The organism is Caballeronia zhejiangensis (genome assembly GCF_000698575.1).
Classification (GTDB): Bacteria; Pseudomonadota; Gammaproteobacteria; order Burkholderiales; family Burkholderiaceae; genus Caballeronia; species Caballeronia zhejiangensis.
In genome coordinates this window covers 1-56,854 of sequence record NZ_JFHD01000030.1, presented here as the reverse complement: position 1 = coordinate 56,854, position 56,854 = coordinate 1, and the positions used below count along the sequence as shown (strand labels likewise).

The following is a 56,854-nucleotide window of genomic DNA, read 5'->3' as shown; positions in this document are numbered from 1 at the left end:
TCGCGACATAAGTCTTGGTCGGCGTGCAACCGACGTTCACGCAGGTGCCGCCAAAAAGATGCCGCTCGATGATGGCCGTGCGCTTGCCGCTTTCCGCGAGCCGCACGGCAAGCGGCGAACCGCCCTGCCCCGTACCGATCACGACTGCGTCGAAGTGCTGTGACATGCTCGTTCTCCCCTGGTTTTTTGCATTCGTAACGCAAAAGACCGTGCGAATGAAGCGGATGAAGAATGCCCATGCGGGAACCGAATGCATCTTACGCGCAAGTCGGCGAACAGGCAGGCGCGCTGCCCGAAGCGCGTGATTCGGATACGGGCACGGCGCGTGCTGCGTCCGAACAGAACGTCCCGCGCATCGCGGCGCGGTCCGCTCAACCATCAGCATATGAAGTCCGAAGGCATTCATGATCGAGACGATGTGGTTTCTCGTCGTCGGCGGCGTGCTCATTTTCATGGGCCTCGCCAGTTCGACGTTCAAGCACCTGCCGGTCAGCACCGCGATGTGCTACCTGGCGATCGGCTTCGCGATGGGTCCCGCGCTCGCCAATCTGCTGACACTCGACCTCGCGACCGAAGCAACGGTCCTCCGGCGCATCACCGAAGTGGCGATGCTCGTGTCGCTATTCGCGATCGGCCTGCGGCTGCGCGTGCCGCCCACCGATCGCATCTGGCTTCTCCCGGTACGCCTGGGCTTCGTCGCCATGATCCTCACCGTCGCCGCGCTCACGCTCTTCGGCGTCTATGTGCTCGGTCTCAGCTGGGGACCGTCGCTGCTGCTCGCCGCGATGCTCGCGCCGACCGATCCCGTGCTCGCGCATGACGTTCAGGTCGAGACGCCCGGCGACGTCGACCTGCTGCGCTTTTCGCTGACGGGCGAAGGCGGACTCAACGATGGCATCGCGCTGCCCTTCGCGCTGCTCGGCATCGCGGTGTGCCGCTTCGAGGCGTCGCCAAGCGAAGCGTTGCACTGGAACTTCGCATTGCAGGCGATATGGGGCATCGCGGGCGCGCTCGTGAGCGGCTGGCTGCTCGGCGCGCTGTCGGTGCGGCTTGTCGCGTATCTGCGCACGCGCCACGGGCAGGCGCTCGGACCGGAAGGTTTCTTTGCGCTCGGCCTCATCGCGCTGTCGTACGGCGTCGCCGAATTGCTGCACACGTACGCGTTTCTCGCGGTCTTCGCAGCCGGTCTCTCCATGCGCCGCGTCGAGCAAAAAGAAAGCGGCGACAAGTCCCCGCGCCAGGCGGTCGGCAAGATCGATGCGGACGACGTCGGCGCCGCCGCAGCCGATCCCGAACGCGCGCACGCCTTCATGGCCGAGCGCGTGCACGGCTTCACGATCGAACTGGAGCGCATCGCCGAAGTGGCGATCATGCTGATGGTCGGTGCCGTGCTCGCGACGATGTGGCGCGAACTGCTCTCGTGGCGGACCTGCGCGCTCATCGTCGCGCTCTTTCTTGTGCTGCGGCCGGCGGCGGTCGAGGCGTCGCTCATCGGCTCGCAGGCGACGGGCGCGCAAAGACGTCTCATGAGCTGGTTCGGCATACGCGGCGTCGGCTCGTTCTATTATTTGCTCTTTGCACTCGAGCAAGCGCCGCATGACGTGGCCGCGCCGCTCGTGCCGCTCGTCATCGCGACGATCGCTGCGTCTGTCATCGTGCACGGCATCACCGCGACGCCGCTCATGAAGCGATATCAGCGCGCGCGAACCGATATTTAGCGATGCAACTATCATCCAGGACCGACCCGGCGTGAAGCATCTGATTTTCTTCTGCGGTCATGCCGGCACCGGCAAGACGACGCTCGCGAAGCAACTCTTCGCGCCGCTCATGCATGCGACTGGCGAGCCCTTCTGCCTGCTCGACAAGGACACGCTCTACGGTGCATACAGCGCCGCGGCGATCGGCGCGCTCACCGGCGATCCGCACGATCGCGACAGCCCGCTTTTCATAGAACATTTTCGCGATCCGGAGTATCGCTGTCTCATCGATACCGCCGCCGAAAATCTCGCGCTCGGCGTGAGCGTCGTGATCGTCGCGCCGCTGACGCGCGAGGTGCGCAATGGACGCCTTTTCGATCGCGCGTGGCTCGGCATCGATGACGATGTCGCCATAAGCGTCGTCTGGGTGCATGTCGATGAAGATGTGGCGCGCGAACGGATCGTTGCGCGCGGCGATCCGAACGATGCGTACAAGCTCGCGCATTGGGAGGAATATCGCAAGCGCCTCTTCGTCCCCGATGAAGCGCTCGCGCGGACGCTCGTGATGTTCGACAACACGACGCCATCCGGTGAAGCGGGCGGCGAACTGGTCGCGCGCCTCGTCGCTTAAGCCGCCGCGAGCTGGCGTGCCGTCGCGACCGCGTTGGCGCCTTCGTACAGCTTGCCGAAGCGGTTGTTGAGGAACGCGTCGAGCGGCACCTGCTCCTGACGCACGAAGCCGCTCTGCGGCAGCACGCCTTCGCGGAAGAGATCGAGTTCCGCGCAGATCGCGCCGGCGGTCGTGATCTGGATCGCGCTCATCGGCACGCCGCACACATCCTTCGCGAAGATCTTGCGCGTGAACACGTCCTGCACGAGTTGCCCGCGCCGCATGCCCGTCACCGTGACGAAGATCAATACGACGTCCTGTGCCGTCGAAGGCACCGCGCGCTTGAGCATCGTCTTGAGACCGTCGCGATCGGTGGACATACGCAGATCGTCGAGCAGGAACTTCATCAGATCGCGATGCCCCGGATAGCGCACCGATTTGTAGTCGAGCGTCTCGACCTTGCCGGCAAGCGTTTCGCAGAGCGTGCCGAGCCCGCCCGATGTATTGAACGCCTCGTACTCGATGCCATCGAGCGAAAAATGCTCGACGCCTTCGAGCGGCTGCACCCATTGCGTGCGGCCTTCGCGGATCGCCTCGCACGGCTGGCAATACTCGTTGATGAGCCCGTCGATGCTCCATGTAAGGTTGTACTTCAGCGCATTGGTCGGAAACTCGGGCAGCGCGCCGACGCGCATCTTTACTTCGCGCACGTCGTCGAGACGCTTCGCCAGATCGTGCGCGACGATGCCGATGAAGCCCGGCGCAAGACCGCATTGCGGCATGAACGCGAGCTCGGAGTCGTCGGCGATCGCGCGGATCGCGTGCGTCGCGCGCACGTCTTCGGTGAGGTCGAAGTAATGCACGCCCGCCGCTTTCGCCGCCGATGCGACGTTGACCGCGAGGTAATACGGCAGCGCATTGATCAGCGCGTCGAAACCGATCAGCGCCTGACGAAGCGCGGGCGTATCGGCGGAATCGACGCGGCGCGTCGGGATGCCTTGCGCATCGATGAGCGCGAGCGCGTGTTCGTCGCGATCGAAGGCGACGACGTCGAAATCCCCCGTTTCACGCAGCAAATGCGCAATGCTTTGACCGATCAGTCCGGCGCCGACGAGGGCCACTTTCATATTCGTCTCCTGTATGTGCGAGTTAGCCGATACACCTGTTCACACAGTTTAGGAGCGCGCGAATATTGATCCTAGACGCAAAATGATGCGCTTCGACGACGGTTTTCGTCGTTTCGACGATCGATCGATCCCGTTTGTATCGTCGAGTCTCAACCGGCGCGATCGATCTTGCGCGCGAGGATAATCGACGTCGTCGTCCGTTCGACGCCTTCCAGCACGCCGATCTCGTCCAGCAGGTCGTTCAGGCGGTCCGGCGAATCGGCGCGCAGCCATGCGACGTAATCGAATTCGCCGCTCACCGCACAGAGCAACTGAATCTCCGGCATGCGTGCGAAGCGCTTCTGCAGATCGCGGCCGTATTTCGGCGTGAGCTTGATGCCGACGTACGCCTGAATGCTCGCGTCGAGCACATCCTGGCCGAGCCGCACGCCGTAGCCCGCGATCACGTTGTTCTTTTCGAGCCGCGCCATGCGGGCGATCACCGTCGTGCGCGCAACGCCCAGTTGCCGCGCGAGATTCGCGACGCTCTCGCGCGCGTTCATCTGCAGAAGCGCGACGAGATTGCGATCGATGTCGTCGAGCTGATCGAGGCGCGGCGGTCTCATGTGGGCGTCGTCCTTGGCGTTTTGTGTTTTGGTTTATGCGTTTTGAATGCCATCTGGCATCCGGCATTTTGTGTTTGCATTATCGCCGAGACGCTGCGATACGAACGCCGGTCAGACACCGAGCTTCGTCACCATGAAATCGACGAAACTCGCGAGCTTGGGCGTCGCGCGCGTATCGCGCGGATAGACGAGATGAACGGGCGAAGGCTTCGGCAGAAAGTCCTGGAGCACCGCGACGAGCGCGCCGCTCTTCAGTTCGTCTTCGACGAGCGCATGCGGTTGAAGCACGAGGCCGAAGCCGGCGAGCGCGGCCTTCCTGAGCGCCTGCCCGTTATTCGTGCGAAAGCGCGCGGACTGCGTGCGGCGCGCATGCATCGCCTCGTCCTCGCCTTCGAGCCGCCAGCTCGCCTCGCGGCCGAGATGCAAGAAGCCGAGGCACTCGTGGCTCGCGAGATCGGCGGGGGTCGCGGGCGTGCCCGCGCGCGCAAGATAGGAAGGCGACGCGCATACCGTCATCGCATACGGCTTGAGCGGCCGCGCGACGAAGCTCGAATCGGCGAGCGTGCCGATACGCACGGCGGCGTCGAATCCTTCCTCGACGATATCGACCATGCGGTTGGTCAGATCGAGCTCGACGCTGATCTGCGCGAACGCCGCGAGAAACTCGGTCACGGCGGGCGTGACGAACTGCACGCCGTAAGTCAGCGGCACGGTGACGCGCAATACGCCGCGCGGCGTCGCGCTCATCGATTCGGCGAGGGTGTCGGCAGAATCGACTTCCGCGAGAATGCGGCGGCAGCGTTCGTAATATTCACGGCCGATCTCGGTCAGGCTCTGACGACGCGTCGTGCGGACAATGAGACGCGCATCGAGCCGCGCCTCCAGCGCCTGCAAGTGCTTGCCCGCCATCGGCGCCGAGATCGAAAAGCGCTCGGCCGCGGCGCTCAGACTGCCCGCCTCGACGATCGCGACAAAGACCCGCATGCTCAACAAGGTATCCACTGCGTTTTTTCCAGAGACGTTTCGAATGTAAGCAGTTGTGGCAATGCGGGCGAATCCGCATGCAATCGTGATACTAATATCCGCCGATGGCGTGATCTTCGCTGCTTTGCATGCAGCTTACGAAGCACGCCGCTTCCTATATCGATCGAAGGTACTTTGAATGAAAAGAACACTCGTTGCATTGGCCGCTTTCTGCGCACTGAGCCCGGTTTTCGCGCAGAGTTCGGCGCCCACGGCCGCATCGGCGCCCGCCGCGCAGGACGCTGCGTCCGCACCGGCCGCCAGCAAGCGCGAGGCGCGCGTCGAGGAGCGTATCGCGGAACTGCATTCGAGCCTCAAGATCACGCCGCAGCAGGAAGCGCAGTGGTCGAAGTTCGCCGATGTAATGCGCGACAACGGCCGCACCATGGCCGATCTGTACCGCCAGCGCATCGCCCAGCGCGACACGATGTCCGCGCTCGACGACATGAAGCAATACGAGCAGATCACGCAAGCCAACGCGGACGGCACGAAGCGGCTCGTCGAAGCTTTCGAGCCGCTTTACGCGAGCCTTTCGCCCGAGCAGAAGAAACTCGCCGATACGAGCTTCCGCTCGGAGCACGGCAAGGCGCGCCGCGGCGGCGCGCACCATCGTTCGCGCGCGGCGGGCGCGGATGCGGCATCGACGACGAAGCCCTGAACGAGCGCCGGATCGGAAAGCCCGCATCGCATGATGCGGGCTTTTTTGCGTCCGCCGAGTGCAAAATGACGCGAATGCCGTTACGATCCGCTCCCTCACCATCTTCGCCGATCGCACCATGCTCCATCTTTCGCAACTCGATCTCGCCACCGATCCCGCCGCACGCCGCGTCGTGAAGGACGAAGCCGTCACCGTGGAATTCGCGGCTGCCGCGGGCGAACTCATGAGCCTCGAAGGGCCGAACCGCTATGCAAGCGGCGATGCGATCGTCACCGCTTCCAGCGGCGAGCGCTGGGTCGTGTCGCGCGAACGCTTCGATCCGAAGTACGTGCCGGAAGGCGGCATCGCGCACGGCGAGGCGGGCATCTATCGCAACCGTCCGAACGTCGTGCTCGCGAAGCAGATGCACGAACCCTTCTCGATCGCGCGATCCGCGGCAGGCGACACCCTCACCGGCGCTGCCGGCGACTGGGTCATGCAATACGCGCCGGGCGATTTCGGCGTCGTGAAGGCAGCGCGCTTCGCGAAGGTCTATCGCGAAGCCTGAGCGCGCTCACGCGAAGTCCTCGCCCATCTCGATGTCCACTTCGCGCGGCACGGTCTGGCCGTCCGCGTACATCTCTTCGAGCGATCCGAGCGTCGCTTCCACATAGGCACGCAGCACCGCGTAACTGCGCGCGTGCATGCGTGGCGGCAATGCGCGATAACGCGCGAGCGCGGCCGGATCGAAACGCACGTCGATCGTGATGCGCCGCGCGCTCGAACCGAAGCGCATCGCCACGTAATGAATCACGAGCGATGTGCGGCCTTCATCGTCCTTGCGTTCGGCGAACTGCGTCTGCTCGGGAAAGAGATCGCAGATCACATGCGCGAGCATGTCGATATCCGCGCTCGGGCAGTCGTATTGATAGTCGTCCATTCGATGTCGATATTTGATTCAGGCAGGCGCGGATGCGCTCAACCGCCGCGGGCGGCGGCTCGCCGGTAGTAGCGCACGAGCGCCACCGCGACGATCGCGCCGAGCACGAGATACACCGCATCGGCGGCGATGAGCGGCACGAGCCGCGCCTGAAAAAGCGCGGCTGGCAAGCCGACGAGCGCATGCGCGGCAACGAGGACTGCGAGCGCGTGGCGCGAACGCTCGCGCAGCATTTGCCACATCAGCGCGGAAAAGCCGAGTTGCAGCACGAACGCACTCGCACGCTCGACGAGGAAGATGCCCGCCGACACCGGCGACAGACTCATCAGCACGAGATGAATGCGCGCGATCGCTTCGAGCGGCGCGGTCGCGAAATGCGCGTCGAGCGTGCCGCGATTCGCGAGCACCGCATAGACGATCCATTGCACCTGCACGAGCACGCCGACGATCCACGCCTCCGCCCCGCCGTGCCCGATGCCGTAGCCGAGCGCCGGACCGTGCCGGTCGAGCGCGTCAGGCTCGCGCGAGATGAGCCATTTCATCGCGAGAAAGCGTCCGACTTCCTCGCACAGCCCCGCCGCGAGCGCGCCATAAACGACGAACACGGCCGGATTGACGAGCCACGCCGACGTGACGGGATTGCTCAGCATGAAGCCGTGCAGCGCGCGTTCGATGACCATCGCGAAGAGCGCGAACACGGCGATGCCGAGAATCGCGTAGCGCGGCACGATCGCGAAGCGCGGCCGCAGCTTCCTGTACAGCACGATGGGCATGGCCGCGATGATGAGCGTCGCGAGCGCGAGGCTCAGCAACGTCGTAACACTGATCATTCAGATTCCTTGCGAAGCTTGTTGCTCGTCGTTGTGATTCGCGCGTGTCGTCGATGCGCGCACGACGAGTTCGCCCGGCAGCAGACATTCGCGCGCGGGCATCGCGGCGCCGCCGAGACGCTCATGCAGAAATTCGACCGCGCGCCGGCCGATATCGTACGTCGGCTGGCGGACCGCCGTCATGCCGGCGAGCTGCGCCCATTCGGAATCGTCGATCGACATCAGCGCGACGCTCGCCTGCCAGTCCGCGCCGTGGCGTTCCTTCAGATGCACCGCGACGCGCAGCGCGACCGGCCCGTTCGCCGCGAAGAGCGCGACGCGCTTGCCCGCGGCTTTCGCCGCCGTGACGCGCGTGTCGAGTTCCGCGAGCGCGGGCGCCGCATCGGCGAGATCGATCACGAGCGTCGAGCCGCTTGCATGGAGCGCCGCGACGGTTTCGCGAAACGCGGCTTCGCGCAGACGCCGCGAGCTGACATGCGTGACCGGCTGCACGACGAACAGCAGCTCGTCGAAACCTTCGTCGACGAGATGACGCGTCGCGATCTGCACGGCGGCGGGATTGTCGAGCCCGACCATGTCGGTGATGAAACCTTCGACCGAGCGATCGACGAGCACGACCGGAATGCCGCCGCGCGCAAAGCCTTGCAGCAGTTCTTCCTTCACGCCGAGCGCGTTGACGATGACGCCTTCGACGCGATACGTCGTCAGCAATTGCAGATAGCGCCGCTCCATGTCGATCTCGTTGGCTGCGTGACAGATGAGCGGCATATAGCCGAGCGCGTGGCACGCTGCTTCGACGCCTTGCAGCACTTCGACGGAATACGGGTTCGTGAGGTCGGCGAGCAGCATGCCGATCAGACGATTGCGGCCGCGCTTCAGGCCGCGCGCCATCTGATTCGGCCGATAGTCGAGCTTGGCGATGGCCGCCTCGATGCGCTCGCGCAGATCGGGCGACAGCACGCCGAGCTCGCCGTTCAGATAGCGCGAGATGCTGGTCTTGCCGGTGCCTGCTTCGCGGGCGACATCGGTGATGGTCGCGCGGCGCGCGCCGAATGCAGGCGGGCGGTTCGTCAATGTGGGGTCGTCGGACATAGTGGTCGTGGGCGCGCGCTTCGCCGTGAAGCGAGTCGCGATGCCGTCATTATCGTTCTCCTCGCATCGCGCATGTTAGCGCATGACCGGGCGACCCACGGTTTCAGCGCGCGAGCACGTCGGGATTGACGATGTTCTGCGTGAGCGTGCCGTTCAGTGCGCCGATGAGATTTTCCGCGGCGTTTCGCGCCATCGCGTGACGCGTTTCGTGCGTAGCCGAGCCGATATGCGGCAGTGCGACGACGTTTTTCATCGCGAGCAGCGGCGAGTCGGCGGGAAGCGGTTCCTGCTCGAACACGTCGAGGCCTGCACCGCGGATCGTGCCGTTTTTTAGCGCATCGACGAGCGCGTTTTCATCGACGGTCGGTCCGCGCGAGGCGTTGATCAGAATCGCGCTCCGTTTCATTTTCTGCAATTCGTTCGCCCCGATGAGACCGCGCGTTTCCGGCGTGAGCGGCACTTGCAGGCAGACGAAATCGGATTGCGCGAGCAGTTCGTCGAGCTCGACACGCTTTGCGCCGTATTCCTTTTCGGCCTGCTCGTTCGCGCTGCGATTCGTGTAGAGCACGTTCATGCGAAAGCCGAGCGCCGCGCGCCGTGCGACGGCCCCGCCGATGCGTCCCAGGCCGACGATGCCCAGTGTCTTGCCTTGCACGTCGACGCCGAAACACGCTTCACCGATGCTTGCCTTCCAGTTGCCTTGCTTGACCCATTCGGCGAGTTCGACGACGCGGCGCGCGCTTGCGAGGATCAGCGCGAAGACCGTGTCGGCGGTGGATTCGGTGAGCACGTCCGGCGTGTGCGTAAGCACGATGCCGCGGCGGGTGAGGTCTTGCACGTCGAACTGGTCGAAGCCTACGGAGATCGTCGACAGTGCTTTCAGGCGGTGGGCGCCTTCGATCATGTCGGGGGAGATCTTTATGCTCGCACCGATGGCGCCGTCGGCGGTTGTTAGCGCTTCCACGAATGCGGCGTGGTTTTTCGGATCGATGTTCACCACTTCCGCGTGGGCGCGGAGATAGGCTTCTACGTCGCTTGGCAACGCCTTGTAGGCTACGATTTTTTTGGTCATGGTTTGCTTTGTCTGGGTTGGTTGGCTCGGGCTTCTGTGGAATCCCGTTTTCGTGTCGGTCTATTGGCACTGCCCCTGTGCGGGGCGGCAGTCACTTTCTTTGCCGTCGACCAGAGTTAGCGCTTTAGCGCTTACTCTGGTCCTGTGTAAAGAAAGCAACCAAAGAAAGCAGCTTCCGATACGCCCGCGGTCACACGCAATTTGGGTAGTCCTCTCGTCCATCGTGGGCTGCCTAACGAGTGCCCTCAGACACCTAATCGGGCTTGGCTCGCGCACGGTCTGTCACATCGCACCACACACCAAACTGGTTCAGCACCATATAGCTCCGGCCCGCTTCGCGGCCGACCGGTCAATCGGGGATGCATGTGCTTCTCTACTAATGCCTCCGTCTCACTGCACTGGCAGCCCGTCGGTTTCCCTTGCAGACCCGGCGGCAGCGCGTAGCGCTGTGCCGAAGCAGTTTCGTGCTGAACCAGTGTCCTTGGAAAACTAGCTCGTCAGACCGCGCGCGAGCCAAGCCCGATTAGGTGTTTGAGGGCACTCTTTAGGCGAGTGCCACCTAGGACGAGAGTACTACCCAACGTGCGTGTGACCGCGGGCCGTGACGAGCTGCTTTCTTTGGTTGCTTTCTTTGCACAGGACCAGAGTAAGCGCTAAAGCGCTAACTCTGGTCGACGGCAAAGAAAGTGACTGCCGCCCCGCACAGGGGCAGTGCCAATAGACCGACACGACAACGGGATCCGGCGAAACCGAAAGCAAAAGCGAAAAGCGAAAGCAAAAACCTCAAGGCCTCACAACAACCCCAGCCCGAACCGCCGCCTGCGGCTTAACCGCCAGCGTAAGCCAAACAGCCATCAACAACGCGGCGCTCATGAAAACGTAAGAGGCAGAGGGCGATCCAGTAGCCCCATTCAAATACCCCACAAAATACGACCCGACGAACGACCCCAACGCCCCCATGCTATTGATGAGCGCCATCGCCCCCCCGGCGACATTCTTCGGCAGCAACTCCGGCACGATCGCAAAGAACGGCCCATAGGGCGCATACATCGCAGCCCCTGCGATCACGAGCAACGCATAAGAAGCCCAGAAGTTCGTCGACCCGAGAAGGTAGGAACCTGCAAACGCCACCGCGCCGATCAGCAGAAACGGCCACACAAAAGCCTTGCGTGCCTGAAGCTTGTCTGAGGCCCACGAAGCCAGCAGCATCGCGATGGTCGCCGCAAGATACGGCACCGCCGACAGCCAGCCCGTCTCGACCATCCCGAGCGTCGATCCGCTCTTGAGAATCGAAGGCAGCCACAGCACGAACCCATACACGCCGATGCTCCAGCAGAAATACTGCGCACACAGCTTGATCACCGCCGGCGACTTGAACGCCTCGCGATAGTTCTTCACCGGCTTGATCGCGGCCTGCTCGGCGCGCAAGGTCGCATCGAGATCGTTCTTTTCCTGATCCGTGAGCCAGCTCACCTGTGCGGGCTTGTCCTTCACGATGAACCACCAGATCACCGCCCACACCACCGCCGGCAAACCTTCCGCGATGAACATGTGGCGCCAGCCGAACGAGTTCACGAGATAACCGGATACGACCGACATCCACAGCACCGTCACCGGATTGCCGAGAATCAGAAACGTATTCGCACGCGAGCGCTCCGACTTCGTGAACCAGTTCGCGATGAAGACGAGCATCGCCGGCATCACCGCAGCCTCGACGACGCCGAGCACGAAGCGGATCGCCATCAACGAAGGGATATTGCTCACCATGCCCGTGAGCGTCGCGCAGCCGCCCCACAGCACGAGACTCCAGAACACGAGCTTCTTCACGCTGCGCCGTTCGGCATAGATCGCGCCCGGAATCTGAAAGAAGAAATAGCCGAGAAAAAACAGCGCGCCGATCAGCGAGGACAGTCCCTTGCTGATGCCCAAATCCTGATTGATGCCCGCCGCCGCCGCGAAACCGTAGTTGGCGCGGTCGAGATACGCGAGGCTGTACGTGATGAAGACGATCGGCATGATCGCCCACCAGCGGCGCACGGCCAGCGTGGGATTGGAAGAACTTTGCATGGTTGTCTCCGAACGCAATTCGGTTGAGTCTCGGTTGGTGGCTTTCAAGCCAGATCGAACGCGGCTTTGGCCGTCTTGTCGTTGGAATCCTGTGCTTCGAGCAGATCGAGCGCGGCGCGCGTCGGCAGTCCTTCGCTGTCGCCGATCACCTGAATCGCCAGCGCGCCGATGCGATTGCCGCGCGCGATCGCGTGACGCACATCGCGTCCCTCGAGCAGCGCGCTCACGACGCCGACCGCGAAGCCATCGCCCGCGCCGACCGTATCGACGACCTTCTCGACCGGCACGCCCGGCACGATGCCCTGCTCGCCGTCCGCCGTGCGGAAATACGCGCCGTGCGCGCCCAGCTTCACGACGACGCCCTTCGCTCCCCGATCGAGATAAAACGCGGCGATGTCCTCGGGCTTCGCATAGCCCGTCAGCGTCAATCCTTCGGACACCCCCGGCAGCACCCAGTCGGCGAGCGCGGCGAGCGCATTGAGCGATTCGGCCATCGCCTCGCGCGACGGCCACAGCGTCGGACGCAGATTCGGATCGAACGAGATCGTCTTGCCCGCTGCCCGCATTTCGCGGGCCATGTGGAACGCAAGCTCACGCGAGGTCGCCGAGATCGCGGGCGCCACGCCCGTCAGATGCAGATGACGCGCGCCGAGCACGTAATCGGCGGCGTAGTCGTCGAGCGACAAATGGCTCGCGGCCGAACCCTTGCGGAAATACTCGACGGCCGGATCGCTGCCGTCGTCGCACTTGCCTTTGAGCTGAAAGCCCGTCGGATAACGCTCGTCGATCGTCACACGGCGCGCGTCGATGCCTTCGGATGCGAGTACGTCGAGCACATAGCGCCCGAACGAATCGTTGCCGACGCGGCTCATCCAGCCCACCTTGAAGCCAAGGCGCGACAAACCGATCGCGACGTTCAGATCCGCGCCCGCGACGCGCTTCGTGAATTGACCGGCCTTCGCGAGATCGCCGGTAACGGCGGCGACGAACATCGTCATCGCTTCGCCGTAAGTGACGACGTCGAGGGCTTCAGGCTTGGCTTGCATGTCGGGTTCCTTTGCAGATGAATGCTGAATGCAAAATGCGTAATTCAAAGTGGCATTCAAAATGCCGCGATTCGTGCGACCTGGCGCGCCGCGTCGGCGTCGAGCGAACCGTCCGCGCCCGGAATGAACGGATATTCGATGCCGCGCGGCACATCGCCCGGCAACTGCGCGAGCAGCGTCGCGAAACGCGCGTCGCCGTTCGCGGGCGCGGCGGCAAAACGGCGCGCGCCCTCGCCCATCACCGCCTTGCAGTGCACATACGCGACGTGCGGCGCGAGGCGCTGCGCCGCGTCGAGCGGATCCTGCTCCGCCCAGTGCCAGTTTCCGGTGTCGAAAGTCATCGCGAGGCCGCTTCGCGCGGGCAGCGCGGCGAAGAGCGCATCGAACGCGCCGATCGTGCCGCCTGCCTTCAGTTGTCCGTTTTCGACGACCACGCGCGCTTTCGACGCGGCGATCGCCGACATCAGGCGATCGAGCGTGGCCGGATCGGTCGCGACACCACGCTCCGTGCCGCCCAGTTGCAGCTTGACGATGCGCGCGTCCATCGCCGCTGCTTCGTCGATGGCGAGCCGCAGCGAATCGAGATCGAGCGCGCCGTCGTCGCGGAACAGCGTCGCGGGCGTCGAATGGACCGCCCACAAGCCGTGCGCGCGAATCCGTGCGCCGAGCTGCGCGAGTGCATCGGGCTGCGAATCGGCGTCATCGGCGAACAACTCGCGACGCACTTCGAAGCCATCCGCACCCGCGCGCGCCGCGACCGCCGCCCACGCGGCGTGGCCATCGCGACGGATCGCATCGGCGCCGAACGCGCTCGCTACGATCACGACTTCTGCGCGCTTTTCATCGATGCGGGATTTTTGATTCACTCGCTTCTCACTATGGGTTTTGGCCTCGAAATTCCTCGGTGGAACCGGTTCCATAAACGATTTTCGAAAAGGACGCCGCAGCGCCCCTGTTGAGAACGAATGGTGCGTCAGACCGCCATCGACGCGCCATAGTGGAATTCCCTAGCCGATGAGACCCGGTTCCTCGCATAACTCCAGGAAACGCGCCGCGACGCGTGACGGCGTTGCCGCGTGCGGCAGCAAAATGGAAAAACGCCGCGTGAGCGGTCGCGGCGCGATACGCACGCGACGCAACGCGCTGTCCTCGTGGCGGATCGACATCGCCGATACGAAGCCGATGCCCATGCCCGCGCGCACCGCCTCCTTCACGCCCTCGACGCCCGCGATTTCCAGCGCGACCCGCATGGGCGCATCGCAATCGGCGAACGCGCGCTCGATGATCTGCCGCACGCCCGAGCCGGGCTCGCGCAGCACGAGCGGATGCTCGCTCAACTGATCGAGCGTGGCGGCATCGCGCCCGTCGGCAAGCGGATGACCATTCGGCAGGATCGCGACGATTTCGTCCTCGCGCCACGGTGTGACGGTGGTGCCGAGCGGCAGATCGTGTCCCGGCGCGCCTTCGACCAGCGCAATATCGAGCGAGCCGAGCGCAGCGACGATATCGGCGGTATTGCCGTCGATGGTCGTCACGACGACTTCCGGAAAGCGCTTGTGAAACGCAGCGATCAGATACGGCAGCAAATAACTCGCTGGCGTCGTGCTCGCGCCGATGCGCAGCGTGCCGCGCTCCAGCCCGCGCAATGCGTCGCGCAGCGCGTGCGCCGCGCGAAATGTCTCGCGCAGGCGTTCCGCATGGCCGAGCAACTGCTCGCCGGCTGCGGTCAGGCGCACGCCGCGGCCATCACGCTGATAAAGCGGCTCGCCGAATTCCTCCTGCAGCAGGCGCAACTGCCCCGACACGGCGGGCTGCGACAAATGCAAGGCCACCGCCGCCCGGCTGATGTTGCCGTGCTCTGCGACCGTTGCGAACGTTATCAGTTGTTCCGGGGTCATCTGTTTCAAATATAAGGTGGTACGATACTTCCCATTCTAAATCACGATTTTTCATATTCATATATCGAGAATAGGATTAGCCCATCGAGTCATCATCATCAAACGGGTTCATCCATGTCCACGGTTCAGTCCGCCCAAACGTTCGCGCCGGCCGCATCATCCAGACGCGGGCAACTCAACGGCATTCTCTTCGTCGCCTTGTTCGCCGCCGCCGTCACGCGCCTCGCTTCGCTGCCCGCTATCGCCGGGCTCGGCATCAGCCCGCTGATCGTCGGCATCGTCGCGGGCGCGATCTACGGCAATGCGCTGCGTCACGGCATGCCGGAAAGCTGGGCGGCCGGCGTCAACTTTTCCGCGCGCAAGCTGCTGCGCATCGCGGTCGCGTTCTTCGGGCTGCGCATCAGCCTTCAGGAAATCGCGCAAGTCGGCGTGTCGGGTTTCACGGTGTCGGTGCTGGTCGTGGTCAGCACGCTCGTCATCGGTACGTGGGCCGGCATGAAGCTGATGAAGCTCGATCGCGATACCGCACTCCTCACGGCAGCCGGCAGCGCGATTTGCGGCGCGGCCGCGGTGCTCGCGTTCGAATCGACGTTGCAATCGAAGCCGCACAAGAGCGCGATGGCGGTGGGCAGCGTCGTGCTGTTCGGCACGCTCTCGATGTTCCTCTACCCGCTCGCGTTCAACGCCGGCTGGCTGCATCTCGATACGCTCGGCGCGGGCCTCTTTTTCGGCGGCACGATTCACGAAGTGGCGCAGGTCGTCGGTGCGGCGAGCAACGTCAGCCCGGAAGCGACGCATATCGCGACCATCGTCAAGATGACGCGCGTGATGCTGCTCGTGCCCGTGCTGCTCGTGATCGGTTTCTGGATCAGCCGCTCGCGCAACACGGCGGACGGCGCGGCGCAAGGCAACGGCAAGATCGCGGTGCCCTGGTTCGCGCTCGGCTTTCTCGCGCTCGTCGTCGTGAATTCGCTGCACGTTCTGCCCGATGCCGCCACGAGCACGATCAACACGCTCGACACCTTCGCGCTCACGATGGCCATGACCGCGCTCGGCATGGAGACGCGCATCGCGCAGATCCGTCAGGCCGGCCCGCGTGCGCTTGCAACCGGCGCGATCCTGTATGCGTGGCTGGTCGGCGGCGGCCTCGCGATCACGCTCGGCGTCGAACGCCTCTTCGGCTGATCGATCGCCGATGCAGTGAAGTACCGAATCGCGCGAACGTCCCCGTCGCGCGATAACGCTTTAGAAGGAGCACTCATGGAACACGGCGCTCGTACCCAGAACGAGAAGCTCGATGTCAAGACCACGACGTGCTACATGTGCGCGTGCCGTTGCGGCATCCGCGTGCATCTGCGCGACGGCGAAGTCAGATACATCGACGGCAATCCGAACCATCCGCTCAATCAAGGCGTGATCTGCGCGAAAGGCGCGTCGGGCGTCATGAAGCAGTATTCGCCCGCACGCCTCACGCAGCCGCTGATGCGAAAACCCGGCGCACTGCGCGGCGAAGCGCAGTTCGAGCCGGTCTCGTGGGAGGTCGCGCTCGATACGCTCGAAAAGCGTCTCGCACACCTGCGCGCCACCGATCCGAAAAAATTCGCGCTCTTCACCGGACGCGACCAGATGCAGGCGCTGACCGGCCTCTTCGCGAAGAACTTCGGCACGCCCAACTACGCGGCCCACGGCGGCTTCTGCTCGGCGAACATGGCCGCGGGCATGATCTATACGATCGGCGGCTCGTTCTGGGAATTCGGCGGCCCGGATCTCGACCGCGCGAAGCTCTTCTTCATGATTGGCACGGCGGAGGATCATCACTCGAATCCGCTCAAGATCGCGATATCGAAATTCAAGCGCGCGGGCGGACGCTTCATCGCGATCAATCCGGTCCGCACGGGCTACGCGGCCATCGCCGACGAATGGGTGCCGATCCGCCCCGGCACAGACGGCGCGCTTTTCATGGCGCTGATCCACGAACTGATCGCCGCCGACGCCTACGATCACGAATTCGTCACGCGCTATACGAACGCGGCCGAACTGCTCGATATGAACGAAGCGAGCGACACGTTCGGCCTTTTCGTGAAGGACGAAAGCGCGGCCGAATCGAATCCGCTCTTTCCGCAGAATCATCTTTGGTGGGACACGAAGACGAATCGCGCGGTCGCGCATCATGCCGACGATGCCGCGCCCGCGCTCGATGGCCGCTACACGCTCGACGACGGCACGAGCGTCGCGCCCTCCTTCGCCTTGCTGCGCGAGCAGGTCGCGACGTGCACGCCGGAATGGGCCGCGGACATCACCGGTATTCCCGCCGCGACGATCGAACGCCTCGCCGCCGAAATGATCCAGACGAGCCGCGATCACAAGATCACGCTGCCGATTCAATGGACCGATTGTTGGGGCAGGAAGCACGACACCGTGACGGGCAACCCGATCGCCTTTCACGCGATGCGCGGTCTCGCCGCGCACTCGAACGGCTTCCAGTCGATCCGCGCGCTCGCCGTGCTGATGTCGCTGCTCGGCACGATCGACCGTCCGGGCGGTTTCCGGCACAAGTCGCCGTTTCCGCGCGCGGTGCCGCCATCGGCGAAACCGCCGAATCACCCCGATCAGGTGAAGCCGAACACGCCGCTCGCGAGCGGGCCGCTCGGCTGGCCCGCCGCGCCGGAGGACCTCTTCATCCACGACGACGGCACGCCGGTTCGCATCGACAAGGCGTTCTCGTGGGAATATCCGCTCGCGGTGCACGGCGTGATGCACAGCGTCATCACGAACGCATGGCGCGGCGATCCGTACCCCATCGACACGCTGATGATCTTCATGGCCAACATGGCATGGAACTCGTCGATGAACACGATGGAAGTGCGCAACATGCTCGCCGACAAGCACGGCAACGGCGAATACAAAATTCCGTTCATCGTCGTGTGCGATGCGTTCCAGTCGGAGATGACCGCATTCGCCGATCTCATCCTGCCCGATACGACCTACCTCGAACGACACGACGCGATGTCGATGCTGGACCGCCCGATCTCCGAGTTCGACGGTCCCGTCGATTCCGTGCGCGTGCCGGTCGTGCCGCGCACCGGCGAATGCCGTCCGTTCCAGGAAGTGCTCGTCGAGCTCGGCAGCCGCCTGAAGCTGCCCGCGTTCACGACGCCCGAAGGCACGCGCAAGTATCGCGACTATCCGGATTTCATCGTCAATCATCAGACGGCGCCGGGGTCGGGCGTGGGCTTTCTGATCGGCTGGCGCGGCAAGGACGGCAAGGACGCGCTCGTCGGCGAGCCGAATCCGAATCAATGGGAAGAGTACGCAAAGCACGATTGCGTCTACCACTACACGCTGGCCCAAGAGCTGCAATACATGCGCGGCCAGAACGGGCCGTACCTGCAATTCGCCGTCGATAAAGGTTTTCGCAAGTTCAACGAGCCGATCCTGATCCAGCTCTATTCCGACGTGATGCAGAAGTTCCGCCTCGCCGCGCAGGGTCGCACGAAAGGCCGGCAGCCGCCGGAACACTTGCGCGCACGCATCGAGGAATATTTCGATCCGCTGCCCTTTTGGTACGCGCCGCTGGAACTCGATACGACCGATCTCGCGCAGTATCCGCTCGCGGCCGTCACGCAGCGCCCGATGGCGATGTATCACTCGTGGGACTCGCAGAACGCGTGGCTGCGGCAGATTCACGGCGAGAACCTGTTGTACATGAATCCGCGCATGGCGAAGGCGAACGGCATCGAGGACGGCGGCTGGATTTACGTCGAATCGCAATGGGGCAAGGTGCGCTGCATGGCGCGCTATAGCGAAGCCGTCGAGCCCGGAACGGTGTGGACGTGGAACGCGATCGGCAAGGCATCGGGCGCGTGGAGCCTCGGTCCCGACGCGAACGAATCGCAGCGGGGCTTTTTGCTCAATCACCTCATCACGGATGAGCTTCCTGCGTCCGCGCGCGAAGGCCTGCGCTTTTCGAACTCCGATCCGATCACCGGACAAGCCGCGTGGTACGACGTGCGCGTGCGCGTCTATCCCGCCGAAAGCGATGCCGACCACACGCTGCCGCAATTCGCGCCGATGCGTCCATCGCCCGGCATGACGGGATCGGTTCAACGCGTCGTGCAGACGTACTTCGCCGGACGCGGCGAGTTCGCGGCGCGCTTGCGCAACGCCATCAAGCGCGACGTAAAAAACTGAAGGAGACCGGCATGACTCAAATGGCCCTGGTGATCGATCTGAACGTCTGCGTCGGCTGCCACGCCTGCGTGACGAGCTGCAAGGAATGGAACACGTCCGGCGAAGCTGGCAGTCTCGCGGATCAGCGCCCGTACGACGCCGATCCGTCCGGCACCTTCTTCAACCGCGTGCAGACGTATGAAGCCGGCGAATTTCCGCTCGCCGATACGATCCACTTTCCGAAGTCGTGCCTGCACTGCGAGGATCCGCCGTGCGTGCCCGTCTGTCCGACCGGCGCGAGCTACAAGCGCAAGGAAGACGGACTCGTGCTCGTGGACTTCGACAAGTGCATCGGCTGCAAGTACTGCGCGTGGGCGTGTCCGTACGGCGCGCGCGAGCTCGACGAAGCGCGCAAGGAGATGACGAAGTGCACGCTGTGCGCCGATCGCATCTACAACGAGGCGCTGCCCGAACGCGATCGCAAGCCGGCGTGCGTGCTCGCGTGTCCGACGTCGGCGCGGCTCTTCGGCGATATCCACGATCCCGAGTCGGTCGTGTCGAAGGCGATCGAGGAGCGCGGCGGCTATCAGTTGATGCCCGAATGGGACACGAAGCCCGCGAATCATTATTTGCCGCGTCGTCCCGTGAATGCGTGCAGCAGCGGCGGCGGCTCGTGCGGCTGTCAGTCTCAAGGCGCCGAAGCGCCGGACGCACCCGGAGCGCACGGCGAACTCAATCTCGCGTCGATGGCCGTGCGCGTCTGACTTTCATCGGAGCTCGAACATGAAACCCGCGTTTTCCGTCGTGTTTCTCACGACATTGAGCGGCGCCGCGCAAGGCTTGCTGATTGCGCTCGTCGGTGTCGAAGCGGGCGCGAAGCTCGGTCTGATCGACGCGCCTTCGCAACTGTTCTTCATCCTCGGCGCGGCGTTGTCGGTCGTGCTCGGCGGGCTGGGCCTCGTCGCATCGTTTTTCCATCTCGGGCATCCCGAGCGGGCGTGGCGCGCCATCGCGATGTGGCGTACGTCGTGGCTGTCGCGCGAATGCCTGTGCCTGCCCGCGTTCCTCGGATGCGCCGCGTTGCACGGCTTCGCGCACTGGCTCGGCGCGCCGTGGTCGCTTGCCGTCGGCGTGATCGGCGTGATCGCGTCGGCGGCGCTTTTCGTCTGCACCGCGATGATCTACGCATGCCTGCGCTTCCTGCAGGAATGGGCGACGCCGCTCACGATGGTCAACTTCGTGCTGCTCGGCTGCGCATCGGGATTCACGCTGGCGACCGCGTGCGCCGCGTGGCTCGCGCCGTCACTGGCGGCGGGTCTCGCCGCTTGTGCGTGCACGTTGACGCTCGCGGGCTGCGCGACCCGCGTCGCCGCGCTCAAGCGCAATGCGAAGCTGCGGCCGAAATCGACCGTGCAGAGCGCGACCGGCATCAAGGGGCCGAACGTCGTGCAGAAGTCGCGGGGCTTCACGGCGGGCGCGTTCAATCTGCGCGAGTTCTTTCACGGACGCTCGGCGCAGGCGATCGCGCGCATCAAGTGGACGTTTCTCGTCGGCGCGTTCGCCGTCCCCTTCGTGCTGATGCTGCTCGGGATCGGTGCGCAATCGGTCGCGCTCTTCTGCCTCGCGTGCGTCACGCAGTATCTCGGGCTCGTCGCCGAGCGATGGTTCTTCTTCGCCGAAGCGCGCCATCCGCAGAACATTTACTACGCGCGCGCCTCGTAGTGCGCGAGGCGCGCATCAAGGTCATGCCGCGAGCTCGAGCGCTTGCTCGAAATCGGCGATCAGATCGTCGATATCTTCGATGCCCGCCGAAAGCCGCAGCATGCCGTCGGAAATGCCCATCGACTTGCGCACTTCGGGGCCGGCTTCGAAGAAGATCGTCGGCGCAACGGGAATGATGAGCGTGCGCGTGTCGCCGAGGCCCGTCGCCTTGACCGGCAACTGCAGCGCGTTGACGACATCGATCATGCGGTCTGCGCGGCGCAACTCGAACGACAGCAGCCACGACGCACCCTTGAACAGCGCCTGAGCGATCTCGTATTGCGGATGACTCTTCAATCCCGGATAAAACACGCGCCCGATGGCCTCGTGCTTCTCCAGATACTGGGCGAGCGCGAGCGCGTTCTCGCTGCACTTCGCGACGCGCAGGGCGAGCGTTTCCGCGCCCATCGCGATGGAATGCGCCTGCTCCGACGACAGCGACGCGCCCATGTCGCGCAGCCCTTTCTTGCGGACTTGCAGCAAGCCCTGCTCTTTGGACGGCGACTTGCGGTAATCATCGGCGATGTTCGGATAGGCGCTCCAGTCGAAGAGACCCGTGTCCGTCACCGCACCGCCGAGCGCCGCGCCATGACCCGCGATGGTCTTCGTCAGCGAATTGACGACGAGGCTCGCGCCGACCGCCTTGGGCCGGAACAGCGCCGGCGACGTGATCGTGTTGTCGACGACATACGCGAGGCCGCGCTCGCGGCACAACGCGCCGATGCCTTCGAGATCGGGAATCTGCGTGCCGGGGTTCGCGATGGTCTCGACGAACACCATGCGCGTATTCGGCTTGATCGCGTTCGCGACGTTCTCGGCGGAAGTTGCATCGACCATCGTCACTTCGATGCCGAGCGTGCGCAGCGTGCCGAACAGGCTGTTGGTGTTGCCGAAGACGTAGCGGCTCGATACGAGATGATCGCCCGCGCGCAGCAAGGTCAGGAAAATGGCGGTGATTCCCGCCATGCCGGTGCTGAAGCAGATCGAGCCGATGCCGTCTTCGAGGCTCGTGATCTTGCGTTCGAGCGCGGCGGTGGTCGGCGTGCCCTGACGCGCGTAGTTGAAACCGCCTTTCTTCGTGCCCTGGAAGACGCCGATCAGATCTTCCACGCGCTCGAATCCGTACTGAACCGATGTGTGGATCGGCTGGCGCACGCCGCCGTGCTCGCCGCCCGCGTTTCTGTCGCCGTGAACGATGCCTGTGGTGAAGCCTTGCTTGTTCATCTCTTCTCCGCTACTCGAAAACGCAAAACATCGATTTTGCACGATTCACGACGAGTCATGGCATCGCCGCGCGACGGGAACGCGTGTTGCTCGTCCGCCTCTTCGTTCGCGCGTTTCCCGCCGAACGTCAAAAACGCGCACACTCACGCTTCGCCGCCGATGCGGCATGCCCCGACGAGGAGCCCTTTCTCATGGCTTACGAACTCTACTATTGGGACGGATTGCAGGGCCGAGGCGAATTCGTCCGGCTCGCGCTCGAAGATGCGGGCGCCGAATATATCGACGTCGCGCGCGAATCGAAGAACAGCGGCTACGGCATGGACGCGATGATGAAAGTCCTGAACAGCAAGACTGAGCCGCATATTCCGTTTGCGCCGCCGTTTCTCAGGGACGGCGAGCTGATGGTCCCGCACGTCGCGAACATTCTTCTTTATCTCGGGCCGAAGCTGAACCTCGCGCCGAAGGACGAGGGCCTGCGCTACGTCGCGCACGGCCTGCAACTGACGATCGCGGATTTCGTCGCCGAAGTGCACGACACGCATCATCCGCTCGCGACCGATCTCTATTACGAAGATCAAAAGGACGCGGCGAAAATCCGCACGCAGAATTTTCTGGACAAGCGCGTGCCGAAGTTCATGAAGTACTTCGAGCGCGTGCTTGCGCAGAACCCGCACGGCGATACGCAGATGATCGGCGATACGGCGACTTACGTGGATCTGTCCATCTTCCAGATCGTCGATGGCCTGCATTACGCCTTTCCGCGCGCGATGAAGGAGTTCGGCGCGCAGTATCCGCGCGTGGCCGCGATTCATGATGCGGTGCTGCAACGGCCGAACATCGCGGCTTACGTCGATTCGGAACGGCGCATCCCGTTCAACGAATCGGGCATTTTCAGGCACTATCCCGAACTCGATCAGGACGCTTGAAACCTCGACACTCACCAGGAGCCAGCATGGTAGAAACGATTCCTTCATTCGGTCTCGGCACGTTTCGCGTCGATGCCGCGAAGACCACGAACGCGGTGAAGAGCGCATTGCAGCTTGGTTATCGCCATATCGACACCGCGCAGTACTACAACAACGAAGCGGCCGTCGGTCAGGGCGTGCGCGAATCGGGCGTGGCGCGCGACGCTATCTGGGTAACGACGAAAGTCTGGTGGGAACGGCTCTCGCACGACGCGCTCGTCGCGAGCCTCACGGACAGTCACGCGAAGCTCGACATCGGCACGATCGATCTCGCGCTCGTGCACTGGCCGTCGCCCGACGGCGCGGTGCCGATCGCCGAAACGCTCGCGGCGATGCAGGAAGCGCAGAAGCTCGGGCTGATTCGCCATTACGGCGTGTCGAATTTCACCGCGCCGTTGCTCGAAGAAGCGCTGAAGGCGCCGGGCGGCGACGCGATCGTCACCAACCAGATTGAAGTGAGCCCGTTTCTCGCGAACCGCGCGCTCGTCGATGCGACGCAAAAGCTCGGCGTGAAAGTGACCGCGTACATGCCGCTCGGCGAAGGGCGCGCGCATACGGACGCGACGCTCAAGGCGATCGCCGGGAAGCATGGCGCGACGCCCGCGCAGGTGACGTTCGCGTGGCTGCTTTCGCGCGATATCGTGGTGCTGTCGGCATCGACGAATCCGGAGCATCAGAAAGCCAACTGGGACGCGCAGAAACTGAAGCTCGACGCCGACGACATCGCGAAAATCGATGCGCTCGACGAAGGCAAGCGCAATGCGAATCCGCCGTTCGCGCCGAAGTGGTGACGCGCGATTGCTCCGACGAAGCCCGGCCAGGCGTGTGCCGGGCTTTTTTTCGACCCTGACGAACGCGTTTCGACGTCCGCAGCGCCGCCCTGCAATGCTATCCTTGCGAGTCCCTTATTCCATTTGCTTCTAAGCATTCCACGATTTCGCAAAAGTGCTCTCCTTTCTGCTCAAGCTCCGTACACGCGCCCAACGGCTTTTCCGTCTGTCGGACTCGCATACGATGCTCGTCTGGGCGGTGGTCGTCGGCGTGGCCGGTGCTTTCGCCACCTCCGTCTTTCGCGAAGGCATTGAGATCCTTCAGCGGCTCCTCGGCAATCATTCGGAAGGTCTCGTCGCGCTCGCGCAAAGCCTGCCCTGGCCCGTGCGCGTGCTGTTGCCCGCCGTGGGCGGTCTCATCGCGGGCGTCTGCCTGCTGATCGCCCGCAAGCGCGCGAGCAAGAATGCGAGCACGGACTACATGGAAGCCGTCACCATCGGCGATGGCGTCGTGCCCGTCTGGCAAAGCGTATGGCGCAGTTTGTCGTCGCTCATCACGATTTCGAGCGGCGGCTCGATCGGTCGCGAAGGGTCGATGGTGCAACTCGCCGCCCTGGTGTCGTCGCTGATCGGGCGCTGGGTGCACTTCGATCCGCCGCGCCTGCGTCTGCTCGTCGCGTGCGGCGCGGCGGCCGGAATCACGTCGGCGTACAACGCGCCTATCGCCGGCGCGTTCTTCGTCACCGAACTCGTGCTCGGCTCGATGGCGATGGAAAGCTTCGGCCCGATCGTCGTCTCGTCGGTCGTCGCCAACATCACGATGCGCGAGTTCGCCGGCTACAGGCCGCCGTACGAGATGCCGGTGTTCCCGACCGTCACCGGCATCGAAGTGCTGCTCTTCGTCGTGCTCGGACTGCTCTGCGGCACGCTCGCGCCGCACTTCCTGCGGCTGCTCGCCGAATCGAAAAAACGCTTCTCGACCTTGCCCCTGCCCTTGCCCGTGCGCCTCGCGCTGGGCGGGCTGATCGTCGGCGTGATATCGATCTGGTGGCCCGAAGTCTGGGGCAACGGTTACGAAGTCGTGAACTCGCTGCTGCACGAACCGTGGACCTGGACCGCGCTGCTCACCGTGCTCGTCTTCAAGATCATCGCGACGGCGGCCACCGCCGGTTCGGGCGCGGTCGGCGGCATCTTCACGCCGACGCTCTTCGTCGGCGCGGTGCTCGGCTGTCTTTACGGCATCGGCGTGCATTCGATCTGGCCGAACTCCACGTCCGCGCCCTTCGCCTACGCGATGGTCGGCATGGGCGCGTTTCTCGCCGCGGCCACGCACGCGCCGCTCATGGCCATCCTGATGATCTTCGAGATGACGCTGTCGTATCAGGTCATGCTGCCGCTAATGGTTTCGTGCGTGATCGCGTACTTCATCGCGCGCACGTCCGAGCAGACGTCGATGTACGAAGTCACGCTGCGGCGCACGCGTGAAGAGAAAGAGCGCCTGCGTCTCGCCGCGACGCAGATGCGCGAGCTCGTCAAGCCCGCCGATACCGTCGTGCCGCTGTCCGCGAACATCAAGGACATGACGCGCGTGTTCCTCGAATATCCGGTGAAGTATCTGTACGTCGTCGATGACGCCGGGCGCTTTCAGGGCGTGGTGGCGCTGAAGAACATCACGTCGGATCTGCTCGACGACAAGACCTGCGCATCCAAAACCGCCGCGGATTATCTTCAGCCGGAATTCGACGTGCTCACGCCCGACATGTCGCTCGGCGAAGCACTGCAGCACTTCCTCGCGTTCCAGGGCGAACGCCTGCCGGTCATCGAAAAAAAGACGCAGCCGTTGCTGCTCGGCGTCGTGTACAAAACCTCACTTCTGGACGCATACTTCCGTCTGAACCCGACGTCGCGCTGAAACTGCGCAGCCGTGCAATTTCGCGGCGCGTCACGCTTCGCGTGCGCGCGTTTCGCGCGGGTCGGATCGACTTCACAATTCACTCGAAGTATGTCTGCGCGACGCCCACTCGTCGCGCCCGTGTGCGCGGCGCTGTCATGGTCCGAGCGCACGGCGGGTGGCGGAAATATCCATCGGCATAGGCTTTGCTTGGTCTTTTCTGCTGCCTACGTGAGGAGGGGTTGCCCGATGAAGACCTCAACGTTGTTGTCGATGGCTCTGGTTTCCGTCTCGTGCTATGCCGCGCCGCTGCACACGAGTTCGACCGACGAATCCACCGCCGCCATTGCCGCGACGCGCGCCGCGCTGCGCGTGAACGCCGCGCCCGTATCGCCGCCCGCGCCCGAAGTCGCGGCGCAGGATCTCAATCACGCGCGCTGGCGTCATGTGCCGCTGCCGAAATCGCGCACGCCGAGTCACGGCATGGCGAGCCAGACGATTCAGGTCCAGACCTGACGCGCCTCCTCATTCACTGACTCGACACCGGACCTCGGAATGACCGACACGCACGCAAAACACGCCTTGAACGACGAGCCGATCGACAACGAGATCGCCCAGGTATTACGTCTCGTGAAGTACCCCGCCAACAAGGACGCGATCGTCGATGCGGCGCGCGAGGCTGGCGTATCCAACGACGTCATCACCGTGTTCGACGGCCTGCCCGAGCAGGACTACACGGACGCGAATTCGGTCGAACAACTGCTGGGCAGCAACGGCGGTCCCGGAATCTCGATCTGAACCTGCGCGCGGCACGATCGCGATGCACGCGCTCGCCCGTCTTCGATCAGGTCGTACAAATCTTTATTCATCAAAGACTTAACGCGTCTACGCGAGGCTTTTCAACACTACTGTCCACAGAAATTGTGGATAAGTCGGGCATCGCATCGATGTCGCGCGCGCGAGCGAAAAAGTGGCGCGATGCGCGTCGCGCGGGGATTTCAGCGCGAAATCAAGAAACTAGATGAGTCGCCAAGCGGTTTTCCACAGCCCTTTCCCCGTGCGCTGGGGATAAGTTATGCAAAGCCCGATACGCATTGATGCAACCTGAAGCGCGCATGACTTTTCCTTGGGCATCAGTCATTTAGCAGACTTTTAGGCGCGTTTTCAACAGGGTGCTCCCCAATTGATGGGGACAACATGTCCGCGCGCTGATGGCGAAAATTTATGTCCGCTTTGCTTTGTAATACAAAGTAAGCGGGTGGCATAATCCCGCCACTCGGGATTTGCAAATCTTCGTCCTCATGCGCAGTCGCTTCCATCAACGAACGGGTTCACTGCTGGCATTGCTCGCAATGCTGCTGATCACGTTCGCGCCGATGGTCTCGCAACTGATCGCCGCCAGCGCGCATGCCGACGAACTCACCGCCGAGCTCTGTTCAGCGCATGCGTCGACAGTCGAGCGTTCGGGCGGTCATCATTCGACGCATTCGACAGACACGCTCGCGCATCTCGACGACCAGGCTTGCGGGTACTGTCACTTCTTCGCGCACGCGCCCGCCATCTCCGCTGCACGCGCCCCCGCAGCGCTCGACGTTCCTGCACGCCGCAGCGTCGCGGTCGCGCGGATTCGCATCGAGCGTCCCGCGCCTCCTTTCACCACTGCGCAGCCTCGCGCCCCTCCGGTTCTCGTCTGATTTCGTTCTAACGAATCGATGCCTTTCGCGGCATCGAACGGCGCCGCGCGTCCATCGCGTCGCGCCCCGCTCATTCATCACGAATTCGAAGAAGAACCATGCTCACTTTCAGCAAGGGGCGGCGTCGTGCCGTCCGCACACGCAGAAGCGAGGACGCTGCCATGAAGCGACTCGCCCGACAACGCGCCCTCATGACGGGCCTCACCGCGCTCGCCGCGACCCGCGCATTCGCGCAGGCCGAACCCGCGACGCTTCCCGCCGTCATCGTTCAAGGACAGGCGCAACATTCGCTGACATCGCAAAACGTCGCCGATCAGAAGCGCACGCTCGACGCGACGGTCGGCTCGGTCGGCTTCGTCGATAGCGCCGATTACCAGAACACCTACGCCTTCACGTTGCGCGACGTCCTCAAGAACGTGCCCGGCGTTTTCGTGCAGAACCGCTACGGCCAGGAGTTGCGCCTCTCGATTCGCGGCTCGGGCCTCGCGCGCGGCTATCACACGCGCGGGCTGGAGATACTGCAGGACGGCATCCCGACCAATCTCGCCGATGGCAGCGGCGACTACTATCAGATCGACCCGCTCGCGCTGCAATCCGTCGATGTCTACAAGGGCGGCAACGGCCTCGCGTACGGCTCGTCGATGATGGGCGGCGCGATCGATTTCGTCACGCCTTCCGCCTACACCGCCGATGCGCCGAACATCGTGCGGCTCGAAGGCGGCAGCTTCGGCACGATCCGGGGCAGCGCGCAGTTTTCGCGCGTGATGGGTCCGCTGGATTTCATCGGCACTTTCTCGGTGAATCATGCGGACGGTTATCGCGATCACGAGCGCGGCCAGTACGAGCAGTTCAACGCGAATATCGGCTATCGATTCTCGCCGGATGTGGAGACGCGCTTCTATCTCGGCGCGTATGTCGTCGATCAGCAGCTTCCCGGCACGCTCTCGCTTTCCGACGCGCTCGACAATCCGACGAAGGCATCCGCGAGCGCGCTGGCGGGCGATCAGGCGCGCGATACGCGCACCGAGCGCATCGCCAACAAGACGACCGTCAAGCTCGATGTCGGGCAGCTCGATATCGTCACATGGGCAATCCACAAGAGTCTGTATCACCCGATCTTCCAGGTCATCGATCAGGACGGCTGGACCTACGGCATCGCGCCGCGCTATACCGCGACGTTCAACGTGAGCGGGATGCGCAACGATGTCATCGCGGGCGCGCGTTTCTTCGGCGGCAACACGCAGGCGCGGCAGTACGTGAACGTGTCGGGCAACGAAGGCGCGCAAACGCTCGATTCGACGCAAAGCGCCTACAACTACGAGGCGTACTTCGAAGACCGTCTGTTCTTCCTGCCGACCGTCGCGCTGATGGCCGGCTTCAAGGCGTTGCGCGACGTGCGCAAGTATGTCGATCACGGCGGGCTCGCGGCCGATCCGAACTACAAGTCGGCTAGCGAGACATTCAGCGGCGTGAATCCGAAGCTCGGGTTGATGTGGCAGCCGAATCGCGACATCCAGGCGTATGTGGACATTACGCGCAGCCAGGACGTGCCGGATTTCGGCGATCTCACGCAGACCTTTTCGAGCACGACGCAATTCACGCCGCTCACGTCGCAGCATGCGTGGACGCTCGAGCTCGGCACGCGCGGCACGCGCGATCGCGTGAGCTGGGACGTCACCGCGTATCGCTCGCTCGTGCGCGACCAGTTGCTTCAGTACACGACGAATCCCGACATACCGGCATCGACGTTCAATGCGAACAAGACGGTGCTGCAGGGCATCGAAGCCGGCGTATCGGTCGATGTGTGGCGCGACGTCACGCACGCGGGCGCGGGCGACAGGATCACGCTGTCGGGCTCGTGGAACCTGAGCGATTTCCGCTTCAAGGACGATCCGCAGTACGGCAACAACCGCATCGCGGGCGTGCCGGTGAACGTGTTGCGCGCCGTGCTCGGCTATGCGCGGCCGAACGGCTTTCACATTTCCGCATCCGTCGACTGGGTGCCGGCGGGCGCGTGGGCCGACGACGCCAACACGTTGCGCGTGCCGGGCTATACGCTCATCGGCGTGCAGGCGGGGATGGATTTTCGCAACGGCCTCTCGGTGTTTCTCGACGCGCGCAATCTGACCAACAAGCGCTACGTGAGCGACATCAGCACGATCGCGGATGCGCGCACCGCGTCGTCGACCGCGATCTTCTATCCGGGCGAAGGCCGCAGCATCTTCGCGGGCGTGCGCTACGCGTTCTGAGCGCGCGGCGGCGACTTAGCTGCCGCGATACTGCGCGGCGCTGGCGGGCGCCGGCGCCGCCGGCTTCTTCGCGTCCTTGTCCTTGGACTTGGCCACGCCGGTCGCCGCCGCATCCGACGACATGTACGCCGGCGCCGCCTTCGCCTTCTGCTTCTGCCCTGCGGGCGGCGCGGTCGGCGCTTTGCCGATATCGGCGAGCATCTGCTGGCAAGGCAGCGGCTTGTTGTTGCTCGGCGCGATGAGCGGAATCAGCGCCGCGAACGGATTGATGAGACCGAGACCCACGGCGGCCGCGCCGCGCAGCGCGAGCACCGGACTCACGCCGACGTGCGGATCCTTGAACGTGCCCTTCACGTACAGCGGCGAGCGCAGGGAGAAAATGCGCAGGCCCTTCGTGTGCGGATGGATGCCGAGATCCATGTCCTCGGTCTTCAGATTGATCGTGCCGTCGACATTGATGACGGCATCGTCGGTATCGAGCGCGAACACGCGCGAATCGAGCACGCCGTCGGTCACGACGAAATCCGCCGCCGCGCAGTTGATGTTCACGTCGCGCTTGCCGAAGAGCTTCTCGTAGACCACGTTCGCCACGTTCAGCCCCGCCGCCTCCATATACAGACGGCTCACGGTGCCTTCCGTGATGAGCGCCTTCACCTCGCCGTTCGATGTCGCCGCGAGCGCCGCGGGCGAATTGCCGGTCGCGGAAAGCGCGGCGTCGCCGTTGACCTCGCCGAGCGCGGATTGCATCGTCTTCACGGTCGGGAACAACTGCTTGAGCTTCAGATGCCGCGCCTGCGCGGACACGCGGCCCTTGAGCGGCGCGGCGCTGCCGTCGAGATGAATGTTCGATGCGAGCGAGCCGCCCGCCACGCCGAACTTGAGCGGCTCGAACGACAGCACGCCGTCGTTCATGATGACGTGCGTGTACAGATCGGTGATCGGCAGATCAGGATCCTTGATGATGCGCTGGCCGGTGAACTTGACGTCGGCATCAATGGCCTTCCAGCGATCGGTCTTGAACTCTTCGGTCGGCAGCGCCTTCGACGACGGCTGCTTCTCCGTCTCGCCGCGCTTCGCCTTGCTCGCGTTCGAATCGGCACCGATGATCGGCGCGAGATCCTTGAACTGCAGCAGATGCGACACGAGCTCGCCCTTCAGGAGCGGACGCGGCTTCTTGCCCGCATAGACGAGCGAACCGTTGATATCGCTGCCGCCGACGCGCCCGGTGAAGTTCTCGTAATGGAACACGTTGCCGTCCTCGCGGAACTGGCCGGTCAGACGCCCTTCGGTCGCGAACGGCGGCGTTTCGGGCAAGGTCACGCCCGTGAACGGATACAGATGCGCCATGCTCACCGCCTGAACCCACAGGCGCAGATCGAGCGCGGCCAGATGCGCCGGATCGGTCACGGTGCCGACGAACGCGATATGCGTGTCGCCGAGGCGCACGTCGGCCTGAACCGGGAACGGGCGCTTCGCGTCCTGCACGGCGAGCACGCCGCCGAGCTTGCCTTCGCCCGAAACCTTGCCGTTGTTGTACGTGCCCTTCACGGTCCAGCCGAATGCGTACGGCGGAATCGGCGGTTTCGGGCCTTCCTTGGTCGTGATGCTGGTATTGGCCGACGTGCTCGCCGGATTCGGCGCCGATGCGTTCGCCGCAGCCGCCGCCGATGCAGCCGACGCCGCCGACGCTTCCGAGGCCGCGGCCGCATCCGCTTGTTTGTTGAGCTTCGCCGCGCCGCTCTTGCCGACCATTTCCGCCGACGACTTCGCCGACGCCGCTTCCTGCTGCTTCATCACCTCGCCGATCGGCACGGCCTGGCCGAGCGTATCGATGACGACCTGCATCTCGGCCTTCGTGACTTCATCGTGGATATCGACGGTGCCCTTCGCGAGTGAAATATCGCCGAGCTTGAGATTCCAGGTCGACGGCTCGGTCGATTGCTTGAACTTGAACGTCCAGTTATTGCGATTGTCCTTGAGCCGCTCGACATCGATCGACGGATTCACGAGATTGATCGTCGGAATCACGATGTCGTGCGCGAGCAGCGGCAGCACTTCGACCTGGAAGTCGATTTCATCGAGCGTGGCGAAGTGCTGCTGGCGCGCCCAGTCCGGATTCGCGATCGTGATTTTTTCAGCGGAGAAGCGCGGCCACGGCACCCAGCGTTTCCAGCCCGTCTCGTTTGGCGGACGCTGCCAGCCGACTTTCAGATCGCCGGTGATTTCGAAGCGGCGGCCGATTGCTTCCGATACCTTGTCGTCCACCCAGGGCCGCAGCCGGTTCCAGTCGAACGTCAGAAAAATGACCACCAGTATTGCGATCAGAACCGCCAGAACGGCAAAAATCCATGCGACGATCCTTCCGATTTTTTTTCCGGTCGTTCGGGCCTGCGCCATGACGGCTCCATCCTTTTTTGCTGATTATGATTGCGGCAGCACATCGTGTGCCCGCGGCTTATGCGTCCGCTGAATGCCGAATGTCCGTAAGATGCTCATCCAGAGAACGACACACACACCCACGATGCAGGACGCGACATCGACCGAACTCGTCGCCACGCATGGCGTGATGCGCCGGGACGTCGCGCGCGGCACGGTGCTGCTGCATGCCACGGATTTCGCACTCGACAAAAGCCAGCGCGCCGCGATCACCGGACCGTCGGGCTCGGGCAAGAGCGTGTTTCTGCGCACGCTCGCGCTGCTCGATGCGTGCGATGCCGGTTTCGTTACGTGGCGCGGCGAGCGCATCGCGCGTGCGCAGATTCCGGCTTACAGGCGGCGCGTCGCGTATATCGCGCAACGGCCCGCGATGCTCGACGGCACCGTCGAAGACAATCTGCGCTATCCGTTTTCGCTGAAGGCTTATCGCGACGCGCATTTCGATCGCGATATCGCGATGCGGCTCGCGCAGGCGGCCGGACGCAGCGCGGACTTCCTCGACAAGTTCGCAAGCGATCTGTCCGGCGGCGAGGCGCAGATCGCCGCGCTCGTGCGCGTGCTGCAACTCGCGCCCGACGTGCTGCTGCTCGACGAACCGACCGCATCGCTCGATCCGGCGTCGGCACGCTCGATCGAAGCGCTCGTGGCCGCGTGGTTCGACGCCGATGAAGCGCGCGCGTGCATCTGGGTATCGCACGATCCGGATCAGGCGCGGCGCGTCGCCACGCGTCATCTGACGATGAACGCAGGCGTACTCGGCGAGGACAAGCGATGAGCGGCTATCAGAACCTCAGTCTCTTCGATATCGGCCTGGCGGCGGCGCTGATTGTCGTCAATGGCGCGCTGTCGGTTGCGCTCGACCTCGGTCTCGAACGCAAGCTCTTCGTCGCCGCGATCCGCACCGTCGTGCAATTGCTGCTGATCGGGTACGTGCTCGGCTGGGTGTTCGCGTTCAATCGCTGGTATGTCGTGCTGCCGCTGATGGCGCTGATGACGGTCATCGCCGGATTCGCCGCCTCCGATCGCGGACGGCGCACTTATCGCGGACAGCGCGCGGACAGCATCCTGTCGATTTGGGGCAGTTCGTGGCTGATCGGCGCGTTCGGGCTGTTCGTCGTGATCCGAATTCATCCGTGGTATGAGCCGCAATACGCGATTCCGATCCTCGGGATGATCCTCGGCAATTGCCTGACGGGCGTGTCGCTCGGCATCGAGCGCATGACGGAAGAACTGACTTCGGGACGCGCGGCGGTCGAGATGTCGCTCGCACTCGGCGCCTCGCGCTGGGAAGCGGCGCAGAGACCCGCGCGCCAGGCCGTGCGCGCGGGCATGATTCCGACGTTGAATCAGATGGCCGTGGTCGGTCTCGTCAGCCTTCCCGGCATGATGACCGGCCAGGTGCTCGCCGGGCAGTCGCCATTGCAGGCGGTGCGGTATCAGATCGTCATCATGTTTCTGATTGCGGCGGGCTCGGCGCTCGGCGTGGTCGGGGCCGTCGTGCTGACGTATCGGAGGCTGTTTTCGCGGGACCATCGGTTCATGGCGTCGAAGCTCGTCGAACGAAAAGCCCGCAAACGCGCCGCGTAGCTCACTCGCCGTTGTACGCCCGCTCGAGCGCCGGGAGATCGAGCTTGATCATCCCTTGCATCGCTTTCATGGTGCGGTCGGCTTTCACCGGGTCCGGGTCCTGCAACATGCCGAGCAGACGCGTCGGCGCAACTTGCCACGTCACGCCGAAGCGGTCCGTGAGCCAGCCGCAGGCCAGCGAACGGCCGCCGTCCATCAGCTTGTCCCAGTAATGGTCGACTTCTTCCTGCGACTCGCACTTGATGAACATAGAAACGGCCGGCGTGAACGCGAACTCCGGATTGCCGTTCAGCGCGAGGAAGTCTTCGCCTTCGAGCTCGAACATCACGGCGATGACGCTGCCGACCGGCTTCGGGCCCGACTCGGTGCTGCGCATGATGTCCTTGATGCGCGCGTTCCTGAACGTGCTGACATAAAAGTTCGCGGCCTCTTCGGCGTTGCCGCCTTGGAACCACAGACAGGGCGAAATCTTGTGCATGTGCGTTGCTCCGTTCTCACTTGCGTGCGTGGTTTCGTTCATTGACCGCAAGGCTGCTGCGCCATCGCCTGCTTCATTTCTTCCGGCGTCATGTCACGCGTATGCGTCGCGACCGACCATTGATGACCGAACGGGTCTTCGAGACGCCCGTAGCGGTCGCCCCAGAACATGTCGGCGACGGGCATCGTGACTTTCGCGCCGGCGCTTTCGGCCTGCTTCACGGGTGGCGTCGGCGTCTTCGACATACAGGTGAATCGTGACCGGCGATCCGTTCAGCGCCTTCGGACCGACCGAGCCGAATTGCGGGAACTCATCGACGAGCATCAGCATGGAATCGCCGATTTTGACCATCGCGTGCATGAGCTTGCCGTCGGGCCCGGGCATGCGGCCCAGCTCGATGGCGTTGAACGCGCGCTTGTAGAACTCGATCGCTTCTGCGGCGCCCGCGCACACGAGATGCGGGGTCAGCGAACGCATGCCTTCGGGAATCGGCTTGACGGCGGATTGGGACATGTCGGCTCCGTTTAGTGAGTGAGCGCGCCGGGTTTGGCGCGGTCTCATAGCCTACGACGAACGGGCCGCGCGCGAATCGACACAAGCCCGCAGACGCCTGTCAAATTTCTTCGACCGGCGCGCGCCGATAGCTTATTTCGAATGCTGTTCCGCGAGCGATTGAATCAGCGCTTCGAGCCGCGAGAAATTGACCGGCTTGGTCAGATGATCGCGAAAACCGGCTTCGCGGCAACGGCGGATGTCCTCGTCCATGCCGTAGCCCGTGATCGCCACCGACGGCTTGTCGGGCTGCAGGTTCTGCCACGCGCGCGCGATATCGAGTCCGCTGCCGTCCGGCAGGCCGATATCGCTGACGAGCAGATCGAACGGCCCGCTCTTCGCGCGTTCGAGCGCCTGAGCGACCGTTACGGCAACCGACACTTCGTGGCCGAGCATTTCGAGCACTTCGGCCATCGCCGACGACGTCTGCTCGTTGTCCTCCACGAGCAGTACCTTGAGCGCGCGTCCCTGTTCCCGGCTCGCGGCTTCGATGAGCGGCTCGTCCTCGCGCGCGGGTTGCAGTTTCGCGAGCGGCAGCGTCAGCGTGAAGCGCGCGCCCGCGTCGCGGCCTTCGCTGTAGGCCGAAAGCGTGCCGCCGTGCTTCTGCGCGAGCGTGCTCGCGATCGCGAGACCGAGCCCGAGGCCGCCGAACGAGCGCGTGATGGAATCGTCGGCCTGTTCGAACGCCGAGAAAATGCGCGGCAACGCCTCCGCGCTGATGCCGATGCCGCTGTCCGTCAGGGAAACGGCGATCGTCGACGGATCCGGATTCCAGGTCCGCACGTCGATGCGCCCGCCCGCCGGCGTGAACTTCACCGCGTTCTTCATCAGATTCCAGATGATCTGCTGAAGGCGCGCCGCGTCGCCGAGCACGACGAACCGGCCCGCGTCGAAATGCGTTTCGAGCGTGAGGCTCTTCGCGCGCAGATCGGCTTCGGACATGTCGAGCGCGCTCGTCAGCAAGGTATCGAGCGCGACGCTCGCGAAATTCAGCGACAGCTTGCCGCGCGCGATGCTCGTGAGATCGAGCAGATCGTCGATGAGGCGCGCTTCCAGCTCGACATTGCGGCGGATGAGATCGAGCGTCGGATGCGCCTCGCGCGGCAGCGAGTGCTTCATTTCGAGCAGGCGCACGGCGGCGAGAATCGGCGTGAGCGGCGTGCGCAGTTCATGCGAGAGCACCGCCAGAAAATGGTCCTTCGCGCGATTCGCCGATTCCGCCTGATCCTTTGCGAGCCGCAGCGCGTCGGCGGCCATGTGGGCGTCGGTCGCGTCGCGCACGATCTTCGAAAAGCCGATCAGTTCGTCGTGCTCGCTGCGGATCGCCGTCGTCACGCCCGAGGCGAAAAACGAATGGCCATCCTTGCGCCAGAGCCAGCGGTCGTCGCTCGCGCTGCCTTCGCGCCGCGCGGTTTCCAGCTCGGCGTCGAACACGCCGCCCTCGCGATCTTCCTGCGCATAGAAGATGTTCGCGGACTGGCCGAGCACGTCCTGCGCGGGAAAGCCCAGAATGCGCTCCGACGCCGCGTTCCATGTGCGGATGCGGCCTTCGGGATCGAGCGTGATGACCGCGTAATCCTTCAGCGCATCGATGAGCAGGCGGAAATGCGTCTCCGTTTCGCGCAACGCCCGCTCGACGGCGATGCGTTGCGCGCGCTCGGCGCTCTCGCGCATCGCGCGGCGCACGACGGCGGGCAGCCGCTGCAGGCGCTGTTTCAGCACGTAATCGGTTGCGCCGCGCTTGAGCATATCGACGGCGTGCTCTTCGCCGAGCAAGCCCGACACGAAGATGAACGGCGTGTCCGGGGAACGCTCGCTCGCAATCGTGAGCGCCTCGATGCCCGAGAAGGTCGGCATCACGAAGTCGGCGAGGATCACGTCGAAGCGCTTTTTCTCCAGCTCGGCGATGAACGCCGCGGAGTCGTACACGATCGACGCCTCGACCGCATAGTCCGCGCGTTCGAGCTGGGCGATCGTCAGCTCCGCATCGAGTGCGTTGTCTTCGACGAGAAGCAGATGCAGAGGCTGCATGATCTAGGCGTCCTCTTGAAAGGACGCTTGCGGGCGCACCGGCCGGGACGGATTCGTGCTCATGGGCGCAGCGGTCATTGCGCGGGCGGCGGGCGGCGAAAGCGCGTCGAGCCCGGCGGCGGCTCGTTGAGCACGGCCCAGAACACGCCGAGATCGCTGATCGCCTCGACGAATTCGGCGAATTCCACCGGCTTCACCACATATGCGTTGACGCCGAGTTCATAGCTGCGGATGAGATCCTGCTCCTCGCGCGACGACGTGAGCATGACCACCGGCACGCTCTTCAGCGATGCGTTCGAGCGGATCATGTCGAGCACTTCGAGGCCGTCGATCTTCGGCAGCTTCAGGTCGAGCAGGATCACCGCCGGATTGCCGGGCGCGCGTTCCTTCCACTCGCCTTCGGAGGTGAGATAGTCGATGGCTTCCTGACCGTCGCGCGCCACGATCACCTCGTTGGCGAGCTGACTCTTGTCGAGCGCGACGAGCGTGAGCTCGAGATCGTTCGGATTGTCTTCGACGAGCAATATCGGTTTAAGCATGGTTTTTTCTTGACTTTGTATTTGGCGCGCCTTGCGTCCCGTTCGCGTTGCGGAATGTCACGGGCAGCGAGAAATAGAATACCGCGCCCTCTCCCAGCCGCCCTTCGGCCCACGTGCGCCCGTCATGACGCTCGATGATGCGCCGCACGTTGGCGAGCCCGATGCCCGTGCCCTCGAACTCTTCCGCGCGATGCAGGCGCTGGAACACCCCGAACAGCTTCGCGCCGTACTTCATGTCGAAGCCGACGCCGTTGTCGCGCACGCCGATCACGTATTCGTCGCCGCTTCGGGTCGCGAATATCTCGATTTTCGCCGATTCCCGCGTCCGCGTATATTTCACCGCGTTCGATATCAGGTTGCGCACCGCAAGCTGAAGGAAAGCGGCGTCGCCGGTCACGCGCGGCAGATCGCCGATCACCCATTCGATGCTTCTTCCCGAGCCTTCCACCTCGACTTCCTGCACGACCGACTTCACGAGCAGGCCGAGATCGACCGGCGCGGGCCGGAGCGCGGCGCGGCCCATCTGCGAGAACGTCAGCAGGTCGTCGACGAGCGTGCCCGCGAAACGCGCAGATTCCAGCATGTTGTTGAGAAACCGCCGGCTCTTGTCCGACATGCGCTCGCCTTCCTGCTCGCGCAGAAGATCGCCGTATCCGGCGATATGGCGCAGCGGCGCGCGCAGATCATGCGATACCGAATACGAGAACGCCTCCAGCTCCTTGTTCGCGCGCGTGAGTTCGGTCGCGAGTTCCGCGCGCTCTTCCGCGCGGCGCAGCACGATGTTCAGCAGCGCGCCGCGCAGTTCGGCGGCGATTTCGAGCTCGCTCTGACGCCACAGCGCCGAATGGCCGCGCACCGTTTCGAGCCACGGCGAAAAGCTCGTGCGCGGCGCGCTCGAGCCATCCGCGCTTTCGATCTTGACCGGCTCGCCCGCCCATTCGATCGTCTGCATCAGTTCGGGACGGAACCAAAGCAAATAGTTGCGGAAGATCTGCGAGACCGGCACCGCGAGCACGCCGCACGCCTTGTCTGCGTGCGCCTTGGCGGGCGGCCATTCGCGCGCGAGCGAATCCGTCGCCCACACGCCGGACGTGTTTTCCGCGAGCCAGTGCGTGAGCGCGCGCACGGTGTCCTCGTCGGGCGTCGCGCCGAGCAGCGTGACCTGATCGTCGAAGACGATCGCCGCGCCCGCGGAACGCGCGAAACTCAGTACGTCGCCCGGCACGGCGCGCAAGCCGGCGACGAAGTTCTCGTGCTCGCCCATCGCCGAAATCAGGCGGCTCATCGTGCGGCGCAGCGCGCTCAGATATTCGCCCTCGGCGCGCTCTTCCTTCGCTTCGATCTGCAAGGACAGCATGTGCCCGAGATGCTCGACCGCGACGCGCGTATTGAACGGCACGATGCGCGCGCTGTGATCGTGACACGAGATGAGTCCCCACAACTGTCCCCGCACGACGATCGACACGGACATCGACGCATGCGTGCCCATGTTGCGCATGTACTCCAGATGCACGGGCGAGAAGCTGCGCAGCGTCGCAAACGTGAGATCGGTGGGGCGGCCGGTGACGGGATTCACGCTCGGCACGAGGCGCGCCGGCGTGTAGTCGACATCGGCGACGAGGCGGATACGGTTCTTCAGATACAGCGCGCGCGCCTGACGCGGAATGTCCGACGCCGGGAAGAACTGATGCAGGAACGACGGATAACTCGCGTCGCGGTCCTCCGCGAGCACGTGGCTGCGGCCTTCCTCGTCGAAGCTATAGAGCATCACGCGGCCGAAGCCCGTGATCGCCCGCACTTCGCGCACGGCGAGCTCCGCGAGCGCCTGCACGCTGCCGCCCTCCTGCAGCCCGCGCGCGAACGTGCGGACGAGCGGATACATCGACGCGAACGCATCGCCCGTCGCGGCGGCGGTCTCCATCTCGACGATGAGCGTGCCGTCATGACGATGTATCGTCACATCGAGGCGCAACGCCTTATCGGACGACGACGGCGCGAGATCGATCGGGCCGATGTAAAGCGGCGCGTCGTCGAGCGCGGACGTGGCGGCCGCCTGCCCGATGCGCTGCGCGCCCGCCGCGCCGAGCACGACATCGAGCGGAGTGCCGAGCAGTTCGTCGACACCCGCGTTCGTCAGCGAGACGAGGTTCTCGCTGACCTGCAGGATGTGCAGATCGTCGGACAGCACGAGCAGAAATCCATGCGGCTGGATGCCGCCGGGAATGTGGATCGGCTCGGCATCGCAGTCCTGGCTGGCGACGCCCGAGCTGAGCGTGCGCCGGCGCGCTTCGGCATCGGGCGGTCCTTGCGATGCTTCGCGCACGGCCCTCGCCCCGATGGGCGGCTCGCTCGCGGACTCGCTCATGAACCCGCTCCCGGCGCGGGCTGCGAATACTCGATGCCGATTGCTTCAGGACACAGCCACGCTTGCAGACTTTCGAACGTCGCGATGGCGGCTTTCACCGCATCGTCGTGAAGGCGTTCGGGCACGCTTGCCGCCGCGGTCTCGCGAAACGCGTTCCACATGCTGCCCGTGCGCGGGCCGTAGCCGTCGAAATACGCGTTGCCGATGCCCGGCGCGAGATCGAGACGCGCGGCCACATGCGGCGCGATGAAGCGGCCGCCGAGCGTGCTGCCTTCCATCACGTACATCGAGCCGATGGCATCGCCGATGTTGTCCATACGCGGCAGGTCATCGCGCGCGCCGGCTTGCGGCAGCGATCCGGCGGACGGCGTTTCACCCGTCAGCGCGGCGAGATCGGCGGCGAGGAGCGACGCCTTGCGGCGCGCATCGAAAAAGTCCGCGAGCGACGACGGCAGGCACGCGGCCGCCGCGTCTTCCCACGGCGCGACGTAACCATAGAATCGTTCGAGCAGCGCGATGTATTCGTCGCGCTGAAGGTCGTCCCGCATCAGGTCGAGCGCATTCTCCAGCCGCGCGTGGCACGCAGCGGTTTCGTTCTTCAGACGGGACAGAAGGTCGAGTGGCATGTTCCGTTGTGTTGGCTTCAGTCCGCAAAGCGGTCATGGGATGCAAGCATCGGAAGGGCTTACCGGTTTGCGCGCTTGTTGAAATACGCGCATCGGTAGAAAAAACGCGGCGAACGTTGCGTTCAAGCCCGCTCCCGATCAACGAATCATTCTACGCAAGCGGCCCGCGCGCTGCCATCCGCGAAGGCTTTTCACCGTTCGGTTCAGCGCTCCTTCGACTGCCCTTCGCCGCTGTTCGCATTCGCATGTTCGTCGCGCTGCGTGTCGCGCTGATAGTCGCCGCCGCCGCGCCGGTCCGTGTCGACGAGACCGTGTTCGAGGTCCTCGTGCGCCTGCTTGCCAACATCGCGCGCGCCATGTTCGCGTTGCGATTCGACGTTCTGATCCGCCTCGTGAGGCAGCGGCGCGTTCGACGCATCGTCGCGCGCCTGCTTCTCGCGATCCTTGCTCGCCATTTCGCGTCCGCGTTCGGGCACGCTCTCCGGGCCCGCGTTCGCCTGCTTCATGTTCGTCTCCTTGTGAACGCTCACTTGCGCGATGCGTTCATGCCAAGCCGCTTCTTCATCTCCGCCGTGAGCCGCTGACGCGCCTTGTCATAGCCCGCCCACGGATCGCTCTTCAGCGCATCGAGCCGCTCGCGCACGTTGCCGATATGCCATTGATCGCCGCTCGTGACGGAATCGAGTTCGTCCCAGGCAAGCGGCATGGATGCGCCGAGCCCCGGCCGCGCGCGCAGCGAGAATGCGGCGACCGTGCTGGAGCCGCGGTTGTTGCGCAGATAGTCGATGAAGATCTTGCCCTTGCGATTCTGCATGCCCATTTTCGCGGAGAAGAGCTTGGGCAGCGTGCTCGCCATATGCTGCGCGACGGCCTGCGAGAAATCCTTCATGTCGTCCCAGCTCGCCTGCTTCGCAAGCGGCACGACCACATGAAAGCCCTTGCCGCCGCTCGTCTTGCAGAACGACGTGAGACCGAGCTCGACGAGCAGATCCTTCGTGAGCTTCGCAGCCTCGATCATGCGTTCCCAGCCGACGCCTTCGCCCGGATCGAGATCGAAGATCATGCGATCCGGCTTCTCGATGTTCGACGCCACCGCGTTCCACGTATGCAGCTCGATCGTGCCCATCTGCGCGGTGCCGACGAGCGCCTGCGACGATTCGATCGTGAGCAGCGGCGGATGTCCCGGATCGATATCGGGATGCTGCGTGATATGCGGAATCGCGAGCTTCGCGCTGTGCTTCTGAAAGAAGAGCTCGCCGCCGATGTCTTCCGGCGCGCGCACGAGCGACACCGGCCGATCCTTCAGATGCGGCAGCATCCAGTCGGCGACCGACGCGTAATACTCGACGACGTCGAGCTTGGTCAGCCCCGTCGATTTGTCGATCACGCGATCCGGATGGCTGATCTTCACGCCTTCGATTTCAGCCGGACTCGCCTTGGCCTTTTTCGCGGCCGTCGTCTTCTTCGCCGCGATTTTCTTTGCCGCGACTTTCTTCGCGGCCACGGGCTCTTCCTTCACGATCTGACGCGCGGGTTTATCGTCCCGCAAACTGACGAACGATGCTTGTCGCACGATGCGCTCCTTGGTCCATTCCGCGAAATTGCATTCGGCCACGAGCTCGGGCTTCACCCAATGCACGGGCGTGCGGCTGCGTTCCTGCGGCTCGCTTGCAAAGGGCATGCGTTGAGTCTCGCGCTTGTCGAGTTCCTTCTTCACCGCGACGAGCGTCGCGTGATCGAAGCCGCTGCCGACGCGCCCTGCGTACTGCAACTTGCCGTCCGTATCGTAGACGCCGAGCAGCAGCGCGCCGAACTGCCCGCGGCTGCCAGAGGGCTCCGAATAGCCGCCGATCACGAATTCCTGGCGGCGTCTGCACTTGAGCTTGATCCACGACGCACTGCGCCCCGAGACATAGGTGCTGTCGATCCGCTTGCCGATGATGCCTTCCAGCGCCATGTCGCAAGCGCTCTTGAGCAGGTCGTCGGCGTGAAAGGCGAAGTCTTGCGAGAAGCGCAGCACCGGATCGTCGAGCGGCTCGATGACCGCCTTCAGGATCGCGCGGCGTTGCACGAGCGGCACGTTGCGCAAGTCGTAGCCGTTCAGATACGGCACGTCGAAGAAATAGACGACGATGTCTTGCGGGCGCCCCACGTCGAATGCGTTCTGCAGCGCCTGGAAGTCGGGCAAGCCGCGCTCGTCGAGCACCACGGCTTCGCCGTCCAGCCAGCCGCTTTCGATATCGAGCTTGTCGAGCGCCTTCACCTGCTTCGAGAACTTCGCGGTCCAGTCGTTGCCGTTGCGCGTATAGATGCGAACTTCGCGCTTGCCCTTCACCGTTTCGATGCGCGCGAGCACGCGATAGCCATCGAACTTTATTTCGTAGCCCCAATCATCTCCGGGCGGCGCGGCATCGACGAGCGTGGCGAGTTGCGGCTTGAGCGTCGCGGGCAGCTTCGCCTTTTGCGCGCCTTCGATCGCCGGTTCGTGCGACAACGTGCGCAACGACTCGGCGTTGCGATTTGCGACGATATCCGGATGCGCGTGACCATTCCCCGCCTTCGCTGCTTTCGCCGAGGTCTTGCGCGCCGGCGCTTTCTTCGCGCCCGCCTTGCGTTCGTTGCGCTCGCGCAGCGCACCGGTTTCGTCGCGTGCGCCGAGCGAATCGGACAGCACGCTGCCGGGTTTCTTCAGCAAGATGTCGTACTCGGCTTCGGGGCGCGCTTCGTCGTCACGCTCCTTGATGAGCAGCCATTGCTCCTTGTCGCCGCTGCCGCGCATGTGGCTTTTCACGAGCGTCCAGCCGCCGTGCAGCTTTTCGCCGTCCAGCGTGAACTTGAGCTTGCCCTTTGCATACTCGCGCGCCGCGTCCTCGACGCTGCCCGATTGCGGCGCCCAGGTCCCGCGATCCCACACGATGACGCTGCCCGCGCCGTAGTTGCCCTCGGGAATCTCGCCTTCGAACGAGCCGTAATCGAGCGGATGATCTTCGACGTGCACCGCCAGCCGCTTCACCGACGGATCGAGACTCGGCCCTTTCGGCACCGCCCATGATTTGAGCGTGCCATCGAGTTCGAGACGGAAGTCGTAATGCAAGCGGCGTGCGTCGTGTTCCTGAATCACGAAGGACAGCGCGCTTTGCGTGGCCTTTTTCGCGCGCGCGCTGCGCTTCGTGGCGCCGGACGGCTCCGGCGTCTTGTCGAAACGCCGCATCCGTTGATAGGTTTCGAGTTTCTCAGCCATCGTCGTTGGGTCGTGCGCTTATGCGCGTTTGCGGCGCGTCGTCTTGCGTGCCGGACGCGCGGTTTCCTCGCCGCTTTCGTCGCCCGAATCGTCATCGGATTGCGCGGCCTTGCCGCCGCGTTTCGCCGCGCCGCCTTTCTTCAGGCTGCGCTTGAGCAGTTCGGACAAGTCGAGGATGTCGGCGGATGCCTTTTCCTCGCCACCTTCGTCGATCTTCATCACCTCGGCAACCTTGCCTTCCTTCACCTTCCTGTCGACGAGCGCCATGATGTCGTCCTTGAAGGTGTCGTGATACTTCGTCGGGTCCCAGGTGTCGCTCATGTCGTCGATGAGACGCTTGGCCATTTCGAGTTCCTTCGGCGTGACGCCGGCCTTTTTCGTGTCTTCGTCCGGGAACTTGAACTGGCTGAAGTCGCGCACTTCGTCGCCCCAGCGCAGTGTGTTGAGCGCGAGCGCGGGGCCGACCGGAATCAGCGCCGCCAGATGTTGCTTGTTGTGCAGCACGACGCTCGCGATGCCGACCTTGCCCGTATCCTTCAGCGCATCGCGAAGCAGCGCGTAGACCTTTTCGCCTTTGCGATCGGGCGCGAGGTAGTACGGCGTATCGAGCGAGAGGAACGAGATCTCGGGCGCATCGACGAAGGCGAGAATATCGACCGTCTGCGTCGATTCGGGATTGGCCGCGCGGATTTCGGCGTCGGTCATCACGACGTACTTGCCCTTCTCATATTCGAAGCCGCGCACGATGTTGTCGCGCGTGACTTCCTTGCCCGTGTTCTTGTTGATCTGCTTGTAGCCGATCGGGTCCATCGAGCGCTTGTCGAGCAGGTTGAAGCCGACCTTCTCCGACTGCGTCGCCGGATAGAGTTGCACGGGCACGTGGACCAGCCCGAAGCTGATCGCGCCTTTCCAGATCATGTGCGGCATTGCGACACCTTCGCTGTCGGATCGAATCGATGGATACGCTCGGGAACATGCGCCCAAGCGTTTCTGCGCGCCGTTTTCAGCGCGGCATCGACAAGATTCGCACAAAGCGTGCCAAGCGGCGCGGGCGTGCGGACGCACGGCGCGCCGGGTCGCCCGCGCTTGCGTGCGGCCGTTCATCTGTAAGCTTTACTGAGGATGAGTTTGCGCGACAAGTTTGCGCGGTTCGGAAAACGAGACAGTTAGTTGCGTATGCGGCATCGAAAAAACGCGCCGGGAAGGCTGGCGCGTCCATCGAGTTACTTGCGGCTCGCGGTGACGGTCAACTGCGTGCCGTCATCGAGCGTGACGGTTTTCTTGGAGCCGGTAGAGGTCGGCATCGAGAAGCGCACGATCTGGCTGAAGCGATTATCGACGGGACATTGCAGGCTCTTGCCGCCCACGGTCACCTTGCTCGTGCCCTTCGGCGCGTATGCGCGAAAGCTGATCTGCACGTTCGCCGCGCCGTTGTCCGCGACGACCGGCGCGAAGCGGATCTGCACTTGCCGCACCGCTTGCCCGTCGGCGCTTTTGGGAACCGACGCCGCCTGCGGGCACCCGTCCGGTACGGCCTGCGCGCCGCTCGGCGCGGTGCCCTGCCAGGTGAAGTCGTCGGTCTGGCCCGAGCGGATGGTGCGCGTTTCCTGCTCGTTGCCGAAATTCTTCGACGCCATCTTCACCGTGTACTTGATGGGGCCGTCATTGGGCGCTTCGGAGAGAACCTTGATGCCTGGCGTCGCGTGGGCGGTCGCTGCGAACAGCGCGAGCGCGGCGACGGAAACGATGCGACGAACGATCAAACGACGATTCATGCCGCCACCTCCGTATCGAGCGCTTGGAAGGAAAGACCGGCGCCGCGAAGCGCCGGCAAGCTGTAGGGCCGATCCAGTCTAGCGCCCCGCCCGCTGGCTCATCCTAGTGGAAAACCCGCGTGAGCAGCAACGTCGATGATGTTCGTCAACACATTCGTCAGAAGCCGGTCAGCACGAGCTTGCCGACCGTGCGCCCTTCTTCCAGAAGGCGATGCGCCTCGCGCAGATTCGCCGCGTTGATCGCGCCGAGATTCTTCCCGAGCGTCGTGCGGATGGTGCCTGCGTCGATCAGCCGCGCCACTTCGGACAGCAGCTTGTGCTGCTCGATCATGTCGGGCGTCTTGAACATCGCGCGCGTGAACATGAACTCCCAGTGAAACGCCGCGCTCTTCGCTTTCAGCAATTCGACGGGAACGGGCTGCGCGTTCTCGACGATCGACGCGATGCCCCCTTGCGGCTTGATGACGTCGGCGGCCGCGGGAAAATGCTTGTCGGTGTCGTTGAAGATCAGCACGTAATCGACTTCGGGAAAGCCGATTGCCTTCATCTGCTTCGGAATGTCGTCGAAGTGATTGACGATGTGATCCGCGCCGAGGTCTTCGGCCCATTTCGCCGATTCGGGCCGCGAGGCAGTGGCGATCACCTGCAATTTCGCGACGCGCTTCGCCAGCTGAATGCCGATCGAGCCGACGCCGCCCGCGCCGCCGATAATCAGCACCGACTTGCCCGCGTCTTTGCCTTCCGCCGACACGCCGAGCCGCTCGAAGAGCGCTTCCCACGCGGTGATCGTCGTGAGCGGCAGCGCGGCGGCGTGGGTGAAATCGAGCGATTTCGGCTTCGCGCCGACAATGCGCTCGTCGATCAGATGAAACTCGCTGTTCACGCCTTGACGCGTAATGTCGCCCGCGTAGTAGACCGGATCGCCGGCCTTGAAGAGCGTCACGTCCGGGCCGACCGCTTCCACGACGCCCGCCGCGTCCCAGCCGAGCACGCGCGGCGTCTCCTCGATCTTGTCTTTCGGCGCGCGCACTTTCGTGTCGACGGGATTGACGGCGATCGCTTCGATTTTCACGAGCAGATCGCGGCCGGTCGGCGTGGGCTTGTCGAGTTCGATATCGACGAGCGATCCGGGATTGGAAATCGGGAGATAGCGGGTCAAACCGATGGCTTTCATTTTTTGCTCCGTCGTGAGTGGACTGGATTCGATCTTAAAGTGCGATCGGTCTTTCGAAAACCGTCATAATCGCTGAAACATTTTTCGGGAAATCCATCGAATGGCGAGCGATCCTGTAACGGAAGACACGACGCGCGAGCGGCTCGATCTGCTCGACGTCGGCCTTTTTGTGCGCGCGGCGGCGCTGGCGAATCTGTCGGCGGCGGCGCGGGAATTCGGCTTGTCGCCGGCGGTGGCGAGCGCGCGCATCGCCGGGCTGGAGCGCATGCTCGGCACCCGGCTTCTGCATCGCACGACGCGGCGGGTCTCCGTCACGCAGGAAGGCGAGATTTTCGCGGCGCGCGCGCGCGAACTGCTCGACGCCGCCGAAGCCGCGCGCGCATCGGTCGGGCGCGCGCGGGCGCATCCGCATGGCCGGCTGCGCGTGACGATGCCGTCTTCGCTCGGCCGCCAGCACATCTCGCCGCTGATTCCGGCGTTTCTGCGCCAGTTTCCCGGCGTGACCGTCGATTTGCGCATGACCGATCAGATCGTCGATCTCGTCGATGAAGGCATCGACCTCGCGATCCGCATCGGCGCGCTGAAGGATTCGACGCTCGTCGCGAAAAAGCTCGCGAGCAACCGGCGCGTGCTGTGCGCATCGCCCGCGTATCTCGCCGAACACGGCACGCCGCGCCATCCCGCCGATCTCGTCGATCACGAATGCGTGATCCTCGCCGATCAGCGCGACTGGAGCTTCGTCACGCCGACGGGCGTCATCGACGTGCGCGTGTCCGGGCGCATCGTGACGGACAACGGCGAAGTGATCCGGGATGCGCTCGCGGCGGGCATCGGCATCGGCCTCAAATCGACGTGGAGCGTCGCGCCCTTGCTCGCGAGCGGCGAACTCGTCACCGTGCTCGACGATTACCCGCTCGCGCAGACCGTCGCGATCTGGGCGGTGTATCCGAGCCGCGCGTTCGTGCCGCCGAAGACGCTCGCGTTCATCGACTTCCTCGCAGTACAGTTCGGCGAGCCGCCTTACTGGGATGTCGATCCGGCGCGCGTGCAGCGCTGAAGGTTCTTTACAATGGCGGTTTCGCCGCCCTTTCCTGCTCTTTTTGATGAACCTCGTCATTCAAAGTCCCAGCGCCATTTCCGATTCGCATCTGCGGCCGCTCGCGGCGCTCGCACGCGCCAAAGAGACGCAGCGCGTCGACGACACCCTTCTGCGTCTCATCGACGCCGATCCGCTGCAGCGCCCCGACATCGACGCTTATTGCGGCACCCATGCGCTCGATTACGCCTTTATCGAAGCGAACGCGAAGCTCGCCGATTTCGGCCTCGTCGCGATGGACATGGATTCGACGCTCATCACGATCGAGTGCATCGACGAAATCGCGGATTTTTGCGGGCTGAAAGCCGAAGTCGCGGCAATCACCGAAGCGTCGATGCGCGGCGAGATCAAGGACTTCAACGAGAGCCTCACGCGCCGCGTCGCGCTCCTCAAAGGTCTCGATGCAAGCGCGTTGGAACGCGTCTACGAAGAGCGCCTGCAACTGTCGCCGGGCGCGGAACGCATGCTCGAAGGCGCGCGCGCGGCGGGCCTGAAAACGCTGCTCGTGTCGGGCGGCTTCACGTTCTTCACCGAGCGTCTGAAGGCGCGGCTCGGCCTCGATTACACGCGCGCGAATACGCTCGAAATCGTCGATGGGAAGCTGACCGGCAAGGTCGTCGGCGAGATCGTGAACGCGGATGTGAAGGCGCGCACGCTCATCGAAACGTGCGCGCAGATCGGCATCGATCCGAAACGCGCGATCGCAATGGGCGACGGCTCGAACGACCTGAAGATGATGGCGGAAGCCGGATTATCGGTCGCGTTCCGCGCGAAGCCGGTCGTGCGGCAATCGGCGAGTCTCGCGTTCAACTTCGTCGGACTCGACGGCTTGTTGCGGCTCTTCTGATCGATGTGAAAACGGCGCCTTCGGGGCGCCGTTTTCATTCAGGCGAACGCCTTGGCGAGCGCGGCTTCGAGATCCGCGCGCAAATCCGCTTCCGCTTCGAGACCGACGTAGAAACGCACCAGCACGCCTCCGTGCGGCCATTGCGACGCGGTGCGCATCGAGCGGATGTTGTACGGCATCGCGAGGCTGTGCGCGCCGCCCCAGCTCCAGCCGATCGAGAACAGTTCGAGCGCTTCGACGAACGCATCGACTTGCGCGCTCGTGTAGCGGCCATCGAAGACGATCGAAAACAGCCCGCCCGCACCGCCCTTGAAGTCGCGCGCAAAGAACGCGTGGCCGGGACAATCCTCCAGCGCCGGATGCAGCACCGCCTTCACTTCGGGCCGCGTCTTGAGCCACTGGGCGAGCGCGTACGCGGTGCGGTCGTGCGCTTCGTAGCGCACTTTCATCGACGGCAGGCTGCGCAGCACGAGCGACGCATCGTCCGCCGACACGCCGATGCCCATACGCATCCGCGCGCGTTTGAGCTTCTTGTGCAGTTCCTCATCGCGCGTGATGGTCGCGCCCATCAGGATGTCGCTGCCGCCCGACTGATATTTCGTCAACGCCTGCACGGAAATGTCGACGCCATGCTCGAACGGCTTGAACGCGAGGCCCGCGGAAAACGTGTTGTCGATCGCCGTGACGATGCCCTTCGCGCGCGCGACGGCGACGATCGCCGGCACGTCCTGCACTTCCATCGTCACCGAGCCGGGCGCTTCGAGCCAGATCAGCTTCGTGTTCGGACGGATCGAATCGGCGATGCCCGCGCCGGTCATCGGATCGTAATAGGTCACTTGCAGCCCGAAATCGGCGGCGAGCCAGTCGGCGTGATCGCGATTCGGACCGTAGGCGTTGTCGGGCACGAGAACGTGATCGCCCGCTTTCACGAGACCGAAGTAGATGTTGGAGATCGCGGCGAGCCCCGACGGCTGCAGCAGCGCGAATTCGCCGCCCTCGATCGCGGCGAGACGCTGCGCGAGCGCGATGGTCGTCGGCGTGCCGTGCAGGCCGTAGCGCCACTTCGAATCGTCGCTCCAGACGAGCGAGCGCATCGAGGCGAGATCGGGAAACACGACCGTCGATGCGCGCGCGACCGGCACCGAGAACGACTCGAAGCCGGGCGTGATGCGGTCTTCAGGCTGAACGATGCGGGTTTGCAGATCGCGGTCCTTGCTGCTGGAATCAGTCATGGCTTTGCAATACGGAATGAAAAGAGACCGCCGCCGGAACGCCCGGCGGGGTGAAGACAGAGCGAATCATTCGCCGATGATGACGTTGCTCGTGCCGCCCACGGCATTCTTGGGCGGCGCGGGCGGCGCAGGTTCCAGCGACGGCGCGGGCGGCGCCTTCGCGGTGCCCGTCGCGGGCAAGGTCTTGCCGGCCGCGGCGGGCCGCAGATCGAACGGCTGCGGGTTCGAATCGTCCGGGTTCATGCGCTCGCCGGACACGCTGCCGTCCGCCGCGAACTTGCCGACCCAGTTGCCCGTGATGTGCGTGCCGTCGTTCGATTCCTCGATTTCGAGCGTGTCGCCGTCGCGGTCGCCCGCGACGAGAATCACGTTCGGGCTGCCGGCGAACCGGTACTCGCCGTGCACGCCGGAGGGCTCGTCGGTTTTCGCGCCGAGTTTCATCTCGATCTGCTTGTCGCCGAGCGTGCCGACGTAGCGAGGAAACTTCGCGTACTCCGGATTCGGCGTGAGCGGCTTCAGCGGCGGCAGGGCAAGTTCCTTGATCGCGGCTTGCGCGCCGTGCGCGTCGGCACCCGCTGGCTCGCGTGCGTTCTGTGCCTGCACGCCGGTCTGGCCCGCCGGCATCGGCGAATTGCACGCGGCAAGCGCGGCGAAGATCGTCAAGGCCGCGACCGTCCGCGGCCCTTTCATGCTTGGCATCATCCGTGAGTCCTTCAAATGCGCTCGAAGATCGCCGCGATGCCCTGGCCGCCGCCGATGCACATCGTCACGAGCGCGTAACGCCCGCCGATGCGCTGCAGTTCGTACAACGCCTTCACGGTGATGAGCGCGCCGGTCGCGCCGATCGGATGCCCGAGCGAAATGCCCGAGCCGTTCGGATTGACCTTCGCGGGATCGAGCTTCAGTTCCTGCGATACGGCGCACGCCTGCGCGGCGAACGCCTCGTTTGCTTCGATGACGTCGAGATCGTCGACGGAGAGGCCCGCGCGCTCCAGCACCTTCTGCGTCGCGGGAACCGGGCCGATGCCCATGATCTTCGGATCGACGCCCGCGTGCGCGTACGCGACGAGCCGCGCGAGCGGTTTCGCGCCGCGCTTTTCCGCAACCGAGCGCTCCATCAGCACGACGGCCGCGGCCGCATCGTTGATGCCCGACGCGTTGCCCGCCGTCACCGTGCCGTTTTCCTTCGCAAAAACCGGCTTGAGCTTCGCGAAGTCTTCGGCGGTGGCGTTCAGGCGAACGTGCTCGTCGCGGTCGAACACGGTGTCGCCTTTCTTCGAAGCGAGCGTGATCGGCAGAATCTGATCCTTGAAATAGCCGGCTTCGATCGCTTTCGCCGCGCGCCGGTGCGATTCGAGCGCGAGCGCGTCCTGCATCTCGCGCGTGATGCCGAACTTCGCCGCGACGTTCTCGGCCGTCACGCCCATGTGGATCTTGTCGAACGGGTCGTTCAGCGCGCCGACCATCATGTCGACGATGCGCGTGTCGCCCATGCGCTGGCCGAAGCGCGCGGCGGGCATGATGTACGCCGCGCGGCTCATGCTTTCCGCGCCGCCGCCGATGGCGACATCGGCATCGCCGAGCAGAATGGACTGCGACGCCGACACGATCGCCTGCAAGCCCGAGCCGCACAAACGGTTCACCGTGAGCGCGGGCGCGTGCTGCGTGACGCCGCCGTCGAGCGCCGCGACGCGCGCGAGATACATGTCGCGCGGCTCCGTATGCACGACGTTGCCGAACACGACGTGACCGACTTCATCGCCCGCGACGTTCGCGCGGGACAGCGCTTCGCGCACGACGCGTGCACCGAGATCGGTCGGGCTGAAGTCCTTCAGCGAACCGCCGAAATCGCCGATCGCCGTGCGCACGCCGCTTACCACCACCACTTCACGTTGCATGTTGTCGTCTCCTTCGTTTGAGGTTCGGCTATTCTGCCAGCGCGCGCTCGACCTCGTCCTTTCGCGGGATTGGCGCCACTGCGCCAAAACCTTGCGTCGACAAAGCCGCGGCGACGTTCGCGTAGCGCGCCGCGGCGAAAGGATCGTCGCCTGCAACGATGCGCGCGATGAACGCGCCGCCGAAGCAGTCGCCCGCCCCCGTCGCATCGACCGCCTGCACGACGCGGCCCGGCACCACGCGCCGCTCGTCCGGCGTCGCGATATACGCGCCTTCCTTGCCGAGCTTCAGCGCGACGACCTTCGGACCGAGTTTCAGCAGCGCATCGACGATCGCGTCTTTGTCTTCGTGGCCGGTGAGCAGCGTGACGTCGTCCCAGCTCGGCAGGCAGATGTCGGTTGCGCGGATCGCTTCGAGCATGACCGCGCGGGCGCGCGCGAGCGGCCACAGCTTCAGCCGCAGGTTCGTGTCGAAGCTGACCTTGACGCCGTGCGTGCGCGCATGGTCGATCGCGGCGAGCGCGGCATCGCAGGCGGCCACGCCGATCGCGAGACTGATGCCCGACAGATGCACGACCTTCGCGGCGGCGATCGCATCGAGCGGCAAGTGCGACGGCGCGTAGCGGCTCGCCGCCGAACCCGCGCGCAGATAGTCGAAGCGATGCCCGCTCTCGCCGTGCGACACGAAATAGACGCCCGTGGGCGCATCGTGATCGACGCGCACCGTCGACGTATCGACGTTTTCCGCGCGCCACAGATCGAGCAGCAATTGCCCGAAGTGATCGTTGCCGACCGCGGACACGAAGCCCGTCGCCGCGCCCTGGCGCGATGCCGCGATCAGGAAGTTGGAGACGTCGCCGCCGAAGCCTTGCAGATAGTTCGGCTGATCGCGCGTCGACTGATTGAACTCGATCATGGCCTCGCCGAGCGCGAGGACGTGCGGCATCCCTGGCATGGCTTTAGACCTCGCCCCAGAGATCGTGGCCATCGGCGCCGGTGATCTTCACCGACACGAAGTCGCCGGCCTTGTAGCGCTTCGATGCCTTCGTCGTCGGCGCGATGTACACGACGCCGTCGATTTCCGGCGCGTCCGCCGCCGTGCGGCCGATGCCGCCTTCCGCGCCCACTTCATCGACGAGCACTTTGAGCGTCTTGCCGACCTTCTTCTTCATGCGCTTCGCGGACAGTTCTTCCGCGAGTTCCATGAAGCGCGCGCGGCGATCCTCGCGCACTTCGTCGGGCAACGCGCCGTCGAGTTCGTTCGCCGTTGCGCCTTCGACCGGCGAATACGCGAAGCAGCCGACGCGATCCAGATCCGCTTCCTTCAGGAAATCCAGCAGCGTCTGAAACTGCTCTTCCGTCTCGCCCGGAAAGCCCGCGATGAACGTGCTGCGAATCGTCAGATCGGGACAGATTTCGCGCCATGTCTTCACGCGCTCGAGCACCTTTTCCGCGTTCGCCGGGCGCTTCATGCGCTTCAGCACTTCGGGATGCGCGTGCTGGAACGGCACGTCGAGATACGGCAGAACGTGGCCGCGCAGCGGGCCTTCGGCCATCATCGGGATGACTTCGTCGACGCTCGGATACGGATACACGTAATGCAGGCGCACCCACGCGCCGTACTGCGCGGCGAGTTCGCCGAGTGCGCCGACGAGCTCGGTCATGCGCGTCTTGAGCGGCTTGCCATTCCAGAAACCCGTGCGGTATTTCACGTCGACGCCGTACGCGCTCGTGTCCTGCGAAATCACGAGCAGTTCCTTCACGCCGGACTTGAACAGATTTTCGGCTTCCAGCATGACTTCGGCGACGGGGCGCGAGACGAGATCGCCGCGCATCGACGGGATGATGCAGAACGTGCAGCGATGGTTGCAGCCTTCCGAAATCTTCAGGTAAGCGTAGTGGCGCGGCGTCAGCTTGATGCCGGCGGGCGGCACGAGATCGGTGAACGGATCGTGCGGTTTCGGCAGATGCGTATGCACCGCGTTCATGACTTCGTTGGTCGCGTGCGGACCGGTGACGGCCAGCACTTTCGGATGCACTTCCTCGATGAGGCCCGAACCGCTCGCGCTCTTTTTCGCGCCGAGACAGCCGGTCACGATGACCTTGCCGTTCTCGTTCAACGCCTCGCCGATGGCGTCGAGGCTTTCCTGCACGGCTTCGTCGATGAAGCCGCAGGTGTTGACGACGACGAGGTCCGCGCCGTCATAGGTGCCGGAGATTTCGTAACCTTCGGCGCGCAACTGCGTCATGATCTGCTCGGAATCGACGAGCGCTTTCGGGCAGCCGAGCGACACCATGCCGATTTTCGGCGCGGGCTTCGTCCTGGCAAGTGAATCGATTGAATCGATTGAATCTAAAGAATTTTTCACGGGGAAGAGTGTCTTGTGGGAGCGCAAGAGGCCAATCCACTATTTTACATCGGCGAGCCGCGGACACGGCTCGGCCCCCTTTTCCTTTGTCTCATTCCGATTGAAGCTGGCGCGCAGCAAACTCGAGCGAATCCGCGGCTTCCCGCGTCTCTCATTGCTTCGAATCACACATCGGTTTCATGCTCGACTACTCAGCGCTGCGCCATTTCAATCCGCTCTTCGTCACGCCCTGCTACTCGGGCCAAGTGACGTCCGGCTACGCCACCAGCATGCTCGCGCTCACCAACGAGCTCTGGCGCCTCGGCGTGCGAGGCTCGATGCGCATCTGCGCCGGCGAAAGTCTCGTCACGCGCGCGCAATGAAGCCGTCGCGCATTCTCTGATGCATACGGAGCACACGCATCTCTTCTGGATCGATGCCGATATCGGCTTCACGCCGGAGCAGGCGCTGCGTCTGCTGCTCGCGGGTCGCGATGTCGTCGCCGGCGTGTATCCGCTCGAGCGCATCGACTGGACGGGCGAGATTCCCGCCGGGCTCACGCAAGCGCAGTTTCTCGAACGGGCGTTGCGCTATCCGGTGAATTTGCATGACGGCGCGCGCCTCGAAGTGGACGACGACGGCTTCATGAAAGTGGACGAGGCGCCGACGGGCTTCATGTGCATACGCCGCGCGGTGCTCGAAACGATGATCGCGCGCATGCCCGAGTTGCGCTACGTGCCCGACGCGCCGCCGGATTCGCCGTTGCACGGCTACTGCCATCGCTTCTTCGACGTGATGGTCGAGCCGGAAACCGGGCGCTATCTTTCCGAGGACTACGCGTTTTGCCGCCGCTGGCGGGATTCTGGCGGAAAGGTGTACGTGGATGCACGCTCGACACTGGAGCACCACGGCGCCTATACGTATCGCGGCGATTTCGGCGCGGCGCTGGCGTACGATTCGACGAAAGCCGTGGGCGGGCAATGAACGGACGGCGCGCGAGCGCTCACGCCGAGGCGCGCAAGCCTCGACGCCCGCACGCGCCCTCGAACCGGACTACTTCTTTTCCGTCGACGAAGGCGTGGGCGTCGGGAACGGAAACGTGTTGAACATCGACTTCGCCTGCGACTGCATCTGCTCCTGCATCTGCACGAACATGTTTTTCGACTGCTCGATGTAGCTCGTCATCATGCCCTGCATCATCGGCGCCTGCATGTTCATGAACTGCGACCAGACTTCGGGGTTGAGCGCGTTGCCGTCGTAGATGCCCTTGCTCTGCTCGGTCAGCTTCTGCTGGATGTCGATGAACGCCTGGATGTTCTTCTCCAGATACGTGCCCATCATGCCCTGCATCGCGTGGCCGTAGAAACGGATGATCTGCGAGAGCATCACCGACGAGAACATCGGCAGGCCGCCGCTCTCTTCTTCCAGAATGATCTGCAGAAGGATGCTGCGCGTGAGGTCGTCGTTGGACTTCGCGTCGAGCACCTTGAAATCTTCCTGATCGAGCACGAGCTGTTTCACATCCGACAACGTGATGTAGGTGCTCGTTTCCGTGTCGTACAGCCGACGGTTTGGATACTTTTTGATGAGTCGTTCGGCGGGTTTCTTTGTAGTAGTAGTGGTGGTCATTTAACGCCTTTAAACGCAAAACTTTACTGCGATGGCAGCAAGCAGGTCTTGCGTTGTCGCAAAAAAGCGCTGCTGCATGTTCGCCGCATCGTTGATAAATCCGGCGAGTGGTGACTTCCCGCGCGCGTTTCGGCGTTGCGGGAAGCCGCCGCCCGTCAGCCCATATGCAAGCCGCCGTTCAGCGAGAAGTCCGCGCCGGTCGCGAAGCCCGATTCTTCGGACGCGAGCCACGCGCAGATCGAGCCGATTTCGTCCGGGGTGCCGAGACGGCGCACCGGAATGGTCGCGACGATCTTCTCCAGCACTTCCGGACGGATCGCCTTCACCATGTCCGTGCCGATATAGCCCGGCGACACCGTGTTGACCGTCACGCCCTTGGTGGCCACTTCCTGCGCGAGCGCCATCGTGAAGCCGTGAATGCCGGCCTTGGCGGTCGAGTAGTTCGTCTGGCCGAACTGGCCTTTCTGCCCGTTCACCGAAGAAATGTTGATGATCCGGCCCCAGCCGCGCTCGACCATGCCGTCGATGACCTGCTTCGTCACGTTGAAGAGGCTCGTCAGGTTCGTGTCGATGACGGCGGTCCAGTCTTCGTGCGTCATCTTGCGGAACACGACGTCGCGCGTGATGCCCGCGTTATTCACGAGGACATCGATCTCGCCGACTTCGGCCTTGACCTTGTCGAACGCGTTCTTGGTCGATTCCCAGTCGCCGACGTTGCCTTCCGAGGCGATGAATTCGAAGCCGAGCGCCTTCTGGTCTTCCAGCCATTTCACCCGGCGCGGCGAATTCGGACCGCAGCCCACGACGACCGTAAAGCCATCTTTAAGCAGGCGCTGGCTGATGCTGGTGCCGATGCCGCCCATCCCGCCGGTTACATACGCTATACGCTTCGCCATTCCTCACTCCATTTTCGTTATGCGGACGGCGATCTCCTTGCCGCCCGCTGGCCCTTCCCAATCCCGCCAGTGACTATCTGTGACTTGTTACGGACGTTCCACCGCCAGCGCGACACCCATGCCGCCGCCGATGCACAGCGACGCCAGACCCTTCTTCGCATCGCGCTTCTGCATTTCGTGCAGCAGCGTGACGAGAATCCGGCAGCCCGACGCGCCGATCGGATGACCGATCGCGATCGCCCCGCCGTTCACGTTGATCTTCGACTGATCCCAGCCCATCTGCTTGTGCACCGCCAGCGCTTGCGCCGCGAACGCCTCGTTGATTTCCATCAGATCGAGATCGTTCACGCTCCAGCCCGCACGCTCCAGACAGCGCTTCGACGCCGGCACCGGGCCCATGCCCATGATCTTCGGATCGACGCCCGCGTTCGCGTACGCCTTGATGCGCGCGAGCGGCGTCAAGCCGAGCGCTTCGGCCTTTTTCGCCGACATCACGACGACCGCCGCCGCGCCGTCGTTGATGCCCGATGCGTTTGCAGCGGTGACGGTGCCTTCCTTCGAGAACGCCGGCTTCAGGCCCGCGAGCGCTTCGGGCGTCACGCCGTGACGCACGAATTCGTCGGTGTTGAATTGCAGCGGCTCGCCTTTACGTTGCGGAATCGCGACCGGCACGATTTCGTCGTTGAAGCGGCCCGCTTTCTGCGCGGCTTCCGCCTTGTTCTGCGACAGCGCCGCGAAT

Annotated in this window: 53 protein-coding genes and 1 pseudogene (1 of these 54 cut by a window edge); 21 read left to right on the top strand and 33 right to left on the bottom strand. The window is 64.0% G+C overall.

Annotated elements, in window-relative coordinates; genetic code table 11:
* On the bottom strand, nt 1-166 hold the 5' end (the start) of the coding sequence (locus BG60_RS27525) for an FAD-containing oxidoreductase (protein WP_034473475.1). 1,217 nt of this gene lie to the left of the window's left edge; the window shows 166 of its 1,383 coding nt (coding positions 1-166); it begins with the start codon at nt 164-166; its stop codon lies beyond the left edge, outside the window.
* 238 nt (nt 167-404) lie between these two features.
* Between BG60_RS27525 and BG60_RS27520 the strand changes: the two genes are divergently transcribed.
* Both BG60_RS27520 and BG60_RS27515 read left to right on the top strand, forming a co-directional pair.
* Nucleotides 405-1,718, top strand: coding sequence for a cation:proton antiporter (locus BG60_RS27520; RefSeq protein WP_034473451.1), 1,314 nt, complete (start codon nt 405-407; stop codon nt 1,716-1,718).
* 31 nt (nt 1,719-1,749) lie between these two features.
* The gene (locus BG60_RS27515) at nt 1,750-2,328 is read left to right on the top strand and encodes a P-loop nucleotide/nucleoside kinase family protein (RefSeq protein WP_008349502.1); all 579 of its coding nucleotides are present in this window, start codon (nt 1,750-1,752) and stop codon (nt 2,326-2,328) included.
* Here BG60_RS27515 and BG60_RS27510 read toward each other — a convergent pair.
* From BG60_RS27510 to BG60_RS27500, 3 genes are all read right to left on the bottom strand, one after another.
* Nucleotides 2,325-3,434: a saccharopine dehydrogenase family protein gene (locus tag BG60_RS27510; protein ID WP_034473448.1), complete on the bottom strand. Its 1,110-nt coding sequence runs from the start codon at nt 3,432-3,434 to the stop codon at nt 2,325-2,327. The genes BG60_RS27515 and BG60_RS27510 overlap by 4 nt on opposite strands.
* A 149-nt stretch (nt 3,435-3,583) precedes the next feature.
* Entirely contained in the window at nt 3,584-4,039 is a 456-nt protein-coding gene (locus tag BG60_RS27505) for an Lrp/AsnC family transcriptional regulator (RefSeq protein WP_008349499.1), read from the bottom strand.
* 111 nt (nt 4,040-4,150) lie between these two features.
* The gene (locus BG60_RS27500; RefSeq protein WP_034473445.1) at nt 4,151-5,041 is read right to left on the bottom strand and encodes a LysR family transcriptional regulator; all 891 of its coding nucleotides are present in this window, start codon (nt 5,039-5,041) and stop codon (nt 4,151-4,153) included.
* A 160-nt stretch (nt 5,042-5,201) separates the two neighbouring features.
* On the opposite strand from BG60_RS27500, the gene BG60_RS27495 reads away from it, so the two are divergent.
* Together BG60_RS27495 and BG60_RS27490 are read left to right on the top strand one after the other, a co-directional pair.
* Entirely contained in the window at nt 5,202-5,720 is a 519-nt protein-coding gene (locus tag BG60_RS27495) for a Spy/CpxP family protein refolding chaperone (protein ID WP_034473444.1), read from the top strand.
* 118 nt (nt 5,721-5,838) lie between these two features.
* Nucleotides 5,839-6,267: a PGDYG domain-containing protein gene (locus BG60_RS27490; protein ID WP_034473473.1), complete on the top strand. Its 429-nt coding sequence runs from the start codon at nt 5,839-5,841 to the stop codon at nt 6,265-6,267.
* A 6-nt stretch (nt 6,268-6,273) separates the two neighbouring features.
* On the opposite strand, the gene BG60_RS27485 is transcribed toward BG60_RS27490, so the two are convergent.
* From BG60_RS27485 to BG60_RS27450, 8 genes are all read right to left on the bottom strand, one after another.
* Complete coding sequence (locus tag BG60_RS27485; protein WP_008349491.1) at nt 6,274-6,639, bottom strand: DUF3022 domain-containing protein; 366 nt, start codon at nt 6,637-6,639, stop codon at nt 6,274-6,276.
* A 38-nt stretch (nt 6,640-6,677) separates the two neighbouring features.
* On the bottom strand, nt 6,678-7,469 hold the full coding sequence (locus tag BG60_RS27480; RefSeq protein ID WP_034473443.1) for a YhfC family intramembrane metalloprotease: 792 nt from the start codon (nt 7,467-7,469) through the stop codon (nt 6,678-6,680).
* On the bottom strand, nt 7,470-8,561 hold the full coding sequence (locus BG60_RS27475; RefSeq protein WP_034473442.1) for a LacI family DNA-binding transcriptional regulator: 1,092 nt from the start codon (nt 8,559-8,561) through the stop codon (nt 7,470-7,472).
* 103 nt (nt 8,562-8,664) lie between these two features.
* Nucleotides 8,665-9,633, bottom strand: a complete 969-nt coding sequence (locus BG60_RS27470) for a 2-hydroxyacid dehydrogenase (RefSeq protein ID WP_034473440.1) — start codon at nt 9,631-9,633, stop codon at nt 8,665-8,667.
* 783 nt (nt 9,634-10,416) lie between these two features.
* A complete protein-coding gene (locus BG60_RS27465; protein ID WP_008349482.1) occupies nt 10,417-11,700 on the bottom strand; it encodes an MFS transporter in 1,284 nt (427 codons plus the stop codon).
* Nucleotides 11,701-11,744: 44 nt separating this feature from the next.
* Nucleotides 11,745-12,746, bottom strand: coding sequence for a sugar kinase (locus BG60_RS27460; RefSeq protein WP_034473439.1), 1,002 nt, complete (start codon nt 12,744-12,746; stop codon nt 11,745-11,747).
* A 56-nt stretch (nt 12,747-12,802) separates the two neighbouring features.
* Nucleotides 12,803-13,612, bottom strand: a complete 810-nt coding sequence (locus BG60_RS27455; protein ID WP_051996656.1) for a sugar phosphate isomerase/epimerase family protein — start codon at nt 13,610-13,612, stop codon at nt 12,803-12,805.
* A 141-nt stretch (nt 13,613-13,753) separates the two neighbouring features.
* Nucleotides 13,754-14,644 (bottom strand): LysR family transcriptional regulator, encoded by an 891-nt coding sequence (locus BG60_RS27450; protein WP_008349476.1) that lies wholly within the window; start codon nt 14,642-14,644, stop codon nt 13,754-13,756.
* Between the two features lie 114 nt (nt 14,645-14,758).
* Here BG60_RS27450 and BG60_RS27445 point away from each other — a divergent pair, with 114 nt between their 5' ends.
* The 4 genes from BG60_RS27445 (at nt 14,759) to BG60_RS27430 (ending at nt 20,536) form a co-directional block, all read left to right on the top strand.
* Nucleotides 14,759-15,829: a YeiH family protein gene (locus BG60_RS27445; protein ID WP_034473438.1), complete on the top strand. Its 1,071-nt coding sequence runs from the start codon at nt 14,759-14,761 to the stop codon at nt 15,827-15,829.
* Between the two features lie 75 nt (nt 15,830-15,904).
* The gene (locus BG60_RS27440) at nt 15,905-18,835 is read left to right on the top strand and encodes a molybdopterin oxidoreductase family protein (protein ID WP_034473436.1); all 2,931 of its coding nucleotides are present in this window, start codon (nt 15,905-15,907) and stop codon (nt 18,833-18,835) included.
* Between the two features lie 11 nt (nt 18,836-18,846).
* On the top strand, nt 18,847-19,578 hold the full coding sequence (locus tag BG60_RS27435; RefSeq protein WP_008349470.1) for a 4Fe-4S dicluster domain-containing protein: 732 nt from the start codon (nt 18,847-18,849) through the stop codon (nt 19,576-19,578).
* A 19-nt stretch (nt 19,579-19,597) separates the two neighbouring features.
* Nucleotides 19,598-20,536, top strand: coding sequence for a dimethyl sulfoxide reductase anchor subunit family protein (locus BG60_RS27430; RefSeq protein ID WP_034473434.1), 939 nt, complete (start codon nt 19,598-19,600; stop codon nt 20,534-20,536).
* Nucleotides 20,537-20,557: 21 nt separating this feature from the next.
* Here BG60_RS27430 and BG60_RS27425 read toward each other — a convergent pair whose 3' ends face one another.
* Complete coding sequence (locus BG60_RS27425) at nt 20,558-21,799, bottom strand: cystathionine gamma-synthase family protein (RefSeq protein ID WP_034473432.1); 1,242 nt, start codon at nt 21,797-21,799, stop codon at nt 20,558-20,560.
* Between the two features lie 191 nt (nt 21,800-21,990).
* On the opposite strand from BG60_RS27425, the gene BG60_RS27420 reads away from it, so the two are divergent.
* The 7 genes from BG60_RS27420 to BG60_RS27390 all read left to right on the top strand — a co-directional run bounded on the left by BG60_RS27420 (nt 21,991) and on the right by BG60_RS27390 (nt 29,368).
* Nucleotides 21,991-22,725, top strand: a complete 735-nt coding sequence (locus BG60_RS27420; RefSeq protein WP_034473470.1) for a glutathione S-transferase — start codon at nt 21,991-21,993, stop codon at nt 22,723-22,725.
* A 26-nt stretch (nt 22,726-22,751) separates the two neighbouring features.
* The gene (locus BG60_RS27415) at nt 22,752-23,555 is read left to right on the top strand and encodes an aldo/keto reductase (protein ID WP_008349461.1); all 804 of its coding nucleotides are present in this window, start codon (nt 22,752-22,754) and stop codon (nt 23,553-23,555) included.
* Between the two features lie 154 nt (nt 23,556-23,709).
* A complete protein-coding gene (locus BG60_RS27410; protein ID WP_034473430.1) occupies nt 23,710-25,446 on the top strand; it encodes a ClcB-like voltage-gated chloride channel protein in 1,737 nt (578 codons plus the stop codon).
* 228 nt (nt 25,447-25,674) lie between these two features.
* Entirely contained in the window at nt 25,675-25,941 is a 267-nt protein-coding gene (locus BG60_RS27405) for a hypothetical protein (protein WP_034473429.1), read from the top strand.
* Between the two features lie 39 nt (nt 25,942-25,980).
* Nucleotides 25,981-26,223 carry a DUF2795 domain-containing protein gene (locus BG60_RS27400; RefSeq protein ID WP_034473428.1) on the top strand — a complete coding sequence of 81 codons (243 nt, stop codon included), beginning with the start codon at nt 25,981-25,983 and terminating at the stop codon, nt 26,221-26,223.
* A gap of 503 nt (nt 26,224-26,726) precedes the next feature.
* Nucleotides 26,727-27,119, top strand: coding sequence for a DUF2946 domain-containing protein (locus tag BG60_RS27395; protein WP_034473427.1), 393 nt, complete (start codon nt 26,727-26,729; stop codon nt 27,117-27,119).
* A gap of 161 nt (nt 27,120-27,280) precedes the next feature.
* Nucleotides 27,281-29,368: a TonB-dependent receptor family protein gene (locus BG60_RS27390; RefSeq protein ID WP_034473468.1), complete on the top strand. Its 2,088-nt coding sequence runs from the start codon at nt 27,281-27,283 to the stop codon at nt 29,366-29,368.
* 15 nt (nt 29,369-29,383) lie between these two features.
* On the opposite strand, the gene BG60_RS27385 is transcribed toward BG60_RS27390, so the two are convergent.
* Nucleotides 29,384-31,765, bottom strand: coding sequence for an AsmA family protein (locus BG60_RS27385; protein ID WP_034473425.1), 2,382 nt, complete (start codon nt 31,763-31,765; stop codon nt 29,384-29,386).
* A gap of 124 nt (nt 31,766-31,889) precedes the next feature.
* Between BG60_RS27385 and BG60_RS27380 the strand changes: the two genes are divergently transcribed.
* The gene (locus tag BG60_RS27380) at nt 31,890-32,579 is read left to right on the top strand and encodes an ABC transporter ATP-binding protein (RefSeq protein WP_034473423.1); all 690 of its coding nucleotides are present in this window, start codon (nt 31,890-31,892) and stop codon (nt 32,577-32,579) included.
* Nucleotides 32,576-33,391: an ABC transporter permease gene (locus tag BG60_RS27375; protein WP_034473421.1), complete on the top strand. Its 816-nt coding sequence runs from the start codon at nt 32,576-32,578 to the stop codon at nt 33,389-33,391. Before BG60_RS27380 ends, BG60_RS27375 begins: the two co-directional genes overlap by 4 nt.
* 1 nt (nt 33,392) lies before the next feature.
* Here BG60_RS27375 and BG60_RS27370 read toward each other — a convergent pair whose 3' ends face one another.
* The 11 genes and pseudogenes from BG60_RS27370 to BG60_RS27320 all read right to left on the bottom strand — a co-directional run bounded on the left by BG60_RS27370 (nt 33,393) and on the right by BG60_RS27320 (nt 46,172).
* Nucleotides 33,393-33,869, bottom strand: a complete 477-nt coding sequence (locus BG60_RS27370; protein WP_008349443.1) for a VOC family protein — start codon at nt 33,867-33,869, stop codon at nt 33,393-33,395.
* 38 nt (nt 33,870-33,907) lie between these two features.
* Nucleotides 33,908-34,382: pseudogene (locus BG60_RS27365) on the bottom strand (VOC family protein).
* A gap of 132 nt (nt 34,383-34,514) precedes the next feature.
* Nucleotides 34,515-36,452, bottom strand: coding sequence for a hybrid sensor histidine kinase/response regulator (locus tag BG60_RS27360; RefSeq protein WP_034473419.1), 1,938 nt, complete (start codon nt 36,450-36,452; stop codon nt 34,515-34,517).
* A 74-nt stretch (nt 36,453-36,526) separates the two neighbouring features.
* Entirely contained in the window at nt 36,527-36,991 is a 465-nt protein-coding gene (locus BG60_RS27355; RefSeq protein ID WP_008349436.1) for a response regulator, read from the bottom strand.
* Entirely contained in the window at nt 36,984-39,356 is a 2,373-nt protein-coding gene (locus BG60_RS27350; protein WP_034473416.1) for an ATP-binding protein, read from the bottom strand. The genes BG60_RS27355 and BG60_RS27350 overlap by 8 nt, the downstream gene beginning before the upstream one ends.
* A complete protein-coding gene (locus tag BG60_RS27345) occupies nt 39,353-39,982 on the bottom strand; it encodes a biliverdin-producing heme oxygenase (RefSeq protein WP_008349429.1) in 630 nt (209 codons plus the stop codon). The genes BG60_RS27350 and BG60_RS27345 overlap by 4 nt, the downstream gene beginning before the upstream one ends.
* Before the next feature lie 203 nt (nt 39,983-40,185).
* A complete protein-coding gene (locus BG60_RS27340; protein WP_034473466.1) occupies nt 40,186-40,488 on the bottom strand; it encodes a hypothetical protein in 303 nt (100 codons plus the stop codon).
* 20 nt (nt 40,489-40,508) lie between these two features.
* On the bottom strand, nt 40,509-43,223 hold the full coding sequence (gene ligD, locus BG60_RS27335; RefSeq protein WP_034473413.1) for a DNA ligase D: 2,715 nt from the start codon (nt 43,221-43,223) through the stop codon (nt 40,509-40,511).
* Nucleotides 43,224-43,241: 18 nt separating this feature from the next.
* Nucleotides 43,242-44,150: a non-homologous end joining protein Ku gene (ku, locus tag BG60_RS27330; protein ID WP_008349424.1), complete on the bottom strand. Its 909-nt coding sequence runs from the start codon at nt 44,148-44,150 to the stop codon at nt 43,242-43,244.
* Between the two features lie 296 nt (nt 44,151-44,446).
* The gene (locus tag BG60_RS27325; RefSeq protein WP_008349423.1) at nt 44,447-44,998 is read right to left on the bottom strand and encodes a DUF6013 family protein; all 552 of its coding nucleotides are present in this window, start codon (nt 44,996-44,998) and stop codon (nt 44,447-44,449) included.
* A 157-nt stretch (nt 44,999-45,155) separates the two neighbouring features.
* On the bottom strand, nt 45,156-46,172 hold the full coding sequence (locus BG60_RS27320) for a zinc-binding alcohol dehydrogenase family protein (RefSeq protein ID WP_034473410.1): 1,017 nt from the start codon (nt 46,170-46,172) through the stop codon (nt 45,156-45,158).
* 100 nt (nt 46,173-46,272) lie between these two features.
* On the opposite strand from BG60_RS27320, the gene BG60_RS27315 reads away from it, so the two are divergent.
* Both BG60_RS27315 and serB read left to right on the top strand, forming a co-directional pair.
* A complete protein-coding gene (locus BG60_RS27315; RefSeq protein ID WP_034473407.1) occupies nt 46,273-47,229 on the top strand; it encodes a LysR family transcriptional regulator in 957 nt (318 codons plus the stop codon).
* Between the two features lie 46 nt (nt 47,230-47,275).
* Nucleotides 47,276-48,115, top strand: coding sequence for a phosphoserine phosphatase SerB (gene serB, locus BG60_RS27310; protein ID WP_008349420.1), 840 nt, complete (start codon nt 47,276-47,278; stop codon nt 48,113-48,115).
* A 38-nt stretch (nt 48,116-48,153) separates the two neighbouring features.
* Here the strand turns inward: serB and BG60_RS27305 are convergent, their stop codons facing one another.
* The 5 genes from BG60_RS27305 to rimO all read right to left on the bottom strand — a co-directional run bounded on the left by BG60_RS27305 (nt 48,154) and on the right by rimO (nt 53,539).
* Entirely contained in the window at nt 48,154-49,347 is a 1,194-nt protein-coding gene (locus BG60_RS27305) for a cystathionine beta-lyase (RefSeq protein WP_034473405.1), read from the bottom strand.
* Between the two features lie 66 nt (nt 49,348-49,413).
* Nucleotides 49,414-50,037 (bottom strand): hypothetical protein, encoded by a 624-nt coding sequence (locus BG60_RS27300; protein WP_372492607.1) that lies wholly within the window; start codon nt 50,035-50,037, stop codon nt 49,414-49,416.
* 23 nt (nt 50,038-50,060) lie between these two features.
* Nucleotides 50,061-51,245: a beta-ketothiolase BktB gene (bktB, locus tag BG60_RS27295; RefSeq protein ID WP_034473401.1), complete on the bottom strand. Its 1,185-nt coding sequence runs from the start codon at nt 51,243-51,245 to the stop codon at nt 50,061-50,063.
* Nucleotides 51,246-51,273: 28 nt separating this feature from the next.
* A complete protein-coding gene (locus BG60_RS27290; RefSeq protein WP_034473400.1) occupies nt 51,274-52,197 on the bottom strand; it encodes a sugar kinase in 924 nt (307 codons plus the stop codon).
* Between the two features lie 4 nt (nt 52,198-52,201).
* Nucleotides 52,202-53,539: a 30S ribosomal protein S12 methylthiotransferase RimO gene (rimO, locus tag BG60_RS27285; RefSeq protein WP_051996654.1), complete on the bottom strand. Its 1,338-nt coding sequence runs from the start codon at nt 53,537-53,539 to the stop codon at nt 52,202-52,204.
* Nucleotides 53,540-53,790: 251 nt separating this feature from the next.
* Between rimO and BG60_RS39680 the strand changes: the two genes are divergently transcribed.
* Together BG60_RS39680 and BG60_RS27280 are read left to right on the top strand one after the other, a co-directional pair.
* The gene (locus BG60_RS39680) at nt 53,791-53,973 is read left to right on the top strand and encodes a hypothetical protein (RefSeq protein WP_241484897.1); all 183 of its coding nucleotides are present in this window, start codon (nt 53,791-53,793) and stop codon (nt 53,971-53,973) included.
* A gap of 19 nt (nt 53,974-53,992) precedes the next feature.
* The gene (locus BG60_RS27280) at nt 53,993-54,574 is read left to right on the top strand and encodes a hypothetical protein (RefSeq protein ID WP_241484896.1); all 582 of its coding nucleotides are present in this window, start codon (nt 53,993-53,995) and stop codon (nt 54,572-54,574) included.
* Between the two features lie 69 nt (nt 54,575-54,643).
* Here BG60_RS27280 and phaR read toward each other — a convergent pair whose 3' ends face one another.
* The 3 genes from phaR to BG60_RS27265 all read right to left on the bottom strand — a co-directional run.
* Nucleotides 54,644-55,219 carry a polyhydroxyalkanoate synthesis repressor PhaR gene (gene phaR, locus BG60_RS27275; protein WP_033537161.1) on the bottom strand — a complete coding sequence of 192 codons (576 nt, stop codon included), beginning with the start codon at nt 55,217-55,219 and terminating at the stop codon, nt 54,644-54,646.
* A 155-nt stretch (nt 55,220-55,374) separates the two neighbouring features.
* A complete protein-coding gene (locus BG60_RS27270; RefSeq protein WP_008349413.1) occupies nt 55,375-56,115 on the bottom strand; it encodes a 3-ketoacyl-ACP reductase in 741 nt (246 codons plus the stop codon).
* Between the two features lie 87 nt (nt 56,116-56,202).
* Nucleotides 56,203-56,854 (bottom strand): acetyl-CoA C-acyltransferase (locus BG60_RS27265; protein ID WP_034473397.1); only part of this gene is annotated, 652 nt, incomplete at its 5' end.

What these genes read in the sequence shown, in the direction of transcription:
- BG60_RS27480 (WP_034473443.1), bottom strand. Translation starts at nt 7,469, where the DNA reads ATGATCAGTGTTACGACGTTGCTGAGCCTCGCGCTCGCGACGCTCATC.
- BG60_RS27345 (WP_008349429.1), bottom strand. Translation starts at nt 39,982, where the DNA reads ATGCCACTCGACCTTCTGTCCCGTCTGAAGAACGAAACCGCTGCGTGC.
- BG60_RS27405 (WP_034473429.1), top strand. Translation starts at nt 25,675, where the DNA reads ATGAAGACCTCAACGTTGTTGTCGATGGCTCTGGTTTCCGTCTCGTGC.
- rimO (WP_051996654.1), bottom strand. Translation starts at nt 53,539, where the DNA reads ATGGTGTCGCTCGGCTGCCCGAAAGCGCTCGTCGATTCCGAGCAGATC.
- BG60_RS27300 (WP_372492607.1), bottom strand. Translation starts at nt 50,037, where the DNA reads ATGAAAGGGCCGCGGACGGTCGCGGCCTTGACGATCTTCGCCGCGCTT.
- BG60_RS27370 (WP_008349443.1), bottom strand. Translation starts at nt 33,869, where the DNA reads ATGCACAAGATTTCGCCCTGTCTGTGGTTCCAAGGCGGCAACGCCGAA.
- BG60_RS39680 (WP_241484897.1), top strand. Translation starts at nt 53,791, where the DNA reads ATGCTCGACTACTCAGCGCTGCGCCATTTCAATCCGCTCTTCGTCACG.
- BG60_RS27450 (WP_008349476.1), bottom strand. Translation starts at nt 14,644, where the DNA reads ATGACCCCGGAACAACTGATAACGTTCGCAACGGTCGCAGAGCACGGC.
- BG60_RS27430 (WP_034473434.1), top strand. Translation starts at nt 19,598, where the DNA reads ATGAAACCCGCGTTTTCCGTCGTGTTTCTCACGACATTGAGCGGCGCC.
- BG60_RS27350 (WP_034473416.1), bottom strand. Translation starts at nt 39,356, where the DNA reads ATGAGCGAGTCCGCGAGCGAGCCGCCCATCGGGGCGAGGGCCGTGCGC.
- BG60_RS27325 (WP_008349423.1), bottom strand. Translation starts at nt 44,998, where the DNA reads ATGAATCGTCGTTTGATCGTTCGTCGCATCGTTTCCGTCGCCGCGCTC.
- BG60_RS27360 (WP_034473419.1), bottom strand. Translation starts at nt 36,452, where the DNA reads ATGCAGCCTCTGCATCTGCTTCTCGTCGAAGACAACGCACTCGATGCG.
- BG60_RS27420 (WP_034473470.1), top strand. Translation starts at nt 21,991, where the DNA reads ATGGCTTACGAACTCTACTATTGGGACGGATTGCAGGGCCGAGGCGAA.
- BG60_RS27375 (WP_034473421.1), top strand. Translation starts at nt 32,576, where the DNA reads ATGAGCGGCTATCAGAACCTCAGTCTCTTCGATATCGGCCTGGCGGCG.
- bktB (WP_034473401.1), bottom strand. Translation starts at nt 51,245, where the DNA reads ATGCAACGTGAAGTGGTGGTGGTAAGCGGCGTGCGCACGGCGATCGGC.
- BG60_RS27425 (WP_034473432.1), bottom strand. Translation starts at nt 21,799, where the DNA reads ATGAACAAGCAAGGCTTCACCACAGGCATCGTTCACGGCGACAGAAAC.
- BG60_RS27460 (WP_034473439.1), bottom strand. Translation starts at nt 12,746, where the DNA reads ATGCAAGCCAAGCCTGAAGCCCTCGACGTCGTCACTTACGGCGAAGCG.
- BG60_RS27305 (WP_034473405.1), bottom strand. Translation starts at nt 49,347, where the DNA reads ATGACTGATTCCAGCAGCAAGGACCGCGATCTGCAAACCCGCATCGTT.
- BG60_RS27415 (WP_008349461.1), top strand. Translation starts at nt 22,752, where the DNA reads ATGGTAGAAACGATTCCTTCATTCGGTCTCGGCACGTTTCGCGTCGAT.
- BG60_RS27380 (WP_034473423.1), top strand. Translation starts at nt 31,890, where the DNA reads ATGCAGGACGCGACATCGACCGAACTCGTCGCCACGCATGGCGTGATG.
- BG60_RS27465 (WP_008349482.1), bottom strand. Translation starts at nt 11,700, where the DNA reads ATGCAAAGTTCTTCCAATCCCACGCTGGCCGTGCGCCGCTGGTGGGCG.
- ku (WP_008349424.1), bottom strand. Translation starts at nt 44,150, where the DNA reads ATGCCGCACATGATCTGGAAAGGCGCGATCAGCTTCGGGCTGGTCCAC.
- BG60_RS27315 (WP_034473407.1), top strand. Translation starts at nt 46,273, where the DNA reads ATGGCGAGCGATCCTGTAACGGAAGACACGACGCGCGAGCGGCTCGAT.
- BG60_RS27495 (WP_034473444.1), top strand. Translation starts at nt 5,202, where the DNA reads ATGAAAAGAACACTCGTTGCATTGGCCGCTTTCTGCGCACTGAGCCCG.
- BG60_RS27440 (WP_034473436.1), top strand. Translation starts at nt 15,905, where the DNA reads ATGGAACACGGCGCTCGTACCCAGAACGAGAAGCTCGATGTCAAGACC.
- BG60_RS27290 (WP_034473400.1), bottom strand. Translation starts at nt 52,197, where the DNA reads ATGCCAGGGATGCCGCACGTCCTCGCGCTCGGCGAGGCCATGATCGAG.
- BG60_RS27385 (WP_034473425.1), bottom strand. Translation starts at nt 31,765, where the DNA reads ATGGCGCAGGCCCGAACGACCGGAAAAAAAATCGGAAGGATCGTCGCA.
- BG60_RS27470 (WP_034473440.1), bottom strand. Translation starts at nt 9,633, where the DNA reads ATGACCAAAAAAATCGTAGCCTACAAGGCGTTGCCAAGCGACGTAGAA.
- BG60_RS27280 (WP_241484896.1), top strand. Translation starts at nt 53,993, where the DNA reads ATGCATACGGAGCACACGCATCTCTTCTGGATCGATGCCGATATCGGC.
- phaR (WP_033537161.1), bottom strand. Translation starts at nt 55,219, where the DNA reads ATGACCACCACTACTACTACAAAGAAACCCGCCGAACGACTCATCAAA.
- BG60_RS27435 (WP_008349470.1), top strand. Translation starts at nt 18,847, where the DNA reads ATGACTCAAATGGCCCTGGTGATCGATCTGAACGTCTGCGTCGGCTGC.
- ligD (WP_034473413.1), bottom strand. Translation starts at nt 43,223, where the DNA reads ATGGCTGAGAAACTCGAAACCTATCAACGGATGCGGCGTTTCGACAAG.
- BG60_RS27475 (WP_034473442.1), bottom strand. Translation starts at nt 8,561, where the DNA reads ATGTCCGACGACCCCACATTGACGAACCGCCCGCCTGCATTCGGCGCG.
- BG60_RS27340 (WP_034473466.1), bottom strand. Translation starts at nt 40,488, where the DNA reads ATGAAGCAGGCGAACGCGGGCCCGGAGAGCGTGCCCGAACGCGGACGC.
- BG60_RS27445 (WP_034473438.1), top strand. Translation starts at nt 14,759, where the DNA reads ATGTCCACGGTTCAGTCCGCCCAAACGTTCGCGCCGGCCGCATCATCC.
- serB (WP_008349420.1), top strand. Translation starts at nt 47,276, where the DNA reads ATGAACCTCGTCATTCAAAGTCCCAGCGCCATTTCCGATTCGCATCTG.
- BG60_RS27485 (WP_008349491.1), bottom strand. Translation starts at nt 6,639, where the DNA reads ATGGACGACTATCAATACGACTGCCCGAGCGCGGATATCGACATGCTC.
- BG60_RS27510 (WP_034473448.1), bottom strand. Translation starts at nt 3,434, where the DNA reads ATGAAAGTGGCCCTCGTCGGCGCCGGACTGATCGGTCAAAGCATTGCG.
- BG60_RS27395 (WP_034473427.1), top strand. Translation starts at nt 26,727, where the DNA reads ATGCGCAGTCGCTTCCATCAACGAACGGGTTCACTGCTGGCATTGCTC.
- BG60_RS27400 (WP_034473428.1), top strand. Translation starts at nt 25,981, where the DNA reads ATGACCGACACGCACGCAAAACACGCCTTGAACGACGAGCCGATCGAC.
- BG60_RS27390 (WP_034473468.1), top strand. Translation starts at nt 27,281, where the DNA reads ATGAAGCGACTCGCCCGACAACGCGCCCTCATGACGGGCCTCACCGCG.
- BG60_RS27355 (WP_008349436.1), bottom strand. Translation starts at nt 36,991, where the DNA reads ATGCTTAAACCGATATTGCTCGTCGAAGACAATCCGAACGATCTCGAG.
- BG60_RS27505 (WP_008349499.1), bottom strand. Translation starts at nt 4,039, where the DNA reads ATGAGACCGCCGCGCCTCGATCAGCTCGACGACATCGATCGCAATCTC.
- BG60_RS27490 (WP_034473473.1), top strand. Translation starts at nt 5,839, where the DNA reads ATGCTCCATCTTTCGCAACTCGATCTCGCCACCGATCCCGCCGCACGC.
- BG60_RS27520 (WP_034473451.1), top strand. Translation starts at nt 405, where the DNA reads ATGATCGAGACGATGTGGTTTCTCGTCGTCGGCGGCGTGCTCATTTTC.
- BG60_RS27270 (WP_008349413.1), bottom strand. Translation starts at nt 56,115, where the DNA reads ATGGCGAAGCGTATAGCGTATGTAACCGGCGGGATGGGCGGCATCGGC.
- BG60_RS27320 (WP_034473410.1), bottom strand. Translation starts at nt 46,172, where the DNA reads ATGAAAGCCATCGGTTTGACCCGCTATCTCCCGATTTCCAATCCCGGA.